Source organism: Pseudomonas sp. Ma2-10 (assembly GCF_054330215.1).
Window position 1 is genome coordinate 1 of record NZ_JBTEYL010000030.1, and the last position, 57671, is coordinate 57671.

Genomic DNA, 57671 nt, shown 5'->3' on the forward strand with positions numbered 1-57671 from the left:
TGCTGATGCGGCTGCCGACGCAGCGCGCCAGTGAGATCGCCGAGTTGTTGCCGCATAACTGGTTGCCGTTGCGCAACCTGTAATGCCCGTTCGCTTACGATGCGGCTGCCGACGCAGCGCGCCAGTGAGATCGCCGAGTTGTTGCCGCATAACTGGCTGCCGTTACGCAACCTGTAATGCCCGTTCGCTTACTGTATTACTACTGTTAGGGTTATTCAGGTGGCCGCGATCTGGTGCAGGTGGCCCTGGGCGGGCTGGAGGGTATCTACCGGCCCGGCTATCGGTACCAGAAAGCTGGGTTGATGCTGATGAACCTGGCCAGCCCAGGGCATATCCAAGTCGACCTGTGCGGCCCGGCACCACGTCCGTGCAGCCAGGAACTGATGGCCGCCCCGGATCGAATGAACGCCAGTATGTGGCGCGGGTGCCGACGCAGGCGGCTGGGCAATGAAGCAGGAACTGCGTTCGCCGGGCTACACCAGCCATTGGGGGGAGTTGCCAGTGATGCGTGGGTAGTGACTGCGCGTGGTGTTACACCGGCGGGTTCATTGAGCGCTTCGGTTTTTTTGTCGGTGGAGTGGAGGGTATATTGAGTGCGCTTGTCACTGAGCATGCCGAGTGTGTGGTTCACTTCGTATACCGGTACATTGGCATAGATAAACTTTAAGAGTACCCAGGGTTATATAATTCAAGGATATATTTCCAAAAATTATCGGCTTCTGATGTTCGAGGAGTACGCAAACGGTATAGCAAAATTTTAAGATCGACGCTCTCCACAGGGGTGCGAAGTACGATCAATTGTCCATTATCAATCTCATGTTGAATCAAGCTAGCTGGCAACCAGGCCACGCCATGTCCCTTCATGACCAATGCTTTTAGCCCTTCTGCCAATGCACTTTCAAATATTGGTCGAAAATTAAAGTCAGATTGTACTCGAGGCAGGCACTCTTGCTTAATTAGCTGACCAAGGAAGGAGTCATCAGGGTAGGTCAGCAGTTTCATCGGGTGGTCGGATTGGAGGGGGTGTAGGGGGTGCCCCATTTCATTCACGGCAGATACCAGAATCAGCCGGTCGGTGCCGACCTGAATGCAGTCGATATCGTCCCGGCCAAGTTGGCCGAAAGAAACAGATGAGGAAAAGCACAAGAGAAAATCTCCTGTACCGGAAAAGAAACCCTCCACCACATCGTGCAGATTACCAGCGTGCAGGCGAACCAAATTGTCGCCAATCAGTGATCCAACGTTCTGCATCCATGCCGGAAAAAAAGAAATGGCCAAGGTGTGCTGCGCGAAGAATTGCAGGCTTTCACGTTGTTCGTTATGCAAGCGGAGCTGGTCGCGATTCCCATAAATTTCGCTGATCAGACGCTTGGCTTCCTCGACAAACTCAATGCCGACCTGAGTCAAGGTTGTGGGGTACTGGCTACGGTCGACCAAGGGTACGCCTAGCCAATTCTCCAGTGAGCGAATTCGTCTACTAAAGGCCGGTTGCGTAACATTTCGGGTTTCCGCTGCTTTGGAAAAACTGCCGTTTTCGGCCAGCGCAACAAAATCCTTAAGCCACTTTAACTCCATGAGAACTCCTTGCAGGGTCCGTGGATAGAGACCTATGCCGAAAGGTAACCGGGGCCAGAGAATATAGCATTGGCCGCTATCCGGAGGATCTAACTATTGTCTTCCGACGTTAACAAAAGATCCCTTCCACAGGAGCCTCACCATGCATCTATCCCGTTTTCCTCGCCTGCACTTCGCCCACCTGCCGACTCCACTGGAGCCGCTGAGCAACCTGACTAAGCTGCTGGGCGGACCTAACATTTGGATCAAGCGTGACGATTGCACCGGCCTGGCTGGCGGCGGCAACAAGACTCGCAAGCTGGAGTTCCTGATGGCTGACGCCATCGAGAAAGGCGCCGATACCATCATCACCCAGGGCGCCACCCAGTCCAACCACGCGCGTCAGACCGCAGCAATCGCGGCCAAGCTGGGCATGGTCTGCCACATCCTGCTGGAGGACCGCACTGGCTCCAAGGCTGTGGATTACAACTACAACGGCAACGTGCTCCTGGACCAGCTGATGGAGGCGCCGCTGCGCAAGTTCCCGGCAGGCACCGACATGAACGCCGCCATGGAAACACTCGCGGAAGAGCTGCGGGCCAAGGGCAAGAAGCCTTACATCGTTCCAGGCGGTGGTTCCAACGAGATCGGCGCACTGGGTTACGTCAACTGTGCGCTGGAAATGCTCAACCAGGCCAATACCGCTGGTCTGCGCATTGACTCAGTCGTGCATGGCACCGGCTCCGCTGGCACCCAGGCAGGTCTGGTCACCGGCTTCAGTGGTAGCAACAGCCTGATCCCCGTACTGGGCATCGGTGTCCGCGTGCCGCGTGAGCAGCAAGAAGCCAACGTCTTTCGCCTGGCTGAGCGGACCGCTGAGAAACTCGGCATTCCTGGCGCCGTCAAGCGTGAAGATGTAGTCGCCAACTGTGACTACGTTGGCGAAGGCTACGGCATCCCGGCTGCCAGCACGATCGAGGCAATTGAACTCTTTGCCCGCCATGAAGGCATCCTGCTGGATCCGGTCTATTCGGGTAAAGGTGCAGCCGGCCTCATCGACTTGATTCGTAAGGGACACTTCAAGAAGGGCGAAAACGTGGTGTTCCTGCATACAGGCGGCAGCCAGGCTCTGTTCGGCTATCGCGAAGCTTTTGATTTCCCTCAGTACGACTGATTCTCGAGCCAGGAGCGTATAAACCATGAAAGGACTGGCCGTGATTTCCATCGATCGGATCGGCGAATTCAAGCAGCGTTTCTTTCCGGGACTCTGTGTCGCCGTGACTATCGGCATCGCGGCTACCTTTCTTTCACAGCGCTACGGCGCCCCGGCGATGCTAATGGGTTTGCTCTTGGGGTTGGCGTTCAACTTCCTCAGCGAGTCGCCCAGTGTCATGCCGGGCATCGAGCTGGCCGCCAAGCAATTGCTGCGTCTGGGCGTCGCCATGCTCGGCCTGCGCATCACCTTCTCCGACGTCCTGAGCCTAGGGTGGCCACCATTGCTTATGGTGTGCTCGGCGGTACTGCTGACCATCGGTTTTGGTATTGTCATGGCACGACTGCTGGGATTCAGCAGCAGCTTTGGCACCCTGACCGGCGGTTCGGTGGCAATCTGCGGGGCCTCCGCTGCAATGGCGATCAGCAGCGTACTGCCGCAAAACGAGCAGACCAAAAAGGACACGCTGTTCACTGTCATTAGCGTCACCACGCTCAGTACTGTGGCGATGGTGCTGTACCCCATGATCAGCCATTATTTGGGGATGACGCCGGCTGAAACGGGGTTGTTTCTCGGTAGCACAATTCACGATGTCGCTCAGGTGGTCGGTGCCGGATACAGCGTATCCAGTGAAGTCGGCGACTTGAGCACCTTCGTCAAGTTACTGCGCGTTGCCATGCTGGTGCCAATCGTACTGGTGATCGGTGTGGTTATTCGCCGCTCCATGGCCAGCCGTGGTGAAACCACCACGGGTGGAGTTGCCGTCCCAGGCTTTCTAATCGGGTTCGTGGCGCTATTCACCCTGAACAGTCTTGGATGGATCCCGCAGATGATCGTGGAACCACTGGCCGACAGTGCTTCTTGGTTGTTGTTGACGGCAATTGCCGCGCTGGGTGTGCGGACTTCGTTAAAAGAAATCATGACCGTTGGCCTGAAACCGGTACTGCTGGTGATCAGTGAAACGATTTTCATCGTCTTGCTGATACTGGGTTTTATCGCGATAAGTTGATTAAACAAGTTAACCAACACATCATTGAGGTAAATCTGATGGAATATCTTAAGCGTGCGGCTGCAGAAGATGATGTAGCCCAAGAAGATGAGCGTATCCAGGCCACGGTCAAGGACATGTTGACCAAGATCAAGCGTAATGGCGTATCGGCCGTGCGTGAGTACGCCAAACAATTCGATAACTGGCAAGGCGATTTTGTACTGTCAGATGATAAGAGGCAGGCACTCATCGCCCAAGTGCCGCAGCAAGTTAAAGACGATATTGACTTCGCCCACCGCCAGATTAAACGCTTCGCTGAAGCCCAGCGTGACAGCCTGAAGTCTTTCGAAATCGAAACCGAAGAAGGTGTACGCCTGGGACAACAGATCCTCCCGGTTCAGTGTGCGGGTTGCTATGTTCCTGGGGGACGGTATGCGCACGCCGCCTCTGCATTGATGAGTGTTGCTACGGCTAAGGTCGCAGGCGTGCCCTTTATCGTGGCCTGTTCGCCGCCGCGTGGCGACAGCATCAACCCAGCCGTAGCCTATGCAATGCATGTGGCCGGCGCTGATGTAATTCTGGAGATGGGTGGGGTTCACGCCGTCGCGACCATGGCATATGGCCTGTTTACCGATAGGCCGGCCGATATTCTGGTCGGACCGGGCAACGCCTACGTGGCCGAAGCGAAGCGCATGTTGTTCGGCGAAGTGGGCATCGATGTGTTTGCCGGCCCTACCGAGTCGGCGATCATTGCCGACCAAACTGCCGACCCAATGACCATTGCCGTTGACCTCGTGTCGCAGGCCGAGCATGGGACAAATTCCCCTGTTTGGCTGTTCACCGACAGCCGCGAGTTGGGTGAGAAAGTACTCGAGATCATGCCGATGGTGATCGCCGATATGCCAAATGCCGATGTCTGCGAAGCTGCATGGCGCGACCATGGCGTGGTGATTCTCTGCGACAACCGCAATGAAGTCGTAGAAATCAGTGATCAATATGCCTGTGAACACCTACAGGTACTGGCCGAAGATTTGGAATGGTGGAAAGCTCGCCTGAAAAACTACGGCTCGTTGTTCCTCGGCGAAGGCAGCACCGTGACCCATGGCGACAAGTGTTCCGGGACCAATCATATTCTACCGACTAAAAAGGCTGCGCGTTACAGCGGCGGTCTTAATGTTCAGAAGTTCATGAAAGTACTGACCTACCAAGAACTCAGCGAAGAAGCCAACTTGGTCTTCAGCGCCGCCGGTTCGCGGATATCCCGTGTCGAAGGCATGGAAGGTCACGCACGTTCTTGTGACTGGCGACTGCGTAAGTACTACCCCGGCACTCAGTGGGACTTCGAAGTCTTCGATCAAAAGCGTTACTGCTAACGGTCAGGAGACAGAAGCATCACGCCGACAGGGGCTATGTAATGACTAAATTTACCAAATCGTTCACCCAGCAAGAGTCTATTCCCGAGGAAGGCATCGCGCATGCAGTTGAGGTGATGCGCAGCGGACGTCTGCACCGTTATAACGCGGTGGGCGATGAGAGCACCGAAACGGTGTTGCTCGAGCAGGAGTTCGCCGCATACAACGGTAGCAAATACTGCCTTGCCTGCGCCTCAGGCGGATATGCCCTGCACATTGCGATGCGTGCTGTCGGCGTCAAGGCGGGGGAAAAGGTACTGTGCAACGCCTTCACCCTGGCCCCGGTTCCCGGGGCTATCCACAACGCTGGTGCCGTACCGGTACTGGTCGAAACTACCGAAGACTTCACCATCGACCTCGTCGACCTGGAAGCCAAGGCGGCAGCGGACGATGTGCATTACCTGCTGCTGTCGCACATGCGTGGTCATCTGGTTGACATGGACCGGCTGATGGAAATCTGCGAGCGGCATGGTATCTGCGTGATCGAAGATTGTGCACATACCATGGGCGCGTCTTGGAACGGCCGCAAGAGCGGCACCTTCGGCACGATTGGCTGTTTCAGCACCCAGACCTATAAGCACATCAACTCCGGTGAAGGTGGCCTGTTAATTACCAATGATGAGGAGTTGATGGCGAAAGCGATCATGCTCTCCGGTTCTTACATGCTTTACGACCGTCATCTGGCAGGCCCTGGCAAAGAAACGTTCGAAAAAATTCGGTTCGAAACGCCTAACTACAGCGGGCGAATGGATAACTTGCGTGCCGCGATTCTGCGCCCGCAGTTACGTAATCTCGACCGCCAATGCGAACGTTGGAATGAACTGTATAAGGTAACTGAAGAAGGCCTTCGGGACATCGAAGGCGTACGTATCCCACAGCGGCCACAGTCTGAGTATTTTGTCGGAAGCTCAATTCAGTTTTCGTTACCCCATCTGAGCCGGAAAGCCTTCACGCGCTTTATTCAGCGCTGTGAAGAGAACGGCGTCGTCATCAAATGGTTTGGCGATCCTGATCCCAAAGGCTACACCAGTCGCTTTGATAGCTGGCGCTACCTTGACGGGACGCCGTCATTGCCGAAGACCGAAAGCGTACTCGAGACGATGTGTGATATGCGCTTGCCACTGACGTTCGATGTTGAGGACTGCAGAGTCATAACAACTGTTATTTCGGAGACTCTACGATCACTCAAAGACTGAGCGGATACTTATGCATTAGTAGTAGGCACGTGAAAGGGGCTGCCATCCACCGGTTGCTGCCCTGAAACACAGACGTTAACAAAACGAGAGAACAAAAAATGAACACTCTAAAGAAACTGGCCAAAGCGTTTGCTATATCAACCGCTTTTATTGCCGTTTCGCTACCAGCGCTGGCAGAAGCAAAAACCTTCAAGCTAGGCATGCTTGGGTAGTATTGTGCGCATTTCCCTGATGCGCACACCAGCTTTCAAGCATGTTACCTTTGTACCACATTAGCTTGCAGATATAGCCAGGCAGTAGCGGCTAGCTGTTCAGTGATAAGATCACAGGATGCCACCACGCTTTATGATGGTGCGCTTTATAACTGTCTTTACTGTCGGTTCGAGGTTTAAATGGTCGAAAAAATAGTCGGAATAATCGGGGGAATGGGGCCAGAAGCTACAGTCGACCTGATGCGCCGGGTCATAGAGATGACGCCTGTCGAAGACGATGCAGACCATATCCGCATGCTGATCGACAACAACCCTAAAGTCCCGTCTCGCATTAAGGCGTTGATTGAAGGCACGGGTGAAAGTCCTGCCCCTTGCATGGCAGAGATGGCCCGCGGTTTGGTACGACAGGGTGCAGACTTTTTGGTCATACCCTGTAATACGGCACATTACTATTATGATGAAGTGGCTGCGGCAGTTTCAGCACCCATCATTAACCTTATTGAACTTACCGCGCAGACTGTTCACGCTCAGCAGCCGGGTATACATAAAATCGGATTATTGGCCTCCAGCGCCCTGCGTATGATCGAACTTTACGAGCCTTGGTTTCGCGCATTGGGAATAGAAATCTTATACCCTGAGGAAAGTAATCAGGTACAACTTATGCAGTTGATTCGTGACGTCAAGGCAGGGCGTAGAACCGACGCTCAGATCGAGGCGTACAATTCAGCCGCGAAAAGTCTCGAGGCGCAAGGGGCACAGTGCCTGGTAGTCGCCTGTACTGAGCTTTCGGTGCTTGACGACAAACTTCAATCGGCACTGCCAATTTATGATGCAGCTAATCTGCTGGCGGCTGAAATTGTCAGATTGGCGCGGGTGTAACCGCGTGAGTGTGCAAAGCGTTGCGATGAAGTAAGAGAGGGTAGTATCAAGGCGCACGTGCAACACCCATTACCAGGTGTTGTCATGTCGGCGAGGCGTACTCATTTAGGTGCCAAGGCGGGTAACCAACTAAAAATCGGTTGCCCGATACATGAGCGGTATCGTGACTATAGTATTAGCTCAGCGTCCATAGACAGCTATGGACTCCCTGTTGTTGATCGCCAAGGCGGTGTAACAGGATTCAGTGATGAGTACCACAATTATGACCGATGCTTTCTCTCACTCATCAATACCGGTCATCAGGTCCTGATCTTAACAATATGGAACCACTAACTATGCTGCGATTGGATCCCGGATTGACGCGGATACGTATCAAGGGCCTGCTCTTGCGCACGTATATCGGTATCAGGGATGTATGGATCAACAACAGGCAGGACGTGTCTATTAATCTGACCATCCTCTACACCGCAGTGGATGCTGCGCAAGGTGAGGACAGGATTTATTCACCGAACTACGACACCATTACTAAGGCGATTTTCCAGCAAGTGGATGGCTGCCACTTCGTCCTGCTCGAACACCTGCCCCAAGTAATACTCGATTTGGTGATGGAGCACCCGGCCGTATGCTGCGCCGAGGTGGAAGTAAATGATGTCCATGGTCCGCAGCCCTACAAGTCGGCATCGATCACACTCACTAAATTTCGCTCACCCTCCGAAAAAAACTTCTCTGATATTGGGGATGGATTAACGTAGTCCAGTATTTCAGGCGGTGTCGAAATCCGCGATTAAGAAACGGTATGTTGATCAAAACCAAACGATTAAATCAGTCGCTGACACCATTCTTATAGCTCGCTTCGAGCAAGCCGTAACTAGCATTACCCGAATAAAGCGTCCATTTCCTACATTCGTCAGCTAATGTTATGCGTCAACCAAAGGTTCGACGATGCAGCAGTGCGCCCAACTGAACGTTGTTTTTATCAGCCAACCAAAACGCATTTTAGTCTAGCTGAGTAGTTGTTTTATGATTCTAAATTATTTTAACCTTTGTAGATATCTGTACATTATTATGCTCGTTTCTGGTAGTGGATTTTTATAATGCATTTGCGTGTACTGCAAAAACATGTGAACCAGCAACAGACTTGTATAAAGCTTCTTGGTTTAAATTTTTACTTAGATACCAATTTTAGGGGCAGGCTACTGCCGGTTGTTTATAGGGATTAAGATTAAGTATGATTTCACTCAAGGTGTGTATTCTTGATTGGTCTTGAGAAAAGTGTTATTTTCATTTTTTTTGGCATCGAAGCCTGAGGCTGCTTGCGTGAGTAGATTACCCAATTCATTAAATAGCCCAACCTTGGAAGACGTTGCTCGACACGCAGGGGTGTCTTCAGCGACGGTGTCGCGCTACCTCAATAATCCTGAGGTGGTCAGTGAACGAAGCAAGTCAAAGATCGATAGGGCAATTAGATCATTAAATTACGTACTTCACGCTGCTGCGCGCACGCTTGCATCTAAAAGGTCGCGAATGATCGGTGCTATAGTGCCATCGCTGGATAATAATCTTTTTGGACATTCACTTGAAGTGTTTCAGGATTATATTTCCAAAGCGGGATATACAATGGTCGTTGCGTCCTCTAACTATGACGTTGATAAAGAGCGTAATCAGATTGCACAGATGGTGTCTCACGGAGTGGATGCTATATTGCTGGTAGGTGTCTCTCGCGATGAGTCAATTTACTACCTGCTTAATGAAAAAAAGATTCCCTATGTAATAACTTGGGCTATAGATCCTCTGGGCAAGCATCCTTGTATCGGATTTGACAATCATGACGCGGCAGCCAAAGTTGCAGACTATTTGATGGATTTGGGCCATCGTCAATTTGCTATGATATCTGGATTATTGAAAGGGAACGATCGAGCAAGTAATCGTTTGCAGGGGGTTCGGGATGCATTGGCACGACGTAATTTAAGCCTACCCAACGAGTGTGTTCTCGAAAGGCCTTTCGGTGTTGAGCATGGACAGGAAGCGTTTCGGCTTCTAATGTCTCGTTCTCCGCAGCCCACAGCAATAATTTGTGGTTCGGATCCTTTTGCCTTCGGGGCTATTATTGAAAGCAAAATTCTAGGCATCGAGGTGCCTAGAGAGGTCTCAATCACAGGTTTCGATGATACGTGGCTTGCACCTCACTTGACTCCTTCTTTGACGACACTAAGAACACCTCAGGAGCAGATAAGTGTGCTCGCAGCGCAGAATTTAATCTCAAGACTGAAGGAAGAGGATGTGAGTGCCCCGCCAGCCTTGGATGTCGAATTGATAGTGCGGGAGTCTTGCTCAAGTCCACTTGTTTGTCACGAGTGGACTGAGCATTGAATTAAAGATGGTCTGAGGTAGGTCAGGTGTTGCATTCAGTTTCCACGGCCGCCTAGTAATATATTTTTGCTGACTTCGGCCGCCACCGATTTTGATAGCGGAAATCGATCTGAAACGATCAGATTGCCCGTTCATTTCTGAATTTTTAGCTGCCGCGAGTTCCGCACGTACGGATCTGTGTGGGGGAGGGGGCAGGCAGGTGACTGCCATTCCTACCGCGACCGTTCGGTGGGCAACAGCTTGCGCTTGCCGCGGCGCTTGACCGGGGTAACGACTTCTTCCTCGACCTCAGCCTCAGCCGTATTCGGCGTGCTTCGGCCAGGCTTTCGGCTTCGCTGTACATGGCCAGCTGTGGCAAATTCGGATAAACGGTTTGCTCGGCTTCGCGCCAAGCCGAGCCTCAGACCTATCCCTGTATCACAGGGCGGCCTTAGCTTTTCCACATTCCTTTACCCGCAGCATCCACAGCGTTCTTCACCGTTCGCCAACCGACTCCGGCGGCGCTACGGGCTTCCCCTGCATCAGACTCACACAGCATCGCCATCAGCGAGTACGCCTGACCACCTTCGCCCTTCGGGTAGTGGGGCTCGATCAATCCCGTTAGCCCTTTTCACAGCACCACCCGATCCATATCGATCAGGAACAGCTCTTGACGAGTCTAAGGGCATTACCCGCGGGTCACCTTTGGTAGCAGCACTATTATTGTGCGTTACAGGAATGGACGTGCAATGACCTGTGTTGCGTGAAATCTATTCAGTATTCTGCCTTAGTGAGTAGAAATTTCTCATAACGATATATTTAATATTTCAATGCCTTTATTCAAAAATAGCAGAGCGAACCTATTGCAAGGACCCGTTCATGGTGTTAAAAATGAAAGCGCTTACATTTTATGAGTGACTTGCTTCCAGGCATCAAGTGAAGCGGAAGCTCAATCGTGTAACTCAAGCCGGTCAGGCCAATCAAGTTGTGCGGGTGTTGAGAAAACACACTGAGGAAAAATCATGAAGACACATTGTAAAGTAGTGGTGATCGGTGGTGGGATTGCAGGTTGCAGCACCCTCTATCACTTAACCAAAGAGGGTTGGACTGACGTCGTATTGGTCGAGAGAAATGAACTAACATCGGGCACAACTTGGCACTCTGCTGCTCAAGTGACTAATTTTGGTGCAGTGCAGACGATGGTGGGGCTAAAGAGCCATAGCATCAAGTTGTACAAAGAATTAGCTGCTGATCTTGAACATCCGATCAATTATCACCATGCTACTGGCGGCATCCGTCTTGCCTCTACCCAGGAACATCTTGATGGGTACAAGCATTTCATTTCTTTGGCTAAAGGAATGGGGGTCGACTTCGAGTTGATCGATGCTGCTGAGTGCGCAAAGCGGCACCCTTTGATTGAAACCCATGAGCTACTTGGCGGTCTCTGGGATCCTCTGGATGGTGACATTGACCCCGCTCAACTCACTCAAGCTCTGGCCCGTGCAGCGCGTAAAGCAGGTGCAGAAATATACCGTAATAACCCGGTTGAGGCCTGCTACCAAAAGCCTAATGGCGAATGGGTAGTGCAGACTCAAAATGGCGATATCACCTGCGAAATTATTGTAAATGCTTGCGGCTATCGAGTGAATGAGCTCGGCGCAATGCTGGGTGTTCAATACCCAGTTATCTCCATGGAGCATATGTATTTCCTGACCGAGCCATTACCTGAGTTGGAGGCTATCGACTACCGTGTTCCGTTGCTGCGCGACCCACGCGATGACTTCTATAGCCGTCAGGAGAAAAAAGGCCTGTTGGTAGGTATTTACGAGCAGCGTTGTAAAACTTGGGGGATGGATGGCATTGATCCAAACTTTGTTAATGCCCTTTGCCCTGATGATCTGGATCGTTGCCTGGATAACATGGAGCGCGTCTTTAAGCGTATGCCATGCCTGGAAAGAACAGGTATCCACAGCATTATCAATGGTCCAATTACCTATTCTGCTGATGGTAATCCGCTCGTAGGCAAGACCCCAGGTCTGAAAAATGCTTATTCCATTATTGGTCTGCGGGCCGGATTGGGCGAAGGCGGTGGCCACGGTAAGATCCTGGCGGAACTGATCGTTCACGGTGAGTCTGAGTGGGATACCTGGTGCATCGATCCTGCCCGGTTCAGCAAGCATGCGAACACCGAGTTTACCGCCCGTAAAGCGGTCGAAGATTACCAGAACGAATTCCGCTTCCACATGCCTCATGAGTTCCGCCCGGCGGGCCGTTTGGCGAAAACCACGCCAATCTATCCGGTGTTAAAAGAACAAAATGCCGAGTTCGGTGTGGTGAGTGGTTGGGAACGGGTCCTGTTCTTCAAGCCAACTGCTGACTTCAAGTTCAAGCATAGTTTCCGCTTCACTGATGTCGAAGAAATCGTCGCCAATGAGGTAAAAGCGGTACACGAGCATGTTGGTCTTATGGAGGTCAGTGGCTTCAACCGTTACGAAATAAAAGGTCCGGGTGCGGCTGAGTGGCTCGATAGCCTGATGTGCGGCAATGTACCCAAGAAAGTGGGTCGTATCGGTCTGTGCTACTTCCTTACCGATAAAGGCAATGTTGCGGGTGAAGCCACTCTGGCGAAGCTGTCAGACGATTGCTTCTGGTATGGTTCGGCGGCTGCCTCTGAAATCCATGATATGGATTGGCTGCGCGCTCGTCTTCCGAGCGAAGGCGTTGAGATCATCCCGATGACCAACTCGCATACGATTTTGGTTGTTTCAGGACCTAAGTCCAGGGACCTGTTGGCGAAACTGTCCCCGCGCACTGACTGGTCGAATCAGAGCTTCCCTTGGCTCACCGCCAAGTCTGTCTTCATCGGCCATGCTCAATCAGTTGCCATGCGTGTGAGCTTCAATGGTGAACTGGGTTGGGAGCTTCATGTGCCCAATGAGCAGCTCTACCTGACACACTCGCTTCTTACGGAAGCAGGTGTCGAGTTCGGTCTCAAGCAATTTGGTGCTCTGGCAACAGATTCGATGCGCCTCGAGAAGAGCTACCGTCACTGGAAGGCCGACCTGATCACCGAATTTGATCCGTTCGAAAGTGACCTGGACCGCTTCGTGAAGATGGAAAAGCCTAACTTCCCAGGCAAAGAAGCGCTTCTGGCCAAGGCGGGCACGCCGGCAAGAAGGAAGTTTGTGACCATGGTTGTTGATTGCGAACATGCCGCCGCTCACCCCGGCGACTCAATATGCGTTGCTGGTTCCGTCATCGGTACCGTTACTTCTGCGGGCTATGGTCACCGGGTGAAAAAGAATATTGCCATGGGCTTTATTGATCCCGCTTATGCACACGACGGTGCTGAGTTTGAAATAGAGATCATCGGCAAGCCGCATAAAGCCAAGGTGGTGCCAGGCTCTATATTTGATCCTGAAAATACACTGCTTCGGTCCTAAAATTAGATATTTATCTGTAAGCGGAGACATGTATGACTCGCATTGATAAGTTTATATCGTCACTTGTGCTGTGTTCGTCTGCAGGCTTGGTTCACGCTGCTGACGTGGTTATCGGAGTGCCGAACTGGCCTACTGCGGCAGCCCAAAGCTATATCTTGAAAGAGGTGATCGAGGAAAATATTGGGCTGGATGTCGAAATGCAAAACGGCACCAACTCAGTTATTTTCGAAGGTATGGACCGAGGCAGCATGCATGTGCATCCAGAGGTGTGGATGCCAAACCAAAAAAATCTGCATGATAAATATGTAGTAGAAAGAAAGACGGTGGTGGAAAATCCTAATGGGATTTTGGCTACTCAGGGGATGTGTGTAACTAAGGAAACCTCTGAAAAGTACAACATCAAAAAGATCTCTGATCTGACTAATCCTGATATTGCAGCATTGTTCGATCGCGATGGAGATGGTCTCGGCGAAATGTGGATCGGAGAGCCTTCGGCTGCTTCCGGTCCAGTCGAGCGGGTGAGAGCAAAAAGCTACGGCTATGACCAAACATTTACCCTTCAGGAGGTAGATGTTGCGCTTCATCTGGCGGCACTTGATAGCTCGGTAAAGACGCATAAGCCTTATGTGTTCTTCTGCTACGCGCCTCAGCATTTGTTTACAATGTATGAGTTAGTCAAGCTTGAAGAACCCGCTCATAACGCTGCTACTTGGCACGTATTGCAACCCACGGAAGATCCAAACTGGTTGGCTAAGTCCAATGCTGATAGCGGCTGGCCTGATGCATTTCTGAACTTGAACTATGCCAAGTCTCTGGAGAAGGATCAGCCATTGGCTGCTGCACTGCTTAAGAACTTTAAGCTCACGGCTGAGCAGTTGAACGCTATTAGCTATTCGATGGCGGTTGATAAGTTGGATCCGGCGGTTTTTGCCAAAACATGGGTTAAAGACAATAGTGCTGTAGTTGATTCATGGCTGCATGACTAAGGTTGGGCTAATCATTATTTATTGCACGAAAGTGCATATAAGTAAGCTGGTTCACTGCTGAGGCTAGTAGCCTGTACGGTTGGTTGATTAACTAGATCTCGCTGTTTGTGGTTCTCAGGCAACACGCGGCTCCTCACCGGCTTCGGTGAGGAGCAGCAAACGAGTACCGTGGGCCTCAAGCGTTGAAATTAACTAGTTGAACTGGCCATGCAGGCTGTTAGTGGCGGTCATATTTATCTAAGATTATTTATTTTTAGATGATGACTGTTTTCAAGTGCAGGGTTGGAGGGTTAGTCTGGTGTGTATGTTGTAAGTTTCGTTAAGGGTGCTCTGATAAAGCCAATTGCCAAAAAATGCAGAGCAGTAACCAAACGAGTTGTATGCCTGTTTTTTTGAAAAGCAGGGGCTTTTTCAGAGTTCATTTAAGTTTTAATTTGGCAAATTTAAGTCGTTAACTGCTGAGTGATTTACACGCTTAGATAGCCAAATGTTTAACCATTGGTTCCACAGGTTTGTAGGAGGTTTGTGTATGAAGGTTCTGGTTGGTGTTAAACGCGTAATTGACCACAACGTTAAGGTCAGGGTTAAAGCAGACGGATCTGCAGTGGATCTAGAGAACATCAAAATGGCAATAAATCCATTTGATGAAATCGCAGTAGAGCAGGCGGTTAGGCTAAAGGAAGCCGGTATTGCCGATGAGGTAATAGTGGTTTCCATAGGCCCGGATAAGGTTCAAGAAACCTTACGCCAGGCTTTAGCCATAGGCGCTGATCGGGCAATCCACGTTCCATACCCTGATAGCACCGAACCACTCTCTGTGGCCAAGCTCTTTAAAGCCTTAGTGGCGAAAGAGGACATTCAGTTAGTGATGCTAGGCAAGCAGGCAATTGATGATGATTGCAACCAGACTGGACAAATGCTGGCAGCACTGTTGGCTTGGCCTCAAGGCACTTTCGCTTCTGGCTTAAAGGTCAGTGCTGAGAAGATTGAGGTGGTGCGTGAAGTTGATAATGGGCTGGAAACGCTAGCGCTTGCTATGCCTGCGGTGGTCACCGTGGATCTACGCCTTAACGAGCCGCGTTATGCCTCGTTACCTTCCATCATGAAGGCGAAGAAAAAGCCACTGGAACAGATTACGGCCAATGAGTTAGGCGTTGACTTGAGCCCGCGTCTTGAGTTGGTGTCTGTAGTCGAGACGCCGAGCCGCCAGGCTGGCGGGGTACTTGTGACTACTGCCGCAGAATTAGTGGCGAAACTGAAAACCGAAGCGGCAGTGATTTAAGGAGTCGTAATATGTCCATCCTCGTTATTGTCGACCACGACAACGCTGCCATTGCAGCGGCCACATTTAACACGCTCGGTGCTGCACAGCAGATCGGCGGTGATATCGACGTGCTGGTGATGGGGCACGCGTGCGCCCCGGTCAGCCAGGCGGCTGCGGCCATTGCAGGGGTACGCCGGGTCATCACCGTCGACGCAGAACAGTTTAAGCAACCAGTGGCCGAAGACATGGCGCCATTGTTGCGAGATTGTGCTGAGGGCTACACCCATCTGCTTGCACCGGCCAATAACTTTGGCAAAAACCTCATGCCGCGGGTTGCCGCCTTACTGGATGTGGCACAAATTTCCGATATCAGCGCTGTGATCGATGCAAATACGTTTGAGCGGCCTATCTATGCTGGCAACGTAATAGCTACCTATCGCAGCCATGAGTCCATCAAGGTAATCACCGTACGCAGCACTAAGTTCGAGTCTATGGCCGCCACTGGTGGCGCCGCAGAACAGTTGACTATGCAGGCGCCCATGCCACAGCAGCAAGCCAGTGTGCTGGGCCGGTCAGAGGCAAAGTCAGGCGGGCCAGAACTGTCAACTGCACGCGTTGTGGTATCCGGCGGACGTGGAATGGGCAGCGGTGAGAACTTTGTTCTCCTTGATAAAGTTGCCAGCAAACTGGGTGCTGCGGTTGGCGCCTCCCGTGCTGCAGTAGATGCCGGCTTTGTGCCGAACGATTACCAGGTTGGCCAGACTGGCAAAGTGGTTGCACCAGAGCTCTACATAGCGGTTGGCATTTCCGGGGCAATCCAGCACCTGGCTGGGATGAAAGACTCCAAGGTGATTGTTGCAATAAATAAAGACCCCGATGCGCCGATCTTTCAAGTGGCCGATTACGGCATCGTTGGTGACCTCTTCGAAGTCATGCCGCAGCTCGAAGCTGCCCTCTAATTCATACAGTGTTGGAGTTAAAAGAGATTAATTATGAAAAATAAACCCTCGTATATTCTCAAAGTCTCTTGCCCTGGACGTGTTGGTATTGTTGCAGCGATCGGTAACTTCATGGCAGATCGGGGTTGCTTCATCAAGGAACTTCACCAATACGATGATCTGGACACAGGGCGTTTTTTTTCGACCATTGAGTTCGTCTTTGAAGGCAATGGCACATTCAGCGTCGAACAGTTGAAGGCGGCCTTCGAGGTGACGGCGCTGCGTTTCGAGATGGATTGGGAAATTCACAACGCCGCCGATCGCGCCAAGGTGCTGATCATGGTGTCCAAGTACGACCACTGCCTGCGTGACCTGCTCTACCGCCGTGCCACCGGTGAACTGCCGATCGACATCACCGCCATCGTCTCCAATCACGAAGACCTGCGGGCGATGGCCGAGCATGAGGGCATCGAGTACATCCACCTGCCGGTGACCAAGGAAAACAAGCCGGAGCAGGAAGCCCGCTTACTGGAAATCGTCGAAAGCACCGGCACCGAGTTAGTGGTGCTGGCGCGCTATATGCAAGTGCTGTCCGATTCGCTGAGCAAGCAACTGGCTGGTCGCTGCATCAACATTCACCACTCCTTCCTGCCGGGCTTCAAGGGCGCTAAACCCTATTACCAGGCCTACGACCGTGGCGTGAAATTGATCGGCGCAACCGCGCACTACGTCACCGGCGACCTCGACGAGGGTCCGATCATCGAGCAGATGGTTGACCGCGTGAACCACTCCCATGATGCGTTGCGCTTAACCCAGATTGGACGTGACATGGAAGCCCAGGCCTTGGCCCGTGCCGTGAAATATCACGTGTCCCATCGCGTATTCCAAAACGGGCTGCGTACCGTCGTTTTCTACAGCTGAGGAGTGGCATTGATGAATGATCCGAAAACCATAGTCTGGCGAGATTATTCGCATCCTGTGAGTATTGACGGTAAAGCCTTTGCCGAAAAACTACGCACCGAAGTAGCCTCGGGAGCGGCCGATTTTAGTGCAGTAGCAGGGCGCCAGCCAGGTTTGGCAGTGGTGTTGGTGGGCAGCGATCCGGCCAGTCAGGTTTATGTGCGTACCAAGATGCGTCAGGCCGCTGAGGCCGGCATCGCGTCCTTTCCTCACCTGCTTGAGGTTGGCACTAGTGAAGCTGAATTGCTGACTCTGATTGACGCGCTGAACCGCGATGACAGCGTCGACGGCATCTTGGTGCAGCTGCCTCTGCCGGCACAGATTAACGAGACGGCAGTGATTGAGGCGATCGAGCCGGCCAAGGATGTCGACGGCTTCCATCCCTACAATGTGGGGCGCTTAAGCGGTGGTAACCCGGTGATGGTGCCCTGCACCCCACTGGGTTGTCTGCTGCTGTTGCAAGACCGCCTCGGTGATCTGTCCGGCTTAAAAGCGGTAGTGGTTGGGCGATCCAATATCGTCGGTAAACCGATGGGGCAATTGCTGCTCAATGCCAACTGTACGGTGACCACGGTGCACTCGCGCAGCCGCAATTTGCTTGAGGAGTGTCGCCAGGCTGACATTCTGGTGGTCGCGGTCGGCCGGCCAGGGATGATTGGCGCTGAACACATCAAGCCCGGGGCCACAGTGCTGGATGTGGGTATCAACAGGGTCGAGGATGCGCAGGGCAAGGTGAGTCTGGTCGGCGATGTCGACTTCGCCGCGGCAGCAGTTGTCGCTAGCGGACTGACCCCGGTGCCCGGTGGCATCGGCCCGATGACGGTAGCCTGTCTGTTGCGCAACACCCTGGCGGCTGCGCGGCAGCGTTCGACTAATCACTGATACATATTTACAACAAGGTAAATGCAATGAGCCAGATTGCCCGCGAAGCCATGGAGTTTGACGTTGTCATAGTCGGTGCAGGCCCATCGGGGTTGAGCGCCGCCTGCAAACTGATGCAGCAGGCACAAGCGACAGGGCAGGAGTTGAGTGTCTGTGTGGTCGAGAAGGGCTCCGAGGTTGGCGCTCACATCCTCTCGGGGGCAATTCTGGAAACGCGTGCGCTCGATGAGTTATTTCCCGATTGGGCAGAGCGGGGTGCACCGCTGAACACCCCGGTGGTGCAAGACCAGGTGCTGCTGCTGCCGAATCAGCAACGTACCCTGAAGTTACCCAACTGGATGGTGCCCAAGACCCTGCATAACAGCGGTAATTACATCATCAGCCTGGGCAACCTCTGCCGTTGGCTGGCCGAGCAGGCCGAAGCGCTGGGCGTCGAGATTTTCCCAGGCTTCGCCGCGAGTGAAGTGCTCTATCGCGAGGATGGATCGGTCAAGGGCATCGCCACCGGCGACATGGGCGTGGGGCGCAACGGCGAGCCCAACGACGCGTTCATGCCGGGGATGGAGTTGCATGCCAAGTACACCCTGTTCGCCGAGGGCTGCCGCGGCCACTTGGGCAAGACGCTCTATCAGCGGTTCGAGCTGGATCGTGATGCCGATAGCCAGCACTACGGCTTGGGCATCAAGGAACTGTGGGACATCGACCCGAGCAAGCACCGCCCCGGTCTGGTCGTGCATGGCACAGGCTGGCCGCTCAGCGATGGCACCTCGGGCGGATTCTTTCTCTACCATGGCGACAATAGCCAGGTCGTCGCCGGTCTGATCGTCGACCTGAACTACTCGAACCCGCACCTCAACCCGTTCGATGAGTTCCAGCGGCTCAAGCACCACCCGGCGCTGGCCCAGTACCTGGAAGGCGGCAAGCGGGTTGCCTATGGTGCGCGGGCCATCACCAAGGGTGGTTTCAATGCCCTGCCGAAAATGACCTTCCCAGGCGGCCTGCTGATCGGTTGCAACGCCGGCACCCTGAATTTCGCCAAGATCAAGGGCACTCACACGGCAATGAAGTCGGGTTTGCTGGCCGCCGAGGTGATCTTCGAGGCATTGAGCCAGGGCGATGCAGGCGGCAACGAGTTGCTGGCCTACACTGAACGTTTCAAGGCCTCGTGGCTGTATGAGGAGCTGTATAGCAGCCGCAACTTCGGTCCGGCGCTGCACAAGTTCGGTCCACTGCTCGGTGGTGCCTTCAACTTCATCGACCAGAACTTGTTCGGCGGCAAGCTGCCGGTCCGCCTGCGTGACAATGTGCCTGACCATGCACAGATGAAGGAGGCGGCGCTCTGTCAGCAGATTGTCTACCCTAAACCGGATGGCGTGCTCAGCTTCGACAAGTTGTCGTCGGTGTTCCTCTCCAACACCAACCATGTTGAAGATCAGCCCTGCCACCTGCAGTTGCTGGACCCGGCGATACCGATGCAGCACAACCTGCCGCGTTTCCACGAACCGGCCCAGCGCTACTGCCCGGCGGGCGTATATGAGGTGATTCAGGAGGAGGCCGGTAAGCGCTTCCAGATCAATGCGCAGAACTGCCTGCATTGCAAAACGTGCGACATCAAGGACCCCGCCCAGAACATTCGCTGGGTAGCTCCGGAAGGCGGCGGCGGCCCCAGCTACCCAAACATGTAAGCGTTTATAACAACAAAGAGGGCAATCATGATGATCACAATTAATACGCTTGTTGCGACATTAGTGTTTTCTGTAATCAGTAGTATGAGCTGTGCGTTTACGATTGAAAAAGAAATCCGCAAGAATATGCAGAAGAGTAGGTTGTGAGGAACGCAAATTTAGTGGGTGCCTGGCTCGCCCAGCAATAATCATTAACACGATTTTGGTTGGCCATGGGTGTTGCGGTTTTGATCTGTTAGTGATGGTTGTCGTGGGTCAGAGTGGCAGTAGCCAATATGCAGTCGAAAGATTACGGCGGCGCCGAAAGGATAGGAGTACTGAGCATGCAAGCAGACGTTATTAGCTTAGATGGGGTTTGGAAGATCTTCGGCCAGAACCCATCAGAGGCCATGAAGGCTATCAATGAAGAGGGCCTTGATAAAGCAAGTGTGCTGAGCCGATTTGCTTGCGTAGTGGGAATTTCCAATGTTTCCTTTACGGTACAGTGCGGCGAAATATTTTGCATTATGGGACTATCGGGTAGTGGTAAGTCGACGCTGATTCGTCACTTAAACCGTCTCATAGAACCTACGGCTGGCACCATTAAGGTGCTGGGTCAGGATATGTCAGCGTTATCTCATAACGAGTTGCGAAATATCCGCGCCAAGCATATCGGTATGGTCTTTCAGCATATGGCGCTGCTGCCACATCGGAGCGTGCTCGATAACGTCGCCTTTCCTCTAGAGGTTCAGGGCATACCCAAATTCAAACGCTGGGAGATCTCGCAGCGCGCCCTGTCCCTGGTGAACCTTGGGGGCTACGAGGACTACTTTCCCGCACAGCTTTCTGGTGGCATGCAGCAGCGCGTTGGGCTTGCACGAGCGTTGGCTAGTGATCCAGAAGTACTTCTGATGGACGAACCCTTTAGTGCGCTCGACCCTCTAATCCGTCGAGAGCTGCAAAACCAGTTTGTTTCATTGACCAAGACGCTTAAGAAGACCACAGTCTTCATTACGCATGATCTCGATGAGGCTATCCGGATTGGAGACCGTATTGCGATCATGAAGGATGGACAGCTGGTTCAGGTGGGCACACCGGAGCAGATAGTGATGCACCCAGAAGATGAATATGTGGCTGAATTCGTCAAGGACATTTCTAACCTGAAGCTTATTAGTGCCCGCTCCATCATGCAGGATGTCAATAGCATTATCCTGCCTGCCGGTATGAATACTGCCCAGTCACCACGAGTCAATGAACACACCTCTCTAGAAAAGTTAATTGATATTGCGACCTCTTCAGAGCTGCCAATAATTGTTACTGATGCCGAGGGTGTGGATATTGGGATAGTCAGCAAAGATACTCTGTTGTTGGGCATCAGAGGAGGTAATAACAATGACGGCTAATCAGCAAAAAAATATAGCTGTTGATCTGGGTAATTCCGCCGAGCATTTTGCCGGGAGGAATGGAAGCTATTATGCTAATCAATTCATAAAGATCCAGTCCCGCAATGGTATACCGTTAACATTTAACATTTATGCAGCCTTGCTGGGGCCATTCTGGGCTGCTGCTCGTAATCTGTGGGGCTTGTTCTGGTTGAGCGCCATTGCCAATCTATTAGCTCTGGTCCAGCTAGGAAAAGGGTTATGGGGGGAGTTGGGCGCTGACCAGCTGGCACGCGCGGCGCGTTTGACTACGAAGTCGCAAGAAATGGCCATAAAAGCACAGACCGCCTTCGACTCAGGCGCTAGCAATGCAGAGTCCTTACAGCGCACTTCCGATAACCTACAACGTGCTGCTGAGAGGGCCATAGAAGCTGCCAGTGCGGCTGCGTCGGGAGCGAGCCAATTTTTGTTGTGGGGTTCACTTGGTCTGCTGGCGATCATCGTGCTCCAGGGCTTTCTGGCCAATCCGGCATACGAGAAGAAGTATTGTCGGTGGCGCATTAATAAAGCTGAGCCAAGCGGTTTCAGCCTGACGAGTCTGCTGTTTGGCGTCGCCGTGTTAGCAATGATTTATCCATTGACCTTGTACCGCTACACAGTTGAGAAGCCGGTAAAATGGCTGATCAAGTTCCCGAGCGATCAATCCGTTTACTCATCAATCTCTAATTGGATGGATGCGAGCTTTGATTTCGTCGCGTTAAAAGGCGCCAGTTTTTTTGATGGGATAACGAGTGCTATCAGTTTGCTGCTCGATACCCTCGAAGTGATATTGGTAGATACACCCTGGCCGGTAACGATGATGGTGATACTGGTCATGGCTTGGCGTCTGGCTGGTCCGAGAGTCGCGATATTTACCCTCGCTGCCTTGGCCTACCTAGCGTTTCTGGGCTTTTGGGAAAAAAGCATGTCAACGGTTGCGTTGTTGGGGGCGGCAGCGACCATCTGCGTGCTGATCGGGGTACCGTTAGGCATATGGTGCGCGAAAAATCGTTATGTTTACGCCACGACCGAACCGGCACTTGATTTTATGCAAACCATGCCGGCCTTTGTTTATCTGATTCCTATCATCGCGTTTTTTGGGACAGGTAAGCCGCCAGGCATTTTGGCAACCATCATATTCGGCCTTCCGCCGGTGGTGCGCTTAACTGCCTTAGGCATTAAACAAGTACCGGCCACCATAGTAGAAGGGGCAATAGCCTTTGGCTGTACCCGACGCAAACTTCTGTTTGATGTTGAGATTCCTCTCGCTATGCCAAATATCATGACAGGGGTTAATCAGACAATTTTGATGTGCCTGTCAATGGTAGTGATCGCCTCGCTCATCGGCGCCGAAGGGCTGGGTTCAGACGTGTTAATGGCTTTGCAGTACGCAGCAAAGGGGCAGGGTCTGTTGGCCGGTATTGCCATTCTACTTTGTGCCATGGTCATTGATCGTATCGTGCAGGGTCAATTTAAGAAAAAAGTGTAGGGAGTCAGACGACTACTACCTAACGATTGCTGACGTAGAGTTTCAAGGTGAAACCTAGAAACTCTACGTAATTGGTATGTATGAGGATTTGTCATTCGATAGTATAAGCAGGCTTTATATTTCATTGGTCTCGATTATGCCTTTGCAATGAATTGATGTTTTTGCGTTGGTATAACATTACGATGTAACGTTTCTTCATTGGAGGTTGTATGAGTTTTGCAAAGTCTGTACTGGAGCAGCTTATCGCCAGGAAATCCGGCTTCAGCTTGCCTCAACAATTTTACACCGACCCTGAAATCTTTCGTTTGGAGATGGAGTTAATTTTTGCACGAAGTTGGCTGCCGTGGCACACACGTGCGAAGTCCCTAAGGCTGGGGATTATGTCACGGTAAATATAGGCAAGGATTCAGTATTGATTGTGCGCAACAAAGAACATGGTATTAATGCTTTTTTTAATACGTGCCGGCATAGAGGTTCCGTGCTATGTACTCAGGCTAGAGGAAGTGCTCCTAAGATTGTCTGTCCATACCATCAGTGGACGTATGAATTAGACGGTCAGCTTATTTTTGCTCGTGAAATGGGTAGTGATTTTGACAAGGAGGATTTTCCATTAAATAAGGTTAATGTCAGGGTGGTAGGCGGGACTGTTTATGTTTGTCTCAGCGATAGTCCGCCGGAATTTTCTGATTACGCTAGTACAATTGAACCCTATATTACGCCTCATGGTATGGATGATTTGAAAGTGGCTGCCGAAATCTCGATTGTCGAGCAAGGCAACTGGAAACTGGTTTGGGAAAATAATCGTGAGTGCTATCACTGTCAGGTTGGGCATCCTTCATTACTACGAAGCCTGCCCGAAACGGATGACCCCAATGATCCGGTCACTACGCCTGCAGCTAAAAAACATATGGAGAGTGCTTTTATTGAGTGGGATGCAAAACAACTGCCATATCGTGCAGTGAACACGAATGCTTGGCGGATTGCTCGAATGCCTCTCGTAAAGGGCACTATTTCTATGACAATGGACGGCCAACCGGCTGTGAAAAATCATCGGTTGGGTACTTTGCCAAATGTTGACGTAGGCACGTTGCGTAATATGCATCTGCCGAATGTCTGGTTATATTATCAGGCAGATCACTGCATTTCCTTTAGGGTGCTGCCGATTGGGCCTCAACAAACTCAATTGACGTGTAAGTGGTTGGTCCCGAAAGATGCTGTAGAGGGGATTGATTATGATCTTGACAACTTAACAAAGGTTTGGCGTGAAACGAACGATGAAGATCGTAGTTTCGTTGAGCGTAATCAGTTGGGTATCAATACACGCGCTTATAAACCAGGTCCATACTCGCCTACAGCAGAGTTTGGTGTAAAAGGGTTTATTGATTGGTACGCGGATACGATGGAACAAAACTCTCTCTAAACTGCTTTTTATTAGCGGCGCACTGAAGAGGCCTGATCGCTAAGGTTGTTATATGACGATTATTTGTCATTAAGTAATCGTCTCTATTGCGAGGTGGGCTTGTTCAGGTACTTGTTGGGAGTTATGGTCATTGTCAATGGTCGACAACTCAGGGTGTGATGGAGGTGATTCACACCTTGAATTGTCAGTTACACTTGAATAGGGTTAACGTCATGAATGTATCTGTTCTGGATGAGTCTGTAGATAAAAATAAGTTCTGGAGTGGAGGGCAGGAATTAGAATGTGTGATGGTAATGCCAGAAACACTAAGCGCCAAGACCTTTTTCTTCAAGGCCGCAGAAGGGCAGTTGTTTAATTACATACCAGGACAGTTCATTACTATTGAGGTACCTACGGAGAATGGTATTCTTCGCCGGTCATATACGCTATCTACTACTCCGTCTAGGCCTCTTTCTATCGGCATCACAATAAAACGAAATCCAGAGGGTCAAGGAGGTAGTGCCTGGTTGTTGGACAACCTTAAGTTGGGCGACCGTATAAACGCTTATGGTCCGTCTGGTATTTTTTCCTGCCAGACTCATCCAGCAAAAAAATACTTGTTTATAACCGCTGGCTCGGGTATTACCCCAACTATCTCTATGTTGCGCTGGCTTTACGATTATAGTGTTCATACAGATATTATTTTCATTCATTGTGCGTCACGGCCTTCTGAAATACTTTTTCGCGATGAGGTCGAGCATATGTCTAAGCGCGACCCTGATATTAAAGTAAACTGGATAGTCAAAGATACCGACCGTTATGATGTTTGGACAGGGTGTCAGGGGCGATTTAATCAAATTATGTTGGAATTAATAGCTCAGGACTTTGCTTCGCGAGAAGTGTTTTGTTGCGGTTCTGAGAGTTTTATGCGGGGGGGGTGAGGGACATTCTTCATGCTGAAGAATTTGACATGACTCATTATCATGAGGAGAGCTTCGGTGCCCCGATATTTACGGAGCAGGATAGCCCGATTCGTGATGATGTAATTCCTGCTGATGACGAATCAGCACAGATTTATTTTTCCTCTCTAGGTTTGGAGGTGACGTGTAAAGAGACTGACACGATATTTACGGTCGCAAAGGAAGCGGGGGTCGATATACCGTCGGCATGTATGTTCGGTGTGTGTGGGAGTTGCAAGATAAAGAAAGTGTCCGGGGAAGTCCATATGATACATAATGGCGGGATTTCTGATCATGATGTTGAGTCGGGATATATTTTGGCTTGCTGTTCTCGTGCGATAGGTCGAGTCGTGCTTGAAATCTAGTTGTTCTACCTTCAACCAATTTACGACAAAATTTATAATTAACTGATGAAGTTGAACATGTGTCTAAGCGAAATCATGATATAAAAATTAGCTGGGTCATCAGGGGCACAGATCGTTACGATGTATGGACTGGTTTTCAAGGGCGTTTGAATCACCTTGTGCTGGAATTAATAGCGCCTGACTTTGCTTCGCGAAAAATATTATGTTGCGGTTCGGGTGGATTCATGCGAAGTGTGCGTGACATTCTTCACTTTGAGTATTTAGATTTGGCTCACTATCTCAAGTGTTAAGATCATCCAGGATGCTAGGTCGACAACACCGTTGGTCGAGCCATGCTGCGCACGCCGAAAAAGGAGGGGAGCACAGTATATTTGCTCTTGCTTAATAGGTAAGCGAACTTCACGAACAGTCCACTAGCTCTTCTTTTGCCAGCACGAAAAATACCGTGCATTGGTCTTGGTCGGCCTGTGCTAGCTCCTCAAAAAAAATAACTAGGGCGATTACTGCTATGAGTATTAAAACCAAGTTGCTGACGAGTTTTCTGGTTGCAACCCTGGTTCCTGTCCTGATCGTGGCGTTGTTGACCATTCGCAACGTGACGGAGCAGGCCAAGACCCACTTCCTCGAGTCGAGCAGCCTGGACGTGCAACTGGTGGACAATACCTTCGCCACCTTCTTCGACTCGGTTGGCCATACAGTCGCCGCATTGGCGGACTATCCCGCAGTCAGGGACACCGACGGCGGTGAGCTGAGCACCTATTTTGGCGCGGCACAAAAGCCTGGCCAGGTAGCCACTGCCAAGGGTGGTCGCGAGAAGCAAATATTCGATTACTTTTCCAGTATCGGTAACAACAACCCGACCTTCGGCTATGTCTATATGGGCGATGCCGAGGGTGCTTATGTGGAATGGCCGGGTACCGGTGATTACGGCGAGTTTGATACGCGTAAGCGCCCTTGGTACAGCATCGGTAAAGACGCCAGCTTCAAGTTGGCGCGCCGCGACGGCTACTACTGGAAGCCGGACGACGCGGTCTATGTTTCGGTGATCAAGGGCTTCAAGGACAAGGCTGGAAATTTTGCCGGGGTGGTGGCGGCGGACGTGTCGCTCAAGGCCCTCACCGACATGACCCAGAAGATCCGCTTCGGCGATACCGGCTTCTTCATGCTGGTGGAGAGCAGCGGTACCTTGTTGGTGGACGGCCACCAGCCGGAGAACAACTTCAAGAAGCTTGGCGAGCTGCAAGATGCCTACTTCGCGACCATCAACAATACCCAGAATGGCCTGATCGAGGTGAGCATCGATGGGGTCGACTATATGGCCAACGTCTACACCTCGCCGCAACTGGGCTGGAAATTTATCGGCTTCAAGCAGACCGCCGAAATCTACGCCAGCGCCCATGAGCTGACCTGGTTGACCCTGTTCGTCTGCGTGGTGCTGGTGCTGCTATTTGGCATCGCCGGAGTGATCATCGCCAACCGTATCGTCACCCCGATCAACCTGGTCAAGGAGGGGCTGCGCACCATCGCCCAGGGTGAGGGCGACCTGACTAGCCGCCTGGCCCTGCTCGGCAAGGATGAAACCGGTGAGCTGGCCAGATGGTTCAATCAGTTCATCGAGTCGACCCAGTCCATGATCAAGGTGATCAAGGATAACGCCATCAGCATGCATGGCGTCTCCAGCCACACCAATGAACGCACCACGGCCATGTCGGCCAGCCTGCAGCGCCAGCTGAGTGCGGTGGAGCAGATCGTCACGGCGGTGACCGAGATGTCCTCGGCGGCCAACGAAGTGGCGCAGACCTGTGTAAGAACCGCCGATGTCTCGGAACAGGGTCTGGCGGCGACTCGCAGTGGCAAGGAAGTGATCAGCCGCAGTGCGGCCGGGGTCAACAACCTGGGTGCCAGCATCCAGGATTCCAGCAAGGTGATCCAGGAACTGGAGCGTGAGACGGTCAACATCAACAACATCCTCTCGACCATCCAGCAGATCGCCGAGCAGACCAACCTGCTGGCCTTGAACGCCGCCATTGAGGCCGCCCGAGCGGGCGAGCAGGGGCGAGGGTTCGCGGTGGTGGCGGACGAGGTGCGCAACCTGGCCAAGCGCACCCAGGATTCCACCGGGCAGATCAACCATATCCTCAATCTGCTGGTCAGCCGTATCAAGGAAGTGACGGTGACCATGGATCACAGCCTGTCTGAGTCCAGCAAGGCCATTGAACTGTCCGGCGAGGTCATGAGCGCTTTCGAGAATATTGAAAGCGCGGTACAGATGATCCGCGACATGACCATGCAGATCGCCACCGCCACCGAAGAGCAACATCTGGTCGCTGAAGATATCAACCAGAATGTCGTCGCCATCAACGAGGCGGTGAATCAGGTCTCCAGCCAGGCCATGGAGGTGGAGCAGTACTCCCGCGAACAGAGCGACCTGAGCAGCGAGCTGAAACAACTGGTGGCGCGCTTTCGCACCGAATAGTGCGTGGCTGCCGGCGGCAGGGGTTCCACGCCAGACGTTCGCACGCAGAACCGCAGGCCCACAGAGCGGCGGCGTCGCCGCCCGACTCTGCGGAAGGTTATTCCGCCAATATCGTGTGACTGACGGCCCGAGCCCTCGGTTTCCCGGCTAGTGTTTACCTAACGCAGTGCGCGAGCTTCGCATGGGTTGCTATGTTGAGAGCTGGGTTCGGATCCAGTTGTGCAGTGGTGATCTTGCATCCCGTTCGTGCGAAATGGTTGAGCAAACTGACGTTTAGCCGCTACAGCCGTCGCTATGTGGCCAATAGCATCCGGTCGTGGAGGACTGGATTGGCCCAGAGTGGGCGATAAGGTGGCTCTAGGAGCTAGATGCCATTCAGTTCAATTTTATAACCCACACCATAAATCGAGTGGATCAGTTCTTGCCCTTCGGCAACCTGATCTAATTTACGGCGAATATTTTTCACATGACTATCAACGGTGCGGTCGGTGACCACGCGGTGATCGTCGTACAGGTGGTTCATCAGTTGATCACGCGAGAATACTCGCCCCGGCGCTGCCACTAGGCAATGCAACAAACGGAACTCCACCGGAGTCAGGTCAAGATCAATCCCGGTAAAGTGAGCCCGGTAAGTATCGGCATCCAATTGTAAAGCACTGCCCGACTGTACCGGGCGGCGGCGCAGGACGGCGCGTACACGGGCCATCACTTCACGCGGGCTGAACGGTTTGCAAATATAATCGTCAGCGCCTAGATCCAGACCCAGCAGGCGATCCACCTCCTCGACTCGTGCAGTGATCAGCATGATGGGTACCTCGCTGAATGTGCGCAACTCTCGGCAAATCTGTAGACCATTCATTCCCGGCAGCATGATGTCGAGTAAGATCAACGCTGGCTCGGCGGCACGTACTGCTGGAACCACGGCTAGACCATCGTCAAGGCAATCCACTTGATGTCCGGCCGCTTGCAGATAGTCGCGCAGTAGCGCGGCCAGCTTGGGTTCATCCTCGACCACCATGATGCGTGCAGAGCGCAACGTGTCATTACTCATCATTAGATATGCTCCCGAGGTAGGCGCAAACTCAGCATTAACCCGCCTAACGGAGAGGGCTGCGCTTCAAGGCTAGCGCCATGAGCTTCAGCAATATTACGGCAGATCGCTAGGCCCAGGCCGGAGCCACCACTGGCTCGTCGGCGCGAGTTCTCGCCCCTGAAAAACCGCTCGAACAGGTGCGGCAAATCGGCCTCTGCAACCCCGGGTGTAGAGTCGAGCCAATCGAGGCGGACCTGTTCGGGTTCTCCGTACAGGCGAATGCGCAGGCATCCACCGGGCTCGGTGTAGCGCAAGCTGTTTTCCAGTAGGTTGCCTAACAGCTGGCGCAGGCGACCGGCGTCTGCGAGCACCGATAGCGGTGCCGTAGGCAGTTCCAACTCCAGTGTGAGGCCCTTTTCCAGGCAACGTTCGTCGGCGCCAGCCAGTGCTTGCTGCAGTAATTCCAATAGATCCACGCTGCTCTTGCGATAGGTCAGCGCGCCAACGTCGGCCAAAGAGAGCTCATAGAGGTCGTCGACCAGCTTGCTCAATTGGGCGACCTCCTGCTGCAACGAGCACAACGAGTCACCGTCAAGCTTACGTACGCCATCTTCGAGCGCCTCCAGCTCGCCGCGCAGTACCGCCAGGGGGGTGCGCAGTTCGTGGGAGATATCCGCCATGAAGTCACGGCGCATGCGTTCGTTGCGCTCTAGCGTGTGGGCCAGCTGATTGAAGTCGCGGGCCAGCAGGCCAACCTCGTCGTCACTGCTCACGGTCACACGCTCGGCGTAATCACCGCTGGCTAACCGATGGGTCGCCGCAGCCACTTGACGTACAGGGGCCAGTAATCGACGTGAGGCCCACCCACCAATCAGTGCAGCCAACAACAGAGCTAGGAGTCCAACCCCAAGGCTGGTTAACAGTTGCCGTTTGAGCAGTATCGCCCCGCCAGCCTCAGTCACGCTCTGGAATGATGACATGGCCACCCACCCCACCGTTTTGCCTCCCACCTCAATGGGCAAGCGCGGGCTTCCTTGGCGTAAATCAACGAAGCCAACCAGCATTTTCTGGTGCTCATCCAACAGGGCAATACGAAATACTGCGCCAGTAAGGTCAGAGGGCGGCACCCTCCAATTGGTTTTGTCCGGATCGAGCCTGTTTTGTGGGTGAATCAGTCCTAACCAATTCTTGCGACCGTCGCGCAGCTCATCCCAACTGCCGTGCTCGATGTAGTAGTCACGCAGGTTCGGTAATACGGCGATCATGCGTTCCTTGGTCTGGCCGTTGATATAACCGAGAAACCCGCGCGCGAAGTTCCATCCGTCAGCCACTCCCATAGCCAGGATCGTAAACAAGGCTGTGCCCAGCACAGCGAGAAACAGTTTGCGTGAGAGATTGAGCTTCATGGCATGCCAGTAAACGGGAACAAAAAGCTATTAAGGGCGAGCGGCGCGCCAGGTGCAACGCTAACCACGCAATCTTCATATTCTCTGCACATTTACGTGCGCAACGCCAGCGATGAAATGGTGCCGTTCAGTGCATTTTCTCGGAGCGACTGGAGCTATGGCTCACCTTTGTTGCAGCGTTACAACGGCAGCTCTGCGGTGGCGCTGGTCGGGGACCCGGCAGCCGGAGTCAGCTCTGGCGAGGCCATGGCCGAGGTGGAAAGCCTGATTGCTCAACTACCGAGCGGTATCGGTTACGAGTGGTCCGGGCAGTCTTATCAGGAACGCCTCTCTGGCTCGCAGGCGCCGTTGCTCTATGCCATATCCGTGCTGTTCGTTTTCCTCTGTTTGGCTGCTTTGTATGAGAGCTGGTCGGTGCCCTTTTCGGTGATGCTGGTCGTGCCGCTCGGGGTCATTGGAGCGGTATTCAGTACGTGGCTTTCAGGACTGACGAATGACGTGTATTTCCAGGTTGGTCTGTTGACCACTGTGGGGCTGGCGGCGAAAAACGCGATTCTTATTGTCGAGTTTGCCAAGCATCTACAGGAACAGGGTCAGGATCTGATCAGCGCCACACTAGAGGCCTGTCGCCAGCGTCTGCGTCCAATATTGATGACTTCTTTGGCTTTTATGTTTGGCGTGTTGCCTTTGGCCCTGAGCAGCGGCGCGGGTGCTGGCGGACGGCAATCTATCGGTACCGGCGTGCTCGGCGGCATGTTCACCGCCACCATATTGGGGATTTTCTTCGTGCCATTGTTATTCGTTATGGTGCGCCGCATGGCGAGCCGTGAACCAACCACCTCTGTTGGCGGAGTCGAAGAATGATTGGTTTTCCTCGCGCTCTATTGATGTTGCCAGCATTGCTACTGGCAGGCTGCGTCAACTTGGCGCCTACCTATGAGCAGCCACTAGCACCGGTTCCTAGCCAGTGGTCCAGCGCCAGCAATGGTCAAGCCAGTGTCGAAATCAACTGGCAGCAATTCTTTCTCGATCCACAACTGAAAGCAGTAATCGAGCGCGCCTTGGTCAACAACCGTGATCTGCTAGTGGCCGTGCTGAACGTAGACAAAGCTCAGGCGCAGTACCGGATTCAGCGAGCTGAGTTGATGCCATCCGTGAGTGTCAGCGGCAGCGGCACTCACAGCCGCACTCCCGCCAGTCTCAGCAGCAGCGGCGTTGCCAGCAACAGCCACCAGTACAGCGTCGAACTGGGCTTTAGCAGTTATGAGCTGGACCTCTTCAGTCGAGTGCGTAACCTCAGCGCCGCTGCCCTAGAAGACTATCTGGCCCTAGCGGAAACCCAACGCAGCACCCAGATCAGTCTCGTCGCAGAAGTGGCCAATGCCTGGCTAACGGTCGCCGCCGACCGAGGCCTGCTGCAGTTGGCAGAGGAAACCTTGAGCAGCCAACAGGCCAGCTATCAACTCCAACAACGCAGCCATGACCTGGGCAACACTTCAGGCTTGACGCTGGCCCAAGCGCAGACGACCGTCGAGTCCGCGCGGGTCGATGTGGCTGGCTTCCGCAGCCAAGTGCAGCTAGATATCAATGCACTCAACCTGCTGACCGGCGAAAGCCTGCCTGAGACATTCCTGCCAAAGGCTTTGGCCGATGGCACAGCACAACTGCTGAGTATCCCCAGTGGCTTGTCCTCCAGTCTGCTGCTACAACGACCGGATGTGCTGGCCGCGGAGCACAGTTTGAAAGCAGCCAATGCCGACATCGGTGCTGCGCGTGCAGCGTTTTTCCCGAGCATCCGTCTCACGGCCGCCGCAGGTACCAGTAGCACTGAACTCAGCTCGCTATTCAAGGGCGGCAGTGGCGCTTGGAGCTTTGCCCCGAGCATCACCCTGCCGATTTTCAATGCTGGCAGTAACCGAGCCAATCTGGATGCCGCAAAAAGTGAGAATGCGATTCAGATCGCCACTTACGAGAAAAGTATTCAGACAGCCTTCCAGGAAGTTGCCGACGCGTTGGCCGTGCGCAACACCTTGGAGGAACGCTTGAATGCCCAGCAGGCACTCACGGCGGCCACCGCCAAGAGCTACAAACTGGCCGATGCGCTTTACCGCAACGGTGCCAGCAGTTACCTGGATGCCCTCGACTCGCAGCGTGAGTTGTACACGGCACGACAAAATCTGATCAGCCTGCAACTGACTGAACAAAGCAACCGCATCACGCTGTACAAAGTTCTAGGTGGTGGTATCGGCGACTAGTTGCCTGCCCTCGATGTCCACACCACCACAATAGTGAAGCACGTCAAAGACATCACATTATGCGTAGATGCAACTGATGTACTGACGTACGAATTTGGAACTCAGAATAAGGATTACTTAATGAAATTCGGCATCGCTTCATTAGCAGCTCTCTGCCTTTCCTCGGCTGCGGTCTCGGCGGAGACCTTTAGTGCAGACGTATGGGCCGACAATTGGTTTGAAATGCGGATCAATGGTGCGCAAGTTGCCGAAGACAGCGTGCCCATCACGACCGAGCGCTCGTTCAATGCCGAGAGTTTTGAGTTCGTCGCCAACCGGCCTTTCGTCATTGGCCTCGTAGCCAAGGACTTCAAGGAAAACGACTCCGGTCTGGAATATATTGGCACTGGCCGGCAGCAGATGGGTGACGGGGGCGTCATCGTGCAGATCAAGGATAGCTCTGGCGAGATGGTTGCCGTCAGCAACGCTGAGTGGAGCTGCCTGGTTGTTCACAGCGCGCCGCTAGACAAAGCGTGTGAACGCGAGGCAAACCCTGTTGCGGGCGAAGGAGCCTGTACCTTTCAGGTAAGAGAGGAGCCCGATGGCTGGGATCAGGCAGGCTTTGACGCCTCGGACTGGCCGCAGGCAAGCGTCTATTCCGAACGCGAGGTCAGCCCAAAGGACGGCTTTGACCGGATCGATTGGGCAAGCGAGGCCAAGTTGATCTGGGGACCCGATCTTGAGCAAAGCAACACCATTCTCTGCCGCCTGGTAGTCGAGTGAGTCGCCCCGACAGAACGGAGTCAAAGACATGACCAGTCCCGCCATAGTGGCGATGGCCGCCTTAGCGCTGATCGCCGCAGCCTCCACCGCAGCCGCCCATGACGACCACTGTGCTGCTGTCGCGGCGTCGGTTGCCAACGCAGGCTTCGCTGCGCGCGTCACAGTCACCTGCACCGACAGCCACGCGATCATTCACTCCGATACCTACCCGGACCATGAAAAGATGACCGGGATTGTCGGAACAAACGAGCAGGTGCCGGTTCCGGCTGAATACGATGCGCCGATCGTCCTTTCGCCAACCCTCGGCACAACACCACAAACCCGTGATGCGGCTTTGGGCGTCGCGGTAAACGGTGTGCCGATCTACGACTACACAGCGGGTGGTGAAATGAGCCAAGAGGATCTAGCACGCCATCAAGCTCATCACGATACGCTTCAGACCGGACAGCTTGACGTCTGTGGCGGCCATGCGGGGCGCGGAGATGACTATCACTACCATGCCAAACCGACTTGCATGATCGACCAGATGACCAACGCTGGGGACGATGCGATCATCGGCTGGGCCTTTGACGGCTTTCCGATCTACGGCGACAACAACCCAGATGGGTCGGTGATCGCCCAGAAAAGTTTGGACCTGTGCAACGGACAGCCAGACGAAAACTACGTCTATCGCTATCACACCTCGGCCGAGGCACCGTATATCGTGCAGTGCCTGATGGGGGCAGTGGCCGACCTCGAAAAACTCCCCCGCGTGAGTCCGCTCTCGGCGGTAGATGGGAGCGGCGCTGCGCCTGGTCGGCCACCGCAAGGTGGGGTTGAGAATCTCGTCTTTAGCGAAAACGCAGATGGAAATCGGAGCATGGATTACAGCTTTAAGGGCGAAGACTACTATATTCGCTACACCCCCTCGACTAAGCCCGGCTGTTATGACTTCGTCACGCGAACGATAACCAATGGCGGCAAGGTAAATACAGGCGAGTACTGCCGGCGATAACTGAATTGCTTCTGGTTTTGTAGACACTTCCGAGCATCTAGGCTCTTGGCTAAATATCCGTTATCACCAGCTACAGATTTGGGTGGGCACCGATCTGTCACGACCTGCAGAAAGCAGTTTTCAACTAGTTGAGTGGGATGTGGGTTGGTCTAATCTAGACGAACCCACATCACCCTTCGGAGCTGATTTTGCAGGTAGTTCATTGAAATGATTATTTGGCCTGAACGCTTAACAACGACTTCGCGTTCACCAAAACGATTACGACCCTAACTCTGACCACTAGCTTATTCTCGATAAGCGCTGATACCGGGTTTGCGGACCTTGGTATGGCTGTTCTGGCGTGCTTTTGTAAAAGCTAAAATGGAAAGCCGCCCGGAGGCGGCCAGAAGGATATTGCACGGATGAGGCTTCACGCCAGCCTAGCCGCTGAGCATGGCTAGTTACTTTTCAGCGTTTGTAAATCACCCTTCAACGTCTGCTTGTCGGCAGCCTTGACTGGTGACTGACACCGATTGAGTGAAAAGTGCTTTGAGCATGGATGCGCACATAAGCAGCATCACGAGAGAGAAGGGCAGTGCGGCGATGATCATTGCTTTCTGAATCGCAGCAAGTCCTCCCGCCAGCATCAGCGAGCCTGCAACAAAAGTGAGTACCAGTCCCCAGATCACTCGGTGACGGGTCGCGGGATTGGTGTCACCGCCAGCCATGATTGTGTTCAGCACCAGTACGCCCGAGTCGGCCGAGGTTACTAGGTAGGTAATGATCAGGATCACCGAGGCGATCGATGCCAGGTTACCCACTAGACCTAGATCCAACTGCTGTAGCGTGACGAAAAGAGCAGTACCTATATTGCTATTTACGGCTTCTATTATCGTGCCAGCTGCTTGGCCGTTGGTTTCCATATCGAGAGCGGTGCCCCCCAGGAAGGCCATCCAGGCGAAGCACATAAGCGTCGGCACCAAGATTCCGCCGAGCACGAACTCGCGAATCGTGCGCCCCCGTGAGATACGAGCCAGGAATAACCCCACGAAGGGGGCGAAGGCGATCCACCACGCCCAATAGAGAATGGTCCAGCTAGACTGCCAACGGCCCAGTTCGCTGTCTTTGTCCCAGACCGAGAAGCTCAGCGCCGGCAGATTGGCTGCATAGTCGAGCAGACTGCTGCCGAACAGTTTCAATCCATAAAGGGTCGAGCCAAACACCACGAATACGGCGAGCAGCGCGAACGACAGGTACATGTTGATATGGCTAAGCCATTTCACGCCACGGTTTACACCGGTCAGCGCCGACAAGATCGACAACGACATGACCAATGCGAGCGTTAGAACCAAAGCAACATTGGTCGGCTTGCCGTCGGCATCGACTAGTAGTCCAGCGCCGCTGATGAACTCAACGCCGGAAACCAGCTGGGAAACACCTGTCCCTACGGTCGAAGCGACGCCAAGAATGGTGGCGACTACGGCGATGATATCGATCAAATGGCCTAGAGGGCCGTTTAGGCGCTCACCAAACAGCGGATAAAGGGTCGAGCGAATGGTCAAGGGTAGGTTGTGGCGGTAGGCGAAATAGGCCATAGCCAAACCTGCAGCGATATAGACACCCCAGGCATGCAGGCCCCAGTGCAGCAAGGTGGAACGCATCGCCGACGGCACTGTTTCGATGCTGGCGCTGGCAACGCTGCCCTGGATGATTTCGGGGTTGTTCTGGAAGTGGTAGAGCGGCTCGCCGATGGAGTAGAGCATCAGTCCGATGCCCATGCCGGCACTGAACAACATGGCAAACCAAGAGAAGAATGAGAACTCCGGCGCCTCGTTGTCAGCCCCCAGCCGTATACGGCCGAAGCGGCTACAGCTGACGAAAAAACAAAATATCAACAGCGCTGAGACGGCATAGATGTAGTAGGTATTGAAGTTGGATAGCAGGAAGTCATTGATATTGCCGAGAAAATTGACGGCGCTATCTGGGTAGACAACGGCATAGATCACCAACGCGACGATGATCAGTTTGCTGAGTAAGGTGACGGTCGGATTGAGCCCCTTATAAAGGCCTCGTTGAGCTAAGGCTATATTGAGCTTTTGGTCTGACATCGTTTATCCCATTAATCTTGTACTTATTTTCTGAGTTTGGTGCAGGGTTGCTCATCCTTGAGCGAGCGTTGCTTATCCTTAGCCAGGCCGGTCTCTGCTTAAAAGAAACCTAAGGGGTTGATGTCGTAGCTGATCAGCAGGTTCTTGGTCTGCTGATAGTGGTCGAGCATCATCTTGTGAGTCTCGCGGCCGACGCCGGACTTCTTGTAGCCACCGAAGGCGGCGTGCGCTGGGTACAGGTGGTAGCAGTTGGTCCACACGCGACCGGCCTTGATCGCCCGGCCCATGCGGTAGGCGCGGTTGATGTCACGGGTCCACAAACCGGCACCGAGACCGAACTCGGTGTCGTTGGCAATCGCCAGGGCTTCGGCTTCGTCCTTGAAGGTAGTGATACCCACCACCGGGCCGAAGATCTCTTCCTGGAACACGCGCATCTTGTTGTTGCCCTTGAGCAGGGTCGGCTGGATGTAGTAACCGCTGGCCAGGTCGCCCTCCAGGCGTTCCGCCGCGCCGCCGGTGAGCAACTCGGCGCCTTCCTGCTGGGCGATCTCCAGGTAGCTCAAAATCTTGTCGTACTGCTGCTCGGAAGCCTGAGCGCCGACCATCGTTTCGGTGTCCAGCGGGTCGCCACGCTTGATCAGCTTGATCTTCTTCATCACCTCGACCATGAAGGCGTCGTAGATCGACTCCTGCACAAGCGCGCGGGATGGGCAGGTGCAGACTTCGCCCTGGTTGAAGAACGCCAGCACCAGACCCTCGGCGGCTTTCTCGATGAACGCCGGCTCAGCGTTCATGATGTCTTCGAAGAAGATGTTCGGCGACTTGCCGCCCAGTTCCACGGTGGACGGGATGATGTTCTCCGCCGCGCACTTGAGGATGTGCGAACCGACCGGGGTGGAGCCGGTAAAGGCGATCTTGGCGATGCGCTTGCTGGTGGCCAGGGCCTCACCGGCTTCGCGGCCAAAGCCCTGCACCACGTTGAGCACGCCCGGCGGCAACAGGTCGCCGATCAGCTCCATCAGCACGCTGATCGACAGCGGCGTCTGCTCGGCCGGCTTCAAAATCACGCAGTTGCCGGCGGCCAGGGCCGGAGCCAGTTTCCAGGCGGCCATCAGCAGCGGGAAGTTCCACGGGATGATCTGGCCGACCACGCCCAGCGGCTCGTGGAAGTGATAGGCAGCGGTGTGTTCGTCGATCTCGGCGGCGCTGCCTTCCTGGGCGCGGATGCAACCGGCGTAATAACGGAAGTGATCGGCGGCCAGCGGTACGTCGGCGTTGAGGGTTTCGCGTACGGCCTTGCCGTTGTCCCAGGTTTCGGCCACGGCCAGCAGTTCGAGGTTGGCTTCGATGCGGTCGGCAATTTTCAGCAGAACCAGCGAGCGATTCTGCACCGAGGTCTTGCCCCAGGCATCGGCGGCGGCATGCGCAGCGTCCAGGGCTAACTCGATGTCGGAGGCATCGGAGCGTGGAAACTCGCCGATCACCGAGGCATCGACCGGGCTGGTGTTGGTGAAATACTGCCCCTTGAGCGGCGCGACAAACTCGCCACCGATGAAGTTACCGTAACGCGACTTGAGGTTAATGACAGCGCCTGGTGTTCCGGGTTTGGCATAAATCATGGTTCGGCCTCTTATTGTTCTGACTGTTAGTTGATTGGGAGCCGTTGCTGACTACCGAAGCAACTCATCTTCGAAGGGAAACTCGGACAGCAGTTGGATACCGGTTTCGGTCATCAGCAGTTGTTGTTCCAGCTTCACGCCCTCAGGGCCGCCTTCTTCACCGATATAGCTTTCGACGCAGAGCGTCATGCCTGGCAGGATTTCGCCGTCATAGCCCGATACCTGGAAGTCGGCATGGTGGTAGAGATAGGGGTACTCGCCGGTCATGCCGCAGCCGTGAGCCGAGAGGTAGTAGCGGTTGGCGTGGTACTTCTCCGGAATATTCCAGGCCTTGTCGGCGTACTCGCGAAAGCTCATGCCTGGCTTGAGGATTTCCATGTTGTGATGGACCTGCTCATGGGCGAGCTTGTAGAGGGGGCGCTGGCCTTCGCTCGGTTTGCCGGGGCCCGAATGGAAGGTGCGGGAGAAGTCCGAGTAGTAGCCGTGACAGCCAACGACGTCGGTATCCAGGGCGACCAGTTGGTTTTCGCCGATTACGTGGCTCGAGGTTTCCTGGAACCAGGGATTGGTGCGGCTGCCGGCACTCAGCAGGCGGGTCTCGCAGTAATCGCCATTCTGCGCAATCACCGACTGGTGCAGCACCGACCACAACTCGTTTTCGGTGATGCCTGGGCGGATCGCTTCGCGCAGCTTGCCGACTGCGACTTCGGTAGCACGCAGAGAGGCAACGACGCACTTGATTTCTTCGGTCGACTTGATTGCCCGCGCCATTTCTATTGGCTCTTGGGCATCAACCACTTTTACCCCCAGCTGCGACATAGCGATCGCAGTGCCGGCGTTCATCCTCTCCAGGCCGATGGTCGCGCGCGGACCAACCAGCTCGCTGATGGTGGCGACCATCTCAGCCGCCCATGCCTTCTCACGGTTGGCAATATCAGAACCAGCGGCGACGAAGCTGGCGGTCATCGATGGGCGTACCTCGTCGATGGTTTCGTAACCAGCGGCCAGGTGTTCGCAGCCGGTGAATTCGAACAAAATCGTGCGCTTGGCGGTGACTAGCAGGTAGCGGGACGGCGCATTGCGGGCACAGAAAATCTGCATATTGCGGGTCCCGGTCGCATAGCGGATGTTGACCGGGTCGCTGATCACCAGCGCATCGATCGCCCGCTTGTGCATTTCCGCACGCACGCGGCCGAGGCGGTAGAGCCTCACGGCGCTTAGGTCGATCCCCAGGCTTTCGGGGGCTTGGTCCAGCAGCTGGATATCATTGAGGTCGGAACGCTCGGCGTGCCAGTCCAGAGTTGTCATAGGTGTATTCTCGAGTCGACTAGGGTAGATAACCAATTCTTATTAAACGCATTGCTTGCCAGGTTGGATATTTACTGGCGGTTTGCGACAATGCCGACTCTACGAGAGGGTGGGTGAGCTGTACATCCGATGGAATTTCATCTCAGTTGATAACTAAGGGTTATGAAGAGTCTAAGGCATCGCTTACCTTCCCTAACCAGCTTGATGGTGTTCGAGGCGTCTGCCCGCACCCTGAACTTCACGCGGGCGGCAGAGGAACTGCACGTTTCGCAAGCGGCGGTGAGCAAACAAATTCGATACCTGGAAGAGTACTTCGGGTTCCTGCTATTTGAGCGCCACGGTCGACGGGTGAAGCTGTCGTCACGCGGGCAACAGCTGTACGGCAAGGTGAGCGCGTCCTTCAACTACCTGGCTGACGCGGTGGAGGAGATCAGTGTCCAGAGCACGGCTACTTCGGTCACCCTGGCGGCCAACACGGCCGTATCTCACTACTGGCTGAGCCATGCGATGAAGAGCTTTCGCGACCAGCACCCGACGTTCGGCGCGAACATTCGTATGATTACCTCGGATCACACGGCTGACCTTTTCGCCGAAGGGGTTGATCTTGCCGTGGCCTACGATCCAGCGAAACGAATAAACTGGACGAGCCAGCTACTGTTCGAGGAAGAACTCTATCCGGTAGCGAGCCCTGACTATATTCGCAGCCACCCGCTGGAGGGGGAGGGGCCCGAGGCTCTTCTGGCGCAGGATTTGCTCGACTACGAGCGACTGGAGCCGAACTGGATCAACTGGTCTATCTGGTTTGAGGCATTGGGCGTCGATCCGCAACGCGTCAAGGCGTCTGGGTACGGGAACAACTATATCGTGCTGGTGGATGCCGCCACGCGTGGCCACGGCGTGACCCTTGGCACTCGATATTTACTTGATCAAGAACTAAAGGACGGTCGGTTGGCTCGCCTTTCGACATTCAGCGTCCGGCCGGGGCGCGGCTACCACCTAATGTCCAACAACGAGCAGCCGTATCGGTATGAAGTGTCTCAGTTACATGCCTGGCTGAGCGGGTACTGCGATAGAGATTCTGTCTCTGATAAAGCATGAAATAACTCGAAGTCGTGACCGCGAGAAACGTTAATTCCCACCAGTTTCAATACGCTTGCTCAATTTTCAGGCATCTATTTTTGGGCTGGCTGTGCGCTTCCAAAACGTTTGCCAAGGGTAGAGGTTTTCGTTTGAGGCTGAGCTCCCATGATCACAGATTCTTCGATGGTAACTATTCAGTTAAAACTGTGGAGCAGGTGCAGGTTCAGCAGCCTGATGTGCCCGTTTCAATTGAATATTGACGTGCTATCTGACTGACTGCCAAGAAAAAAGGCCAGCGCGTGGCTGGCCAAAGAGGGGGAGCAATCCCTTAATGCACTTCTATGTCATCAAACAAAACATTAAAAATAATAACCGATGTTGGCGTACAACTGATTTTCCCACTGGTTACTGCCGCCTGCACCGAGACTCTGGGTATAGCTGCTTCCGCCTATGTAGGGGTCGTTCTTGCCGTGCAGCCATTCGACAGCGATCCACAGATCTTTAAGGGAGAAGGACGTGCCCAGAATGAAACGCTGTGAATCTTGAAAGGAGCTTTCCGATTTGTCGAATAGGCTATAGTTGCCATACACGCGCACACCGGAAGCCAGCCAATATTTGCCGGGCAAGTCATAACTGAGTTCGCCTACATACAGATTGCCTTTGGACGCCACGTTGAAGGTTCCGTCATAGCCGCCAAAGGTCACAACCTTGTTGGTCCCGGCATTCTCCGGTGTCATCTGTTGCCGCGCTACTTGCAACTGAGTCCCCCAAGGCCCGTTCTTACCCATGTAGTGGACAGCGAATGCGTTGCGCCGGCCATCGTTACCGGTATCCTGATTTTCCAAGGTCGAGGTTAGGAGCGAGCCCCCAATCTCCGATTTCCAGTCGCCAAGGCTGAGCTTGCGAGCCAGGCGTAGGGCGATCATGTTTTTCTCGGAGTTGTCGCTACCATCGGCTACGTAATCGTCTGCGTCAGCCACATTGGTAGAGTACGATTTGCCACCTCGACTAGTGCCTTTCCACTGGCCGCCATCAGTTGCATAGTAAGCGGCTTGAAGGTTCCACTCGGGGCCGTCATTGATGTACTTGACGCCCAGATTATGCACATCCTCCAAACCGACGACATTGCCCAAGCCTTTGTAGAATGTGCTGCCGAAGTACGGCTGTAAACCGAATGGGACCTGATTTATACCAACCTGTATCTGCTGAGACTCATCAAACTTGTAGCCGATCCAGGCCCAGGATGGGAAGGCAACATCGCCGATGCTGTCAACATAATCGTAAGGGTAAGACCCGCCGTAGAACCTATATTGTGCGGAGCCTATCCAAGTGGCCGAATTGTAATTCACATCAATCCGGAACGTATCAAAAGATAATTTTTGAATATCTCGATCTGGGTCATAATCAAATCGGGCTCTCACCGCTCCGCCGATATCAAGGTTCTCGGTAACGGGAGCCGCTATAACTGCTTGATTAAGGGCGAGGACTATGGGGAGCACTAGTAGTGACTGAGATTTTTTATATTTTTTGATGAGCACTCAATATCTCCTGCTTGGTCTTATTATGATTTTTTACGAAAACAGTACCCGTCCGAAGTCGATGTGAGCATTCGTGGGCGGAGAGGGTCACTAGAAAGTTTTAACGTGTGGTTTCACGCATTTAGGCGTGACTAGTGACCTGTGTGGCTAGTTCTATTAGTCAATTTCGGCGTCTAAGTGCCCCGATACGGTGTTGCCGCTCTTCGTAATCGCCTGCTATGACTCGTCGCAGCGCCTTGCCTCGGAACCTCAATCATCCGAACTTTAGTTAGCCAACTCGCCGTACAGGCAACTAGAAGTTCTTCTCACTTGGTGAGCATCGACGCGACAAGGTCAACTGGCTCATCACGAAGGCACATCAATGCACGGGGCGAGGCCGCTCAGGCCTGGCCACGTACAACGCTGTATCTTTAGAAAGGGGCGGTCGGGTTCAGCGCAGCCATTGCTCGGTCAGTGCGCGATTTGCTTCGAGCCAGACACGCGTGCCTTTCTCCGGACGCGTTTGACCCTGCTCGATGATTTCCGCCATCAATCCGCCAAGGGAGGTGTCGTCCATCTTCCATTGCTGCAACCAGCGCTCCACTTCCGGATGCTCGCCCTTAAACGATTTGGATGCAATTCCATAGATCGAGTCGGTCTTACCGAATGCTCCCTTGGGGTCCTTCAGGTAACGCAGCTTGTGCTTGGCCCATACCCAGTGCGGTTTCCACAGGGTCACCACAACCGCTTCCTTGCGTTTGAGTGCTCGCTCTAGGGTCAACAGCATGGCTGACTCGGACGAAGGTAAAACGTTGTAGTCCAGTTGGTACTGTTCCTTTGCCTGGTCGGTAAGCATCATCAGGCTGCTGCCCGAGTCGATACCGACGATGGTCGGAGAACCGGTCGTCTCGAAGTCTTTTTTGTTGGCGTTCAGCTGGTCAATGCTGTCGATGCTGACATAGTCAGGTACCGCCAGGCCCAAGTTAGCTTCAGGTAGCCAGGGTCCCAGTAGCGCGACCTTGTCCTTGACCTTGTCGAACGCCGGCTTGTCAGAGGTGGGCAGCCAGACTTCGAAGGTTAGGTCTAACTTGCCCTGAGCGACACCGTTGTAGAGCAGGGCTTTGTCGGCGCTTTTCAGCTCTACGTCGTAGCCTTTTTCGTCCAAGAGGATCTTCCACATATTGGCGACGGCAATATTCTCCGCCCAGTTGTTCATGCCAATGGTGATGGCCTTGTCGGTGTCCGCCTGAGTCAGGCCGGACGCAATCAACAAGCTGCCAAGCAGCAGGGATTTCATTGTTCTTATCATCATTTTTTAGGCTATGTACCCTTTAACTGTTGCATGGGGCGGCCCACCGCCTCCTGCAGACAAAACTCTGGCTGAATGCGCTTTGTGTACCGCTCCAACATGCGGCGCCAACCCAGGTAGTTAACGAGGTACTTGGTTGCCACACCATGAAAGCGCACCATCCAGCCCTTCAGTCGACTGTGATAGGCATTGACGTTCTGGATATGAAAAGCTGCTTCCTGAACGCGTAACCCCGGCCTCGCATACACCACCTTGTGGGTGATCCCGTTACGGCGTGCAAATGCCGCATAGATTGCTGCGCCATCAGTACAGAGCACCAACGCTTTATCCACCAAAGGCCTTAGTGCGGCACTTACATGGACGGCGTCGAGCTTCTCCAGCTGAAAGTCAGCGGTATGTCCCTCACGGTCGCGAACAACCAAAACGGGTATCTGATCCGGCCCCGTTCCGCGTGTCTTGCCCACACCCCCGCGTTTACGAGGTGGGCGCGGCATCTCGCGCTGACCTTTGAATGACTCGAGAAAGAACGTTTCGTCGGCCTCGACAATGCCGCTTTCACGCGCATCGTGATGCGCCGCTGCATCATGCAAAAACCGATGTCGCCAGCGAAATGAAGTGTTCTTGCTGACGCTGCAGTGTCGGGCCGCCGCTCTCACGGTCAACCCAGCAATGAGGGTTTGGGCATAATCCAGCCAGCAGTCCTTTTTGCGTAGGCGCGCCAAGGGTGTTCCAGTCAATGCATTGCACGTGCGCCGACAGACCTTGCAGCGATAGCGCTGCAAGCCACCACTGCGCCCCCATGAGGCCAGTTGCGCGGCGTCGGCGGCACAGTGCGGGCAGGCTTTCAGATCAGGGATGAGCTCTTCAAAGCCATCTCGCTGCACGTTGATCTGGAGAAAATGCTGAACGGTGGACTTCTGTTTGATCGTGAGGCGATCAAGCCGAGCCAGCAGGTGTTGAAAGGATTGGGCATCCATAACGGCACTCCTTGATGAGCACACGTCTTCAGTCTAGGCCTTGCAACAGTTAACGAGTACATAGCCATTTTTTAGCTCCATGTTGCCGTTTTAATGACTCTGCACCCGCAGGTGCTGGATGCGGGGCAAAGGCACAATCAGGTCTGAGGCAGGAATGTGCACTCAGGCTGTGAGTGGGTAGCAGGAACGCAATTGGCGCTTGATTTCGGGTGATCCGCGTGCAGGCCCGGCGTTTCATTTACTTATTCTCGAATTCGAGCAGCTGAGATAACAATTTTTTATCAGCTGGCTGCTCTGTCGAAGTGCTGGTGGCGCCATGCACGTCAAGTGAATTGGACTATATGGGATAGGTAGTGATCTGTGTATCCGGTAAAATTTCATCATTGTTGATAATTTTAACTCATGATTAGGCGGGCGCTGACCAACTCCCCAGTTGGTTCTACGAGGTGCGGCATCTGTCGACACCATCGGTGATGGTGGAAGTCGGCCTGGGTGTCGCTGTGCTACCCAGTCTGGCAATGTCGATGGAGACGCTTCCAATCCTCGTCCAGCTTCCAGTGGTCGACCCTGTTATCAGCAGGCCCCTTGGATTGATGGGCCGCCATAGCTCGCCCCTGTCACCAGCCGCGGATAAGTTCGTGGACACGCTCTTGCACCAATGGCCAGGCTATACCTCTCAGACAGGTCGCCCAAAGTAAATGAGCAGGCGCACATCTGTGGCGCCGTTCAGTGAGGAGAAAGGGGGGGCAATTTACACCTTAAGCAGAATCATCGAAGGCACGCTGTGCGTCATCGGGCGCGAGGTAAATGCTGCTCGGTATTGAGCCAGGTTTGCAGCGTGACCTGGAACCTACCGAGCTTTGGTGGGGGCAGTTGCTGGCGTGCATACACCGGCTCAACCGTCGTGAGGAGATGCTTGCGCCCCGTTGGCCGGGAGAGTTTAAGGCTACGAGCAATTGCACTAATGCTCTCACCGCTAACCAGGTGTCGGTGCCGAATTTCGGCAGTTATATCCATCGATAACACCCCAGAATCTCCGGTCGAAAGACCGGATGGTTGCCCCCCCGGGAGTGGAAACTTTTGGACGCTGTTTACTCCGGAAATCTGGAAAGTTTTGCACGTTGATTAACAGTGCTGCGGGGAGCGACTCATTTAATGAGTGCTTAAATTTCTCTTAATTATGGATGGGTTAATTTTTAAGTATTTGAAATATCAAGTAAATTAAATCGTACCCGTCCAATCCATCATCGGGGCGACGGAGAAACGGCGGGACAGCGGGGCGGGTGTGGCGGTGATTAAGGGCATTGGCGGTTCTGAGATGGGTGAGGCTGGGAGGTGGGGAGTTTATCAGGATTGGGGTTGCTGGGTTTAGGCGAGTCTTGTAGTGGTCTGGAATTAGTTGACCGCTACAGACCGCTACACGTTGCTATTGAGCGCCTGTTCGGGCGCAAGCACCCATAGCGAATACTCGGAAGCCGCCCTGCCGTCTGCCGGTTTTGGTCCGGGGCCCACCAACAACCCCAATAAGATGAATTTCCATGGCAGTGCGCTCGGCAACAGCTTCGGCGAGTACAGCTGGGGGTTGTTGCACGACGATTAACGGCGGAAGTGTTTCCGCCGTTTTGCGTTTTGCCTGATGTGCCGTGTGCTTTAGGTTGGCGACTGCTGCGCGGTCGGACGCAGGCTTCGCCAGCTGCTACAAGGATTGTGTAGGTGGTGGCTATTTGGGAGCGGCTGTCGCTATCCATTGGCCCAATACTTTTTGGTAGTTGCCCGTGACTTTGGCCAGGTGCAGCCACTGATCAACGTACAACTTCCAGGTCATGTCATCACGCGGCAGCAAGTAAGCCTTTTCGCCGTACTGCATGAATTGCGTCGGGTTCACCGCGCACAAACCGGGTTTGAGTTTCTGCTGATACAGCGCTTCCGAAGCATCGGTGATCATCACGTCAGCCTTCTTGTCCAGCAGCTCCTGGAAGATGGTCACGTTGTCGTGAAGCCGTAATTGCGCCTTGGGTAGAAAGGCGTGAACAAAGGCTTCGTTGGTGCCGCCGGCCGGTTCGACCAAGCGAACCGAAGGCTGGTTGATTTGCTCGACGGTCTGGTACAACGCCTGATCTTCGCAGCGCACCAGCGGGATTTTGCCGTCGACGTCCAGCGTGGTGCTGAAGAAGGCTTTTTTCTGGCGTTCCAGCGTGACCGAGATGCCGCCGACGCCGATGTCGCATTTGCCCGCGAGCATGTCTGGCATCAGGGTTTTCCAGGTGGTCTGCACCCACTCGACTTTGACGCCTAGGCTGTCGGCCAACGAGCGGGCCATGGCGATGTCGATGCCCGAGTATTCGCCGTCTTCGGCTTTGACGGTATAGGGTTTGTAGTCGCCTGTTGTGCACACGCGCAGCTGGCCCTGTTGGATGACGCTGTTCAGATGCGATTGCTCTGCCTGAGCGCCAAACGATAGAGCGAGCAGGCCACCGAGCATCATTGTGCTTTTTAGGTTGTTCATTGTTATCCGGCTTCCATGATGGAGAGGGGGCAGAGAGTACTTACTTTCTGCTGCACCGCTCAACATCATCCTCGCGGGGGCGGACTCAGTGGCAGCAGCAACGCGAACCGCCGCCGCCAGATTTTTTCTTTACGCCTTCATGCTTGTCTTCTGTCAGTACGCTTGCTGGATACCCTGCCTCCTTCAGTGCCGATAACAGAACATCGCTCTCGGCTTCCCCGGTCACCTTGACCCGACCGGACGCCAGATCGACAGTCACTTCACCCACTCCGGCGAGCGGCTGTAACGCGGCGTTGATGTGTTTGACGCAACTCCCGCAGCTCATGCCTTCGACTTGCAGTTCAGTACTGTTCATTGCGTAAACCTCTTTTACTGTGAGTGGCAGTTGGCGTGATGGCCGTGAATCGATGGTTGACCTTGCCACGATGGCAAGGTCAAGCGCTTCTTTAAAAACGTCAGTTGCTCATCGGCATCTTCATCATGCTCGACTGCTGATCCATCATTTTCATCATCATGCCCATCATCTGGTCTGAGCCGTCCTTGCCGCCGGACATGCCTTTGCCCATTCCCATGCCTTGGCAATGGTTGTGCATCATGCCCATGCCGTCCTTCAGCGTGGCCATGCCTTCCTGCATGGCGGCCTGGCGTTCGGCCGGGGTTTTGGCGGCGATCATTTTTTCGTGGGCAGCCTGCATTTTTTGCATCTGTTCGCTCATGGCCTTGTCTTGCGTGGTGGCGGTGGCCGGTGTGGTTGGCGGTGTGTCGGGGTGATGTTCCTCGACGGCCAGAGCAACCAATGGGCTACTGATGAGCAGTGCGGCGACGAGTGCTTTGACGTGCGTATGCATGGCAATCTCCAGTGAGTCAGGGGCGTACAGGAAGTATTGAGCCGCGCTAAAGGGGGCGGCCGGAGTTCCGGGCGCTCGGAGCACGGTTTTAATTGTTGAGCCGAACGAAGCGCAGGCGTGCTGGCGGCCACGGTGCGAGCACTTGGCCGATCAGTAGTGGTAGGTGAGTGCGGAACCAGAGCATAGTGTGTACCCGATTCGAGGGATTACTTTGAGCTTAGTCCCGAACAAGAGGCCGTTATTGATCCGTATCAAGTGATGCCCCTTTAATTACACCTTCGATGCGCACGATCCTGGTCAACCCCACATCCGTCTCGAACACCGTCATCTCGATAGGCGGGCGCCGTTCGGCAAAGTCCGACTCCCCGCTCATGGCGCTCGCCATCATCACTATGCTGGCACCAGAAAGCAGCACACCCAGCACCGCCGCCCCCGTCCACGTTTGAACGTGACGTTACCGGTGATCGGGTGGGTGTCCGACGACACCGCGCGCCATTCGACTTTGTAGGCGCCGGTAGGCAGTGGCGAAAGCGGTGTGATGAGCATGGTTTTCGGATCGTTTCCACCAGAGACTTTGGCTTTCATGGGCATGGGGGCGTGCGCCATGCCGGGCGTTTCCGTCATGACCCGTTTTGCGTCGGAGAACGGGGTCATGAGGTTTCCGAGAAGTGCAGTTTCGGGTGTGTTTGCGCACCATGAACTCACCGCTCTTATCTTCGAGGTCGCTCCACATGCCGTGCAGATGGATCGGGTGGGTCATCATCGTGTCGTTGACCAGCACCACCCGAACCCGCTCGCCATATTTGAGGCGCGCGGGTTCGGCGTGTGCCATAACCCGAAGCCGCCTTGGAGCCCGCCCGCGGCAAGCCCCTTCACGAAGGTGCGTCTTGATGTGTTGGAGTGCATGCCGTTTTCCCGGTCCGTCAGCGTGGAGAGTGCTTGACGACGAGGCTAACGGGCGGTGCCTTTCAGCAGGCTGAGGCGCAGATTACAGTTTTGACAGGTTCAAACTGTGACTATTAGTGTGAGTTGGGCGTTGACGTTGCGGCGACAGTGCCGCCACCGCAATTGATATACGAAGACGACTTCAACCAGCGCTGATCTGGATAGTAGGAAAACAACAGCTGCCCGTCTTTCATCGAATCAATCAACTTGTGCGCAATCGCCGGCCGTACAGCCGGACAACCCAGGCTTCTACCGATCCGGCCATTCGCTCGGGCAAGAGCCGGACTGACATAGGGCGCCCCGTGAATCACGATCGCCCGCTCAAATGCGTTGTCATTGAAACCCGGCTCCAGACCTTCCATGCGCAAGGAATAACCGTTCTGGCCGACATAGCTCGACTGGGTGCGGTACAAACCGAGGCTGGTGGCAAAGCTTTCATTCTGGTTGGAGAACTTGACCGCCATGTTCTCGCCGCTGTTGCGGCCATGGGCAACCAGTTCGTGGAACAGTAATTTACGTTTTTTCAGATCGAACACCCACAACCGTTGTTCGGTCGAAGGCAGTGAGTAGTCGATGACAGCAAGTCTTTGGGCAGGTGCTTTACCTTGAGCCAAGCTGCATTGGGTGGCGCGTACGGCCAGCCCGATGACTTTGGCGTTAGCGCCAGGTGCGGCTTTGAGCAGCGCGGCTTCAAGCGAATCGGCGTAGGCTGCCGGTACCGAAACTAACGTCAGCAACAAGGCCGTGAATAGCAAACCAAAGCGGGCTAGCGCCATCTGTAAGTCTCACATTAATGTTTCGAGTCTAGCAGTGGGCGGGATGCTAGCCGTTGAATACGGGGCGATTAAGGATTATCCATGGGGCAGTTAACAAGGTTATTCGTCATAAGCCATATCTTTTTTATGGGCTTTCTGATCAGCGGCGCAGCCAATGCAGAAACTTCGCCGATTGAGACGGCATCTGCAGTCATCAGCAGAACTGGCGCAGCGCCTGACGATCTCGTCGCTCAAACGATTCAGGCGGCACTTGAGCCCTGGAGTTCATCGTTTCCACCCTTGCTCACTTCCCGTGGACACCACCGGGTGGATCCGAGTCGCGTGGTCATGGATTTTTACGTGCATCGGGGTTATCGCTCGGCCTGGGCGAACGACAGCGATGTCATCCAGTTACTGAAAAGCCTGAGCGAGACCCAGGTCGATGGGTTGGACCCTGCGGACTTTCATATTGATGAGTTGGCGAGCGCCAGAGCGTCGATGCAGGCAGCAGCGCCGACGTTGGCGCAACGAGCGGCGTTTGATATCGCGGCCACCCGGACCTTTATCACGGCGTTGCTGCAATTGCGGCGCGGCAAGGTTGACCCTTCGCGTCTGGACATCCATTGGAACTTCGACCCTGTCGGCGCCGATCCTCGTGGAGACATGAATAACTTGTTCGCCGCGCTCGATGCTCATGACGTGGCGCGCGCTTTCGCCGAAGCACCGCCACAAGAGACGGTTTACCGCAGCCTGCGCGTGGGTCTGGAACAACTGCGCAAGGTTCGGGACGATGGCGGCTGGCCGCAGATTGCCGAAGGCCAATCGCTCAGGCCAGGCATGGATAACGCCTCTGTCGCGCAGCTGCGAGCACGGTTGGTGGTGGGGGGTTATCTGGCCCCATCAGAGAAGCAACGCACTGATTACGACGAGCGCGTCACCGCAGCGGTGAAAAAGTATCAAACCGAGCAATACCTGGGGGCGGATGGCGTGGCGGGGGTTGCGACACTGGCTGCGTTGAATGTGCCCGTAGAGGCTCGGATAGACCAGGTTCGGGTGAACATGGAGCGTGCGCGGTGGTTGCTGTACAAACTTCAGGGCACTTTTGTCATCGTTGATATTGCGGGTTACAAGGTGGCGCTTTATCGCGACGGTAAGGCGATATGGCGTTCCCGGGTTCAGGTCGGTAAGCCGTTCCGCAGTACGCCGGTGTTTCAATCCGAGATTACTTATGTGACGTTCAACCCCACCTGGACTGTGCCACCGACCATCCTTGTCAAAGACATGCTGCCCAAGATTCAACGAAACCCTGGCTACCTTGCCGCCAACCGTATAAGAGCCCTTGATCGAGAGGGGAATGTGCTCGATCCGTCGACCGTCGACTGGGATAACGCGCGCGGTATCACGCTGCGACAGGATGCCGGGCCGGATAACTCACTGGGGCAGGTGGTCATTCGGTTTCCCAATGACTATTCGATTTACCTCCACGACACGCCGCATCGCGAGTTGTTTGCGCAATCACGCCGTGCCACCAGTTCAGGCTGCATACGAGTGGAAAACCCACTGCAGTTGGTTGAACTGCTGTTCAACGACCCGGTTCGTTGGAGCAGCGGCGGGATACAGGCCCGGTTGGCTAAGGGCAAGACCGAAAACATCCGGCTGCCCGTCAAGGTGCCGGTGCTGTTGGCTTACTGGACGGTGGACCTGAGTAACGATGGTCGAGTGATGTTTAAGCCGGATGTATACGGGTACGACTCCGCAGTACTGCGGGGACTGAATCTGCCTTCGGAATTGCCCGTTCTGGATGTGCAACGAGCAGGGACTTGCGCTGTCGCGACAGGGCAAAGCCGGCAATGGCTGTGAAGGATGCGGGACTGGCTATCCGTATGTAACGGGCAGGTCATCGTTGCGCCAACGAGGCAAGCGCTCTGCGTCCACCTTTGTGCGCCGTCGCAGATACAGAGATTAGCGAAGCCAAAAGGTTGGCTCACCCGTTGAAAGCTATCACAATGCAAAAATAGTCACTGATCATCGATGTAGAAGGATAGGAAATTGAAGATGGATGTTGCGCAAAAAAAGCCGTCATTCAACACCGATATGCTTGATGTGCATGACACTCGTTGAGTACCGCAACATCCAAAAAAAGTGCTGTATTTATCGTCGCCACGGGGGCGTCCGCTATAGATTTTTCGCCGGAAAAGTTTGCAGACGTTCCTATGATCACGATGAACGGCGCCACTTCCATGTTCTCCGGGACGGGCATCAAGCCGTTCTTTTATGCCTGTACGGATCAAGGCTTTTCCCGACAGCAACCCGAAGTGTTTTCAGAGGCCATGCGCATCAGTCAGCGGGTTGCACTGTGGCAAGAGCACATTTGGCATACGACGGTAGCGCCTGAAGGCGAACTGTATTTACTCGGTCGAGCGCCCAAGCTCTCCTGGACGGACCTGGTTTTCAGGGCCGATAAAGAACTCGTCAGAAGTCGCAAGCTCGGAAATGGTCGCAATAGAACCCTTGGTTTCAGCAAGAACCTTAAACGCGGTTTTTTTGATGCCCGTACCGTCGCTTATCTGGCTTTGCAGATTGCGTATCACGTGGGGTTTACCAAGGTGTTTCTGGTAGGCGTTGACTTGAATCAGTCTGTAAGCCGTTTTTACGAAGAGACCGACACATTAGCGTCGCCATGCCTGCTCGATCAGCATTTTTATACGAGAATCCTGCCGCCGTTCGAGATCATGTCGAAGTACGTCGTGGATGATGATTTTCAGGTCTACAACCTGACCAGCTCCTCAAGGATTCCGGGAGAGCTCATTCCCCGAGTGACGCTGGATGAGATCGACAAGATTATCTAGGCAGAACGTGCTAGGGCGCATTTTCACAGCGCGCTGCGGCGACTAGCCAAAGGGCATTTGCCCCATACCCCCCCGTAGACTAAGCTCACAAAAAATAAGGGTTTTTGGGTGTTGCCCATGCCTTACCCTTACAGGACGAGCTTTTGCCTATCCCTCTTCACGATCCGTACAACACCACCGGCGTCACGTTGAAACGGTTACCTCTGCGCAAAGCAGCGGTACTGTTTATTGCGGTCGTGTGCCTGAGCCTGTGCGGTTTGCTGTACCTGCAACTGGAGCAGTCGCGCCGGCATGACTTGGCATTGGCGCAAGTGGCGTCATCAAACCTGACGCGGGCCATGGCGCAGCAGGCCAAAGACACCTTCATGCAAGCCGATCTGGTGCTAACCAGTCTGGCCGACTGGATTCAGGCTGACGGTTTCGGCGCGCCCCAGAAGCCACGCTTGCAGAAAACGTTCGCCCGGCGGGTGCAGGCGCTGAATCAATTGCATGGGATATTTCTGTTCGACCAAAAGGGGCTGTGGGTCGTTACCTCTTTCGACGACCTGCCACGCGGATCTGGTGTGGGGGATCGCGATTATTTTAAGTTCCACCAGCAGAACGTCTCCTCCCTGGCGCACATCGGGCCGGCGATTCGCAGTCGGGAAAATGGCGAGTGGATCATTCCGATATCCAAACGTGTGAATGACAAAAAGGGCAATTTCCAGGGCGTCTTGTTGGCCGGAATTAAGATGGCGTACTTCGATCAGTTCTTCAAAAGTTTCAGTATTGATGACAACGGTTCGATGTTTTTGGGCTTGACTGACGGAACGCTACTGGCGCGACGGCCGTTTGTGGAATCGCTGATTGGCACATCACTGGCCAAGAGCGAGATCTTCGAGAAATTGCTGCCCAGCGCGCGCTCCGGTAACGCAATGTTCAACTCGCTGGTCGATGGTGTTGTGCGGTTGTATGGCTACCGTCAGCTCGACACTTATCCGCTGGTCGTGTCTGCGGCCTCGTCCAGGGATTCGATTCTCAAGGATTGGAACGACACCGCATTTCGCTCCACGGTCATCGTTGCCCTGGTGGTGTTGGGCGTGGGGCTGTTCGGTTGGATGTTCCTTTATCAGGTGCGTGTCGGGGAACGGGTCGAGGCGGATTTGCGCAAGGCAAAGGACGCGCTGAAGCTGATCGCGACTCACGACAGCCTGACCGGCCTGGCCAATCGCCGACTATTCGAGGGCGCGCTGGACATCGAGTTCGGCCGAGGCGCCCGGCAGTCGAGTTCGCTGAGCCTGATCATGCTCGATATCGATTACTTCAAACGCTATAACGACGCTTACGGCCATGTGGCGGGGGACCATTGCCTGGCTGAAGTGGCGCGGGCGGTGAAGGGGGGCTGCCATCGAAAAGCCGATTTGGCCGTGCGGTACGGCGGTGAGGAGTTTGCGGTATTGCTGCCCGACACCAACATTCACGGCGCGATGGTGATTGCCGAGCAGATCCGCCGCAGCGTCATGGACAAGAACATCATCCACAGCGGTTCACCCTCGGGCTTTGTGACGGTCAGTCTGGGTTGTTATTCGTTTGTGCCGACAGGTCGGGACAGCATGGAAGTGTTCATTGAACGTGCGGATGCGGCGCTGTATCAAGCCAAGCATTCGGGGCGAAACCGCTCGGCGGTGCTGTCGATGGAGGGTGGTGTCGAGGCATTGATGCGTTCGGATCGTTGAGGGGTGTCTCGAGGGTGTTTCACCCGTGCAACACCCCGGCCAGCCGGCTGTCTGCCTGTCAGATCCTCTTGAATTGATCGTCTAGAGTTGCGGTAGCCCTGCTGATCCCGGCAGGTCTTCCCACCGCACGGACGATCGCCAAAATGTTGATTACTCAAGCATTGACAGCCGTTGCTCTAACCGTTGCAGCCAGTGCCATCCTTCCGCTCGCGAGCCACGCTCAATCGAAAGTCACAGCCGAAGAAGCACACGCCATCGGCGTGGATGCCTACCTTTATTTGTACCCGCTGTTGACGATGGACATCACCCGCAAGCAATTTACCAACATCGAATCGGGCAAGGAATTCGGTAAAGGTCCGATGAATACCTTTGTCAGCGTGCCGCAGTATCCACCTGCAGATTTCAAAGGGGTGGTGCGCGCGAACTTTGACACCTTGTATTCCATTGCCTGGCTGGACTTGACCAAAGAACCACTGGTGATCGCAGCGCCCGATACAGCCGGGCGATTTTACCTACTGCCGATGCTCGACATGTGGACCGATGTGTTTGCCTCTCCGGGCTGGCGCACCACGGGCACCCAAGCGGGGCAGTTTCTGGTGACACCGCCGGGATGGACCGGGACGGTGCCTGCCGGACTGCACCATCTGCCGGCGCCTACGCCCTTTGTCTGGGTCATTGGCCGCACCAAGACCGACGGCGCTGCGGACTATGCGGCCGTGCACAAAATTCAGGCTGGCTATACCGTGACACCGCTGTCCCGACTGGGTAAAAGCCCCGAGCCGGTCAGCGTGAACATTGACCCGGCCGTGGACATGAAGACCCCGCCCAAGATCCAGGTGGACTCAATGTCGGTGGCCGACTACTTCGCCTACGCTGCCGAATTGCTCAAAGTGCACCCTGCGCACATCACCGATCAACCGATCCTGGCGCAGATGAAGCGTATCGGCATCGAGCCCGGAAAATCCTTCAACATGGACGCGCTGGACCCTGACATCAAAGCAGCGCTTCTGACCGTGCCCGAAGACGCGAAGACGTTGATGACGTGGAAAGTTCCAACCGTCGCTCGCGTAGTCAACGGCTGGTCGATGAACACCGACACCATGGGTGTCTACGGCAACTACTACCTCAAGCGCGCAATCGTTGCGCAGATCGGGCTCGGCGCCAACTTGCCCGAAGATGCGGTTTATCCGCTGAACATCGGCGATGTCGAAGGCAAGCCACTCGATGGTGCGAACAAGTACGTGCTGCATTTCGACAAGGGTGAAACACCGCCGGTGAACGCATTCTGGTCGATCACCCTGTACGACCCTGAGGGTTTCCAGGTCGGCAATGCGCTCAACCGCTTTGCACTCAGTAGCTGGATGTCGTTCAAGACGAACGCCGACGGTTCGCTGGACATCTACTTCCAGCACGAAAACCCCGGCAAGGACCTTGAAGCCAATTGGCTGCCGGCCCCTGAGGGCGGGTTCAATCTGACCATGCGTTTGTATGGGCCCAAGCCCGAGGTTTTGAACGGCAAGTGGAATCCACCGCCGGTCAAGCCAACCTAGTCCCGCGCTTCATGCCCATAAGCGGCCGACGATCATCGGCTGCTATACGCGTCCAACGGCGGGTCCCCGCTCAAGGGTTATTGTTGGGCGCCATTGTCGAACCACCGATTGAGCCCGATGGGGTGCCGGTGGCATCAGCGCTATCCCCTGTACCTGGCCAACGGCAACCCGCGGCCGGGGCCGAAGTTCGATTACACGCGAGGTTGAGATTGAAGTGGGTCGCGATTGGCTAAATCAATTGTCAGTCGAGGCGCTTTATCCCTTATACATGGCGCCCATTGGCGGAGAAATCCGGCCCCGGCATAAGGACTGAGCAATGAGCGAGCCACACCTGACGGACCTTGCGTTGTACCTGCAGCGCCTGGGCTTCGACGCGCCTCCGCCGCCAACCCTGGAAGCCCTGCGCCAACTTCAACTGCGCCACACCAGCGCTTTCCCGTTCGAAAACCTCACCACGTTGTCCGGCCAGCCGGTGCTCATCGACCTGCCGTCCATTGAGCAAAAGGTCCTGCACGATGGCCGCGGCGGGTACTGCTACGAACTCAACAACCTGTTTCTGGCCTTGCTCCAGGCACTGGGCTTCGATGCTCGCGGCATCTCCGGCCGAGTGGTCATGGGCCAGCCCGAAGGCGCGTGGACCGCTCGTACACACCGTTTGAGCCTGGTAACCCTGGACGGCGTGCGCTACATCACTGACGTCGGTTTCGGCGGCATGGTGCCCACCGCACCGCTGATGCTCGATACCCCGGCCGAACAGTTCACCCCTCACGAACCCTATCGCATCGAGCAGCACGAGGATGGCTACACCCTGCGCGCCAACGTCGGCGGCGAATGGCGTGCGATGTACATTTTCGATTTGCAGCGTCAGGAAGACATCGATTACGCCGTTGGTAACTGGTATGTCTCGACCCACCCCGAATCGTCGTTCGCCAGGCAACTGATGGTGGCGCGCACTGGCGAAGGGTGGCGCCGTACGCTGAACAACGGCAGTTTTGCGATTCATCGGGTCGGCAGTGAGACTGAGCGGCGGCAGGTGACTGATGTGGATGAATTGATGGATTTGTTGCGCAGTGAGTTCAGTATTCGGGTGCCGCGGGAGACGGCGTTGCGTCGGGTTATTGAAAGGCTGATTCAACAACCCTGAGCCACATTTCGCCCCTGAACCTCACAGCTCCAGCCCCTCCTGCACCACTGAAAGCAGAGTGTCTTCGGTCATGGCGACCGCATCCGGTTGTTGCCCGGGTTGATCGATCGCCTGCAGCCACCACTGTGTCTCGCCGTGTTCGTTCACGGTTCGCAACAGTGCCTTTCCCTGAGGGTGGATCTCGACCCGTCCGGCGCCATCTTCAGTGAAGCGTGCGATGGGGTCGAAGGTGATGCCGTGGTGATTGCCTTCAATCATGTCCGTAATTGTCCGCCAGGGCTGCGGAGCGGCAGAGTTTATCAGGGAAGGTGCGGCGCAAGTCTCTGGTGTGGAATGGACAAGTGTCCATCATCTGGCTGATAAGCTGTATACAACTCTATAGACATTTGTCCTTGGTCTTGCATACAGTGTGCGCATAACAAAAACCAGGGAACCCCCCAACCATGAAAACGCCCCATGTTTCACACCAACGACCTGAGGACGAAAATCTCGGGATCGGCGCGAATATGGCTTACGGCCTGCAACACGTTCTGACCATGTACGGCGGCATCGTCGCGGTGCCTTTGATCATCGGCCAAGCGGCCGGGCTCTCGCCGGCGGACATCGGTTTGTTGATTGCTGCTTCACTGTTTGCGGGGGGCTTGGCGACATTACTGCAAACGCTTGGCTTACCGTTTTTTGGCTGCCAATTGCCGCTGGTACAGGGCGTGTCGTTCTCTGGCGTCGCGACGATGGTGGCGATTGTCAGCAGTGGCGGGGAGGGCGGGTTTCAATCGATTCTCGGGGCGGTGATTGCTGCGTCGTTGATCGGCCTGCTGATCACGCCGGTGTTCTCTCGAATCACCAAGTTTTTTCCGCCGCTGGTCACGGGCATTGTGATCACCACCATCGGTCTGACTCTAATGCCAGTGGCTGCACGCTGGGCCATGGGCGGCAACAGCCATGCCCCGGACTTCGGCAGCA

Annotated in this window: 45 protein-coding genes and 9 pseudogenes (1 of these 54 running past the window's edge); 35 read left to right on the forward strand and 19 right to left on the reverse strand. The window is 54.4% G+C overall.

Annotated features, from left to right (window positions below; translation table 11 throughout):
• The first annotated feature begins 447 nt into the window (after nucleotides 1–447).
• Nucleotides 448–516: a DUF4113 domain-containing protein gene (locus ACXPVS_RS24440; RefSeq protein WP_458512239.1), complete on the forward strand. Its 69-nt coding sequence runs from the start codon at nucleotides 448–450 to the stop codon at nucleotides 514–516.
• Between the two features lie 147 nt (nucleotides 517–663).
• Here ACXPVS_RS24440 and ACXPVS_RS24445 read toward each other — a convergent pair whose 3' ends face one another.
• Complete coding sequence (locus tag ACXPVS_RS24445) at nucleotides 664–1575, reverse strand: LysR family transcriptional regulator (RefSeq protein ID WP_458512193.1); 912 nt, start codon at nucleotides 1573–1575, stop codon at nucleotides 664–666.
• 142 nt (nucleotides 1576–1717) lie between these two features.
• Between ACXPVS_RS24445 and cuyA the strand changes: the two genes are divergently transcribed.
• The 7 genes from cuyA to ACXPVS_RS24480 all read left to right on the forward strand — a co-directional run bounded on the left by cuyA (nucleotide 1718) and on the right by ACXPVS_RS24480 (nucleotide 9824).
• Nucleotides 1718–2728: a D-cysteate sulfo-lyase gene (gene cuyA / locus ACXPVS_RS24450; RefSeq protein ID WP_458512194.1), complete on the forward strand. Its 1011-nt coding sequence runs from the start codon at nucleotides 1718–1720 to the stop codon at nucleotides 2726–2728.
• Nucleotides 2729–2753: 25 nt separating this feature from the next.
• Complete coding sequence (locus tag ACXPVS_RS24455; protein WP_458512195.1) at nucleotides 2754–3776, forward strand: YeiH family protein; 1023 nt, start codon at nucleotides 2754–2756, stop codon at nucleotides 3774–3776.
• A complete protein-coding gene (gene hisD / locus ACXPVS_RS24460) occupies nucleotides 3773–5128 on the forward strand; it encodes a histidinol dehydrogenase (protein ID WP_458512196.1) in 1356 nt (451 codons plus the stop codon). The genes ACXPVS_RS24455 and hisD overlap by 4 nt, the downstream gene beginning before the upstream one ends.
• Before the next feature lie 41 nt (nucleotides 5129–5169).
• Nucleotides 5170–6363 (forward strand): DegT/DnrJ/EryC1/StrS family aminotransferase, encoded by a 1194-nt coding sequence (locus tag ACXPVS_RS24465; RefSeq protein ID WP_458512197.1) that lies wholly within the window; start codon nucleotides 5170–5172, stop codon nucleotides 6361–6363.
• A gap of 392 nt (nucleotides 6364–6755) precedes the next feature.
• On the forward strand, nucleotides 6756–7454 hold the full coding sequence (cuyB, locus tag ACXPVS_RS24470) for a cysteate racemase (protein WP_458512198.1): 699 nt from the start codon (nucleotides 6756–6758) through the stop codon (nucleotides 7452–7454).
• A gap of 335 nt (nucleotides 7455–7789) precedes the next feature.
• Complete coding sequence (locus ACXPVS_RS24475; protein ID WP_458512199.1) at nucleotides 7790–8206, forward strand: FolB domain-containing protein; 417 nt, start codon at nucleotides 7790–7792, stop codon at nucleotides 8204–8206.
• Nucleotides 8207–8771: 565 nt separating this feature from the next.
• Entirely contained in the window at nucleotides 8772–9824 is a 1053-nt protein-coding gene (locus ACXPVS_RS24480; RefSeq protein ID WP_458512200.1) for a LacI family DNA-binding transcriptional regulator, read from the forward strand.
• Nucleotides 9825–10356: 532 nt separating this feature from the next.
• Here the strand turns inward: ACXPVS_RS24480 and ACXPVS_RS24485 are convergent.
• Nucleotides 10357–10470 (reverse strand): annotated as a pseudogene (locus ACXPVS_RS24485) (IS5/IS1182 family transposase); the annotation flags it as partial.
• Between the two features lie 355 nt (nucleotides 10471–10825).
• Here ACXPVS_RS24485 and ACXPVS_RS24490 point away from each other — a divergent pair.
• The 14 genes and pseudogenes from ACXPVS_RS24490 to ACXPVS_RS24555 all read left to right on the forward strand — a co-directional run.
• Nucleotides 10826–13246: a GcvT family protein gene (locus ACXPVS_RS24490; RefSeq protein ID WP_458512201.1), complete on the forward strand. Its 2421-nt coding sequence runs from the start codon at nucleotides 10826–10828 to the stop codon at nucleotides 13244–13246.
• A 32-nt stretch (nucleotides 13247–13278) separates the two neighbouring features.
• A complete protein-coding gene (locus ACXPVS_RS24495) occupies nucleotides 13279–14232 on the forward strand; it encodes an ABC transporter substrate-binding protein (RefSeq protein ID WP_458512202.1) in 954 nt (317 codons plus the stop codon).
• A 529-nt stretch (nucleotides 14233–14761) separates the two neighbouring features.
• Complete coding sequence (locus tag ACXPVS_RS24500) at nucleotides 14762–15514, forward strand: electron transfer flavoprotein subunit beta/FixA family protein (protein ID WP_458512203.1); 753 nt, start codon at nucleotides 14762–14764, stop codon at nucleotides 15512–15514.
• 11 nt (nucleotides 15515–15525) lie between these two features.
• Complete coding sequence (locus tag ACXPVS_RS24505; protein ID WP_458512204.1) at nucleotides 15526–16455, forward strand: electron transfer flavoprotein subunit alpha/FixB family protein; 930 nt, start codon at nucleotides 15526–15528, stop codon at nucleotides 16453–16455.
• A gap of 30 nt (nucleotides 16456–16485) precedes the next feature.
• Nucleotides 16486–17355, forward strand: a complete 870-nt coding sequence (gene purU / locus ACXPVS_RS24510; RefSeq protein ID WP_458512240.1) for a formyltetrahydrofolate deformylase — start codon at nucleotides 16486–16488, stop codon at nucleotides 17353–17355.
• A 12-nt stretch (nucleotides 17356–17367) separates the two neighbouring features.
• Nucleotides 17368–18276 (forward strand): bifunctional methylenetetrahydrofolate dehydrogenase/methenyltetrahydrofolate cyclohydrolase FolD, encoded by a 909-nt coding sequence (gene folD / locus ACXPVS_RS24515; protein ID WP_458512205.1) that lies wholly within the window; start codon nucleotides 17368–17370, stop codon nucleotides 18274–18276.
• 35 nt (nucleotides 18277–18311) lie between these two features.
• Nucleotides 18312–19961 carry an electron transfer flavoprotein-ubiquinone oxidoreductase gene (locus ACXPVS_RS24520; RefSeq protein ID WP_458512241.1) on the forward strand — a complete coding sequence of 550 codons (1650 nt, stop codon included), beginning with the start codon at nucleotides 18312–18314 and terminating at the stop codon, nucleotides 19959–19961.
• A gap of 323 nt (nucleotides 19962–20284) precedes the next feature.
• A complete protein-coding gene (locus ACXPVS_RS24525) occupies nucleotides 20285–21343 on the forward strand; it encodes a quaternary amine ABC transporter ATP-binding protein (protein ID WP_458512206.1) in 1059 nt (352 codons plus the stop codon).
• Nucleotides 21333–22850: an ABC transporter permease gene (locus tag ACXPVS_RS24530; RefSeq protein WP_458512207.1), complete on the forward strand. Its 1518-nt coding sequence runs from the start codon at nucleotides 21333–21335 to the stop codon at nucleotides 22848–22850. The genes ACXPVS_RS24525 and ACXPVS_RS24530 overlap by 11 nt, the downstream gene beginning before the upstream one ends.
• A gap of 343 nt (nucleotides 22851–23193) precedes the next feature.
• Nucleotides 23194–24270: an aromatic ring-hydroxylating dioxygenase subunit alpha gene (locus tag ACXPVS_RS24535; protein WP_458512208.1), complete on the forward strand. Its 1077-nt coding sequence runs from the start codon at nucleotides 23194–23196 to the stop codon at nucleotides 24268–24270.
• A 212-nt stretch (nucleotides 24271–24482) separates the two neighbouring features.
• The gene (locus tag ACXPVS_RS24540) at nucleotides 24483–25190 is read left to right on the forward strand and encodes an FAD-binding oxidoreductase (protein WP_458512209.1); all 708 of its coding nucleotides are present in this window, start codon (nucleotides 24483–24485) and stop codon (nucleotides 25188–25190) included.
• Nucleotides 25191–25219: 29 nt separating this feature from the next.
• Entirely contained in the window at nucleotides 25220–25573 is a 354-nt protein-coding gene (locus tag ACXPVS_RS24545; protein WP_458512210.1) for a 2Fe-2S iron-sulfur cluster-binding protein, read from the forward strand.
• 508 nt (nucleotides 25574–26081) lie between these two features.
• Nucleotides 26082–27185, forward strand: a pseudogene (locus tag ACXPVS_RS24550) (cache domain-containing protein); the annotation flags it as partial.
• 342 nt (nucleotides 27186–27527) lie between these two features.
• Nucleotides 27528–28049, forward strand: a pseudogene (locus ACXPVS_RS24555) (methyl-accepting chemotaxis protein); the annotation flags it as partial.
• A 364-nt stretch (nucleotides 28050–28413) separates the two neighbouring features.
• Here the strand turns inward: ACXPVS_RS24555 and ACXPVS_RS24560 are convergent.
• Together ACXPVS_RS24560 and ACXPVS_RS24565 are read right to left on the reverse strand one after the other, a co-directional pair.
• Nucleotides 28414–29100 carry a response regulator gene (locus ACXPVS_RS24560; RefSeq protein WP_458512242.1) on the reverse strand — a complete coding sequence of 229 codons (687 nt, stop codon included), beginning with the start codon at nucleotides 29098–29100 and terminating at the stop codon, nucleotides 28414–28416.
• A gap of 2 nt (nucleotides 29101–29102) precedes the next feature.
• Nucleotides 29103–30488 carry an ATP-binding protein gene (locus ACXPVS_RS24565; protein ID WP_458512211.1) on the reverse strand — a complete coding sequence of 462 codons (1386 nt, stop codon included), beginning with the start codon at nucleotides 30486–30488 and terminating at the stop codon, nucleotides 29103–29105.
• Between the two features lie 87 nt (nucleotides 30489–30575).
• On the opposite strand from ACXPVS_RS24565, the pseudogene ACXPVS_RS24570 reads away from it, so the two are divergent.
• The 4 genes and pseudogenes from ACXPVS_RS24570 to ACXPVS_RS24585 form a co-directional block, all read left to right on the forward strand.
• Nucleotides 30576–31352 (forward strand): annotated as a pseudogene (locus tag ACXPVS_RS24570) (efflux RND transporter permease subunit); the annotation flags it as partial.
• Nucleotides 31349–32743: an efflux transporter outer membrane subunit gene (locus ACXPVS_RS24575; RefSeq protein WP_458512212.1), complete on the forward strand. Its 1395-nt coding sequence runs from the start codon at nucleotides 31349–31351 to the stop codon at nucleotides 32741–32743. The pseudogene ACXPVS_RS24570 and the gene ACXPVS_RS24575, both read left to right, overlap by 4 nt.
• A gap of 120 nt (nucleotides 32744–32863) precedes the next feature.
• The gene (locus ACXPVS_RS24580; protein WP_458512213.1) at nucleotides 32864–33505 is read left to right on the forward strand and encodes a hypothetical protein; all 642 of its coding nucleotides are present in this window, start codon (nucleotides 32864–32866) and stop codon (nucleotides 33503–33505) included.
• 28 nt (nucleotides 33506–33533) lie between these two features.
• The gene (locus tag ACXPVS_RS24585; RefSeq protein ID WP_458512214.1) at nucleotides 33534–34499 is read left to right on the forward strand and encodes a YHYH protein; all 966 of its coding nucleotides are present in this window, start codon (nucleotides 33534–33536) and stop codon (nucleotides 34497–34499) included.
• 461 nt (nucleotides 34500–34960) lie between these two features.
• Here the strand turns inward: ACXPVS_RS24585 and ACXPVS_RS24590 are convergent, their stop codons facing one another.
• The 3 genes from ACXPVS_RS24590 to ACXPVS_RS24600 all read right to left on the reverse strand — a co-directional run bounded on the left by ACXPVS_RS24590 (nucleotide 34961) and on the right by ACXPVS_RS24600 (nucleotide 39513).
• Complete coding sequence (locus ACXPVS_RS24590) at nucleotides 34961–36586, reverse strand: BCCT family transporter (RefSeq protein WP_458512215.1); 1626 nt, start codon at nucleotides 36584–36586, stop codon at nucleotides 34961–34963.
• Between the two features lie 98 nt (nucleotides 36587–36684).
• Complete coding sequence (gene exaC, locus ACXPVS_RS24595; protein WP_458512216.1) at nucleotides 36685–38205, reverse strand: acetaldehyde dehydrogenase ExaC; 1521 nt, start codon at nucleotides 38203–38205, stop codon at nucleotides 36685–36687.
• A gap of 51 nt (nucleotides 38206–38256) precedes the next feature.
• Nucleotides 38257–39513, reverse strand: coding sequence for a M24 family metallopeptidase (locus ACXPVS_RS24600; RefSeq protein WP_458512217.1), 1257 nt, complete (start codon nucleotides 39511–39513; stop codon nucleotides 38257–38259).
• Between the two features lie 204 nt (nucleotides 39514–39717).
• Between ACXPVS_RS24600 and ACXPVS_RS24605 the strand changes: the two genes are divergently transcribed.
• Complete coding sequence (locus tag ACXPVS_RS24605) at nucleotides 39718–40611, forward strand: LysR substrate-binding domain-containing protein (protein WP_458512218.1); 894 nt, start codon at nucleotides 39718–39720, stop codon at nucleotides 40609–40611.
• 341 nt (nucleotides 40612–40952) lie between these two features.
• Here the strand turns inward: ACXPVS_RS24605 and ACXPVS_RS24610 are convergent, their stop codons facing one another.
• The 3 genes from ACXPVS_RS24610 to ACXPVS_RS24620 all read right to left on the reverse strand — a co-directional run bounded on the left by ACXPVS_RS24610 (nucleotide 40953) and on the right by ACXPVS_RS24620 (nucleotide 44396).
• Nucleotides 40953–42131: a hypothetical protein gene (locus ACXPVS_RS24610; protein ID WP_458512219.1), complete on the reverse strand. Its 1179-nt coding sequence runs from the start codon at nucleotides 42129–42131 to the stop codon at nucleotides 40953–40955.
• Nucleotides 42132–42561: 430 nt separating this feature from the next.
• Nucleotides 42562–43407 carry a glycine betaine ABC transporter substrate-binding protein gene (locus ACXPVS_RS24615; protein WP_458512220.1) on the reverse strand — a complete coding sequence of 282 codons (846 nt, stop codon included), beginning with the start codon at nucleotides 43405–43407 and terminating at the stop codon, nucleotides 42562–42564.
• A 23-nt stretch (nucleotides 43408–43430) separates the two neighbouring features.
• Complete coding sequence (locus ACXPVS_RS24620) at nucleotides 43431–44396, reverse strand: IS1595 family transposase (RefSeq protein ID WP_458512221.1); 966 nt, start codon at nucleotides 44394–44396, stop codon at nucleotides 43431–43433.
• Between the two features lie 443 nt (nucleotides 44397–44839).
• Here ACXPVS_RS24620 and ACXPVS_RS24625 point away from each other — a divergent pair.
• Both ACXPVS_RS24625 and ACXPVS_RS24630 read left to right on the forward strand, forming a co-directional pair.
• Nucleotides 44840–45094, forward strand: a pseudogene (locus tag ACXPVS_RS24625) (LysR substrate-binding domain-containing protein); the annotation flags it as partial.
• Between the two features lie 701 nt (nucleotides 45095–45795).
• Entirely contained in the window at nucleotides 45796–45996 is a 201-nt protein-coding gene (locus ACXPVS_RS24630; protein WP_458512222.1) for a hypothetical protein, read from the forward strand.
• 120 nt (nucleotides 45997–46116) lie between these two features.
• On the opposite strand, the gene ACXPVS_RS24635 is transcribed toward ACXPVS_RS24630, so the two are convergent.
• The 8 genes and pseudogenes from ACXPVS_RS24635 to ACXPVS_RS24670 all read right to left on the reverse strand — a co-directional run bounded on the left by ACXPVS_RS24635 (nucleotide 46117) and on the right by ACXPVS_RS24670 (nucleotide 49471).
• Entirely contained in the window at nucleotides 46117–46902 is a 786-nt protein-coding gene (locus ACXPVS_RS24635) for a transporter substrate-binding domain-containing protein (protein ID WP_458512223.1), read from the reverse strand.
• 85 nt (nucleotides 46903–46987) lie between these two features.
• Entirely contained in the window at nucleotides 46988–47257 is a 270-nt protein-coding gene (locus tag ACXPVS_RS24640) for a heavy-metal-associated domain-containing protein (protein ID WP_458512224.1), read from the reverse strand.
• Nucleotides 47258–47357: 100 nt separating this feature from the next.
• On the reverse strand, nucleotides 47358–47750 hold the full coding sequence (locus tag ACXPVS_RS24645; RefSeq protein ID WP_458512225.1) for a hypothetical protein: 393 nt from the start codon (nucleotides 47748–47750) through the stop codon (nucleotides 47358–47360).
• A gap of 268 nt (nucleotides 47751–48018) precedes the next feature.
• Nucleotides 48019–48183: pseudogene (locus tag ACXPVS_RS24650) on the reverse strand (copper homeostasis membrane protein CopD); the annotation flags it as partial.
• Nucleotides 48184–48191: 8 nt separating this feature from the next.
• Nucleotides 48192–48410: pseudogene (locus ACXPVS_RS24655) on the reverse strand (copper resistance protein CopC); the annotation flags it as partial.
• Nucleotides 48355–48573: pseudogene (locus ACXPVS_RS24660) on the reverse strand (multicopper oxidase domain-containing protein); the annotation flags it as partial. The pseudogenes ACXPVS_RS24655 and ACXPVS_RS24660, both read right to left, overlap by 56 nt.
• Complete coding sequence (locus ACXPVS_RS24665) at nucleotides 48510–48656, reverse strand: twin-arginine translocation signal domain-containing protein (protein ID WP_458512226.1); 147 nt, start codon at nucleotides 48654–48656, stop codon at nucleotides 48510–48512. The pseudogene ACXPVS_RS24660 and the gene ACXPVS_RS24665, both read right to left, overlap by 64 nt.
• Nucleotides 48657–48769: 113 nt before the next feature.
• Nucleotides 48770–49471 (reverse strand): murein L,D-transpeptidase catalytic domain family protein, encoded by a 702-nt coding sequence (locus ACXPVS_RS24670; protein WP_458512227.1) that lies wholly within the window; start codon nucleotides 49469–49471, stop codon nucleotides 48770–48772.
• Between the two features lie 81 nt (nucleotides 49472–49552).
• Here ACXPVS_RS24670 and ACXPVS_RS24675 point away from each other — a divergent pair, with 81 nt between their 5' ends.
• From ACXPVS_RS24675 to ACXPVS_RS24695, 5 genes are all read left to right on the forward strand, one after another.
• On the forward strand, nucleotides 49553–51310 hold the full coding sequence (locus ACXPVS_RS24675) for a L,D-transpeptidase family protein (protein ID WP_458512228.1): 1758 nt from the start codon (nucleotides 49553–49555) through the stop codon (nucleotides 51308–51310).
• A 257-nt stretch (nucleotides 51311–51567) separates the two neighbouring features.
• Complete coding sequence (locus ACXPVS_RS24680) at nucleotides 51568–52299, forward strand: lipopolysaccharide biosynthesis protein (RefSeq protein WP_458512229.1); 732 nt, start codon at nucleotides 51568–51570, stop codon at nucleotides 52297–52299.
• 143 nt (nucleotides 52300–52442) lie between these two features.
• A complete protein-coding gene (locus ACXPVS_RS24685; RefSeq protein ID WP_458512230.1) occupies nucleotides 52443–54014 on the forward strand; it encodes a sensor domain-containing diguanylate cyclase in 1572 nt (523 codons plus the stop codon).
• Nucleotides 54015–54157: 143 nt separating this feature from the next.
• Entirely contained in the window at nucleotides 54158–55564 is a 1407-nt protein-coding gene (locus tag ACXPVS_RS24690; RefSeq protein WP_458512231.1) for a DUF1254 domain-containing protein, read from the forward strand.
• Nucleotides 55565–55880: 316 nt separating this feature from the next.
• Nucleotides 55881–56708: an arylamine N-acetyltransferase family protein gene (locus tag ACXPVS_RS24695; RefSeq protein ID WP_458512232.1), complete on the forward strand. Its 828-nt coding sequence runs from the start codon at nucleotides 55881–55883 to the stop codon at nucleotides 56706–56708.
• Nucleotides 56709–56729: 21 nt separating this feature from the next.
• Here ACXPVS_RS24695 and ACXPVS_RS24700 read toward each other — a convergent pair.
• Nucleotides 56730–56966, reverse strand: a pseudogene (locus tag ACXPVS_RS24700) (hypothetical protein); the annotation flags it as partial.
• A gap of 185 nt (nucleotides 56967–57151) precedes the next feature.
• On the opposite strand from ACXPVS_RS24700, the gene ACXPVS_RS24705 reads away from it, so the two are divergent.
• On the forward strand, nucleotides 57152–57671 hold the start of the coding sequence (locus ACXPVS_RS24705) for a nucleobase:cation symporter-2 family protein (RefSeq protein WP_458512233.1). Its footprint extends 998 nt past the window's final position; only the first 520 of its 1518 coding nucleotides appear in the window; its start codon is at nucleotides 57152–57154; its stop codon lies off the right edge, out of view.

Coding starts and splice junctions, on each gene's coding strand:
- ACXPVS_RS24445 (WP_458512193.1), bottom strand. CDS start 1,575: ATGGAGTTAAAGTGGCTTAAGGATTTTGTTGCGCTGGCCGAAAACGGC.
- cuyA (WP_458512194.1), top strand. CDS start 1,718: ATGCATCTATCCCGTTTTCCTCGCCTGCACTTCGCCCACCTGCCGACT.
- ACXPVS_RS24455 (WP_458512195.1), top strand. CDS start 2,754: ATGAAAGGACTGGCCGTGATTTCCATCGATCGGATCGGCGAATTCAAG.
- ACXPVS_RS24465 (WP_458512197.1), top strand. CDS start 5,170: ATGACTAAATTTACCAAATCGTTCACCCAGCAAGAGTCTATTCCCGAG.
- cuyB (WP_458512198.1), top strand. CDS start 6,756: ATGGTCGAAAAAATAGTCGGAATAATCGGGGGAATGGGGCCAGAAGCT.
- ACXPVS_RS24475 (WP_458512199.1), top strand. CDS start 7,790: ATGCTGCGATTGGATCCCGGATTGACGCGGATACGTATCAAGGGCCTG.
- ACXPVS_RS24490 (WP_458512201.1), top strand. CDS start 10,826: ATGAAGACACATTGTAAAGTAGTGGTGATCGGTGGTGGGATTGCAGGT.
- ACXPVS_RS24495 (WP_458512202.1), top strand. CDS start 13,279: ATGACTCGCATTGATAAGTTTATATCGTCACTTGTGCTGTGTTCGTCT.
- ACXPVS_RS24500 (WP_458512203.1), top strand. CDS start 14,762: ATGAAGGTTCTGGTTGGTGTTAAACGCGTAATTGACCACAACGTTAAG.
- ACXPVS_RS24505 (WP_458512204.1), top strand. CDS start 15,526: ATGTCCATCCTCGTTATTGTCGACCACGACAACGCTGCCATTGCAGCG.
- folD (WP_458512205.1), top strand. CDS start 17,368: ATGAATGATCCGAAAACCATAGTCTGGCGAGATTATTCGCATCCTGTG.
- ACXPVS_RS24525 (WP_458512206.1), top strand. CDS start 20,285: ATGCAAGCAGACGTTATTAGCTTAGATGGGGTTTGGAAGATCTTCGGC.
- ACXPVS_RS24530 (WP_458512207.1), top strand. CDS start 21,333: ATGACGGCTAATCAGCAAAAAAATATAGCTGTTGATCTGGGTAATTCC.
- ACXPVS_RS24540 (WP_458512209.1), top strand. CDS start 24,483: ATGAATGTATCTGTTCTGGATGAGTCTGTAGATAAAAATAAGTTCTGG.
- ACXPVS_RS24545 (WP_458512210.1), top strand. CDS start 25,220: ATGACTCATTATCATGAGGAGAGCTTCGGTGCCCCGATATTTACGGAG.
- ACXPVS_RS24560 (WP_458512242.1), bottom strand. CDS start 29,100: ATGAGTAATGACACGTTGCGCTCTGCACGCATCATGGTGGTCGAGGAT.
- ACXPVS_RS24565 (WP_458512211.1), bottom strand. CDS start 30,488: ATGAAGCTCAATCTCTCACGCAAACTGTTTCTCGCTGTGCTGGGCACA.
- ACXPVS_RS24575 (WP_458512212.1), top strand. CDS start 31,349: ATGATTGGTTTTCCTCGCGCTCTATTGATGTTGCCAGCATTGCTACTG.
- ACXPVS_RS24580 (WP_458512213.1), top strand. CDS start 32,864: ATGAAATTCGGCATCGCTTCATTAGCAGCTCTCTGCCTTTCCTCGGCT.
- ACXPVS_RS24585 (WP_458512214.1), top strand. CDS start 33,534: ATGACCAGTCCCGCCATAGTGGCGATGGCCGCCTTAGCGCTGATCGCC.
- ACXPVS_RS24590 (WP_458512215.1), bottom strand. CDS start 36,586: ATGTCAGACCAAAAGCTCAATATAGCCTTAGCTCAACGAGGCCTTTAT.
- exaC (WP_458512216.1), bottom strand. CDS start 38,205: ATGATTTATGCCAAACCCGGAACACCAGGCGCTGTCATTAACCTCAAG.
- ACXPVS_RS24600 (WP_458512217.1), bottom strand. CDS start 39,513: ATGACAACTCTGGACTGGCACGCCGAGCGTTCCGACCTCAATGATATC.
- ACXPVS_RS24605 (WP_458512218.1), top strand. CDS start 39,718: ATGGTGTTCGAGGCGTCTGCCCGCACCCTGAACTTCACGCGGGCGGCA.
- ACXPVS_RS24615 (WP_458512220.1), bottom strand. CDS start 43,407: ATGAAATCCCTGCTGCTTGGCAGCTTGTTGATTGCGTCCGGCCTGACT.
- ACXPVS_RS24620 (WP_458512221.1), bottom strand. CDS start 44,396: ATGGATGCCCAATCCTTTCAACACCTGCTGGCTCGGCTTGATCGCCTC.
- ACXPVS_RS24635 (WP_458512223.1), bottom strand. CDS start 46,902: ATGAACAACCTAAAAAGCACAATGATGCTCGGTGGCCTGCTCGCTCTA.
- ACXPVS_RS24640 (WP_458512224.1), bottom strand. CDS start 47,257: ATGAACAGTACTGAACTGCAAGTCGAAGGCATGAGCTGCGGGAGTTGC.
- ACXPVS_RS24645 (WP_458512225.1), bottom strand. CDS start 47,750: ATGCATACGCACGTCAAAGCACTCGTCGCCGCACTGCTCATCAGTAGC.
- ACXPVS_RS24665 (WP_458512226.1), bottom strand. CDS start 48,656: ATGCACTCCAACACATCAAGACGCACCTTCGTGAAGGGGCTTGCCGCG.
- ACXPVS_RS24670 (WP_458512227.1), bottom strand. CDS start 49,471: ATGGCGCTAGCCCGCTTTGGTTTGCTATTCACGGCCTTGTTGCTGACG.
- ACXPVS_RS24675 (WP_458512228.1), top strand. CDS start 49,553: ATGGGGCAGTTAACAAGGTTATTCGTCATAAGCCATATCTTTTTTATG.
- ACXPVS_RS24690 (WP_458512231.1), top strand. CDS start 54,158: ATGTTGATTACTCAAGCATTGACAGCCGTTGCTCTAACCGTTGCAGCC.
- ACXPVS_RS24695 (WP_458512232.1), top strand. CDS start 55,881: ATGAGCGAGCCACACCTGACGGACCTTGCGTTGTACCTGCAGCGCCTG.